Below are 55,247 nucleotides of genomic sequence, written 5' to 3' on the forward strand. Positions count from 1 at the left end.
GACCGCACGATGTCGCGCTATTCGGCCACCGAAATCGAAGCAAAATGGCAAGAGGCCTGGGACAAGGCCGGAATCTTCACCGCCAACCACAAGGCGGACAAGCCGAAATACTATGTGCTTGAAATGTTCCCCTACCCGTCTGGCCGCATCCATATGGGACATGTGCGCAACTATACGATGGGCGACGTAATCGCGCGCCACAAGCTTGCGACCGGCCATAACGTGCTGCACCCGATGGGATGGGACGCGTTCGGGATGCCTGCAGAAAACGCTGCGATGGCTATTGGCGGTCACCCGAAAGACTGGACCTATGGCAACATCGCCGACATGCGCAGCCAGATGAAGCCTCTGGGCCTGTCCATCGACTGGTCGCGCGAATTTGCCACCTGCGACCCGGAATATTACGGCCAGCAGCAGGCGCTGTTTCTGGATATGCTCAAGGCCGGTCTGGTTTACCGCAAGAACGCCGTGGTGAACTGGGATCCGGTCGATATGACCGTACTGGCCAATGAACAAGTCGAAGGCGGGCGCGGCTGGCGCTCGGGCGCATTGGTTGAACGGCGCGAGCTGACGCAATGGTTCTTCAAGATCAGCGATTACTCTGAGGAATTGCTGGATGCGCTGGACACGCTGGAGAACTGGCCGGCAAAAGTGCGCCTGATGCAGGAAAACTGGATCGGCAAGTCGCGTGGATTGCAGTTTGGCTTTGAACGCGTCGATAGTGGTGAGCCAATCACCGTCTATACAACGCGCCCCGATACGCTGATGGGGGCGTCTTTCGTCGGCATCTCGCCGGACCATCCGATTGCCAAGCAACTTGAGGCCGAAAACCCCGAAGTTGCTGAGTTCGTTGCCGAATGCCGCAAGGGCGGCACCACGGAAGAGGCCATAGAGACCGCCGAAAAGCTGGGCTATGACACTGGTATCAAGGTCAAACACCCGCTGGATCCGAATTGGGAGCTGCCGGTCTGGATCGCCAATTTCATCCTGATGGATTACGGCACCGGCGCCATCTTTGCCTGCCCGGCCCACGACCAGCGCGACCTGGATTTCTGCCGTAAGTACGGTTTGCCCGTCGTCGACACGTTCTTTGCGCTTGATAATGACACGCCGGTCGACAAAACCGCATTCGTTCCGCCGAAAACCGAAAAAGTCCGCTGGGTAAACCATTTTGCCGGGCTGACCGACGCCACGGGTGATGACGCAATCAACACCACCGTCGATTTCGCCGAAAAAGCGGGCTGGGGCGAAGGCGTTACCAAATACCGTCTGCGCGATTGGGGTCTGTCGCGTCAGCGCTATTGGGGGTGCCCGATTCCCGTGGTGCATTGCGAATCCTGCGGCGTGGTGCCCGAAAAGAAAGAAAACTTGCCGATCCGCCTGCCCGACGATGTCACTTTTGACAAACCGGGCAATCCTCTGGACCGCCACCCGACCTGGCGCGACTGCGCCTGCCCGTCTTGCGGTGCGCCATCCAAGCGAGAAACCGACACGATGGATACGTTCGTCGATTCGTCGTGGTATTTCGCCCGCTTTACGGCTCCGCACGCGGAAACCCCGACCGATCTGGCCGAGGCTGAATACTGGATGAATGTCGATCAATATATCGGCGGCATCGAACACGCTATCCTGCACTTGCTCTATTCCCGCTTCTTTGCGCGGGCGATGCAGATCACTGGCCATTTGCCGAAAAAGGCCATCGAGCCCTTTGATGCCTTGTTTACCCAAGGCATGGTCACGCACGAGATTTATCAAACCCGCGACGCCAATGGCCGTCCGGTCTATCACCTGCCCGAGGATGTGACCGACGGCAAACTCGCCGATGGCACGGAGGTCGAAATCATCCCCTCGGCCAAGATGTCGAAATCCAAGAAAAACGTGGTCGACCCGGTCAGCATTATCTCGGCCTTCGGCGCGGATACCGCGCGCTGGTTCGTGTTATCCGATTCACCGCCCGAGCGGGATGTGGGTTGGACAGCATCAGGCGCAGAGGCTGCATTCAAGCACCTGAACCGTGTCTGGAACCTCTGCGACAAGATCGGCGCGATGGACCCCGAGGCAAAAGGCGACGGGGATCAAGACCTGCTGCGCGAGATGCACAAAGCCATCCATGACGTGACGCTTGGTGTTGAAAGCTTCGGCTTTAATGCCGCCATTGCAAAGCTCTATGCGTTTACCAATACGTTGGCAAAATCCAAAGCGGGTGCAGCGGCCCAAAAGCAGGCGATAAAGACGCTGGCACAGTTGATGTCGCCGATGACACCACATCTGGCCGAAGATATCTGGGCGCATCAGGGCGGCGAAGGTTTGATCGCAACAGCCCCCTGGCCTGTCGCGGACGAAGCTATGCTGGTCGATGACACTGTAACCCTGCCGATCCAGATCAACGGCAAACGCCGCGCGGAAATCAGCGTTCCAAAAGATATGGACAAGGCAGAGGTTGAAAAAATCGCGCTCAGCACCGAAGCTGTGCAAAAGGCACTGGACGGTGCCGCGCCGAAGAAAGTGATCGTTGTTCCAGGTCGGATCGTGAATGTCGTTGTTTAATCGCAGAAGCCTTTTGTTGATGCCGCTGGCTGCTTGCTTGCTGGCGGCCGCATGCGGGTTCCAACCCGTTTACGCGCCGGGCGGAACAGGTGAAGCATTGCATGGTAAAGTTGCTGTAACTGAGCCAAATTCCGTGGAAAGCTATTTGCTTGTCCAGAATTTGGAACAGCGGCTGGGCCGGGATGCGAGCGCACAAAAGCTGTATGATCTGGATGTTAAGGTTGCTACGGCCACGCAATCTGCAGCGATCACGACTACCAACGAGACAAACCGGTATACAATCGAAGGGCGCGCGGAATTTTCCCTCAGGTCCGCTGAAACCGGGCGGATTCTGGTATCAGGAAATGTCCATGATTTCGTGGGCTATTCCGCTGCAGGCTCAACCGTCTCAACGCTTGCGGACGAACGTGACGCGACCGAGCGGCTGATGATCATCCTGTCCGATCAAATCGTGAACCGCCTTTATGCAGCACCGGGCCTGACCCAATGAAGCTCAGCCCGCGCGAGGCTGAGGGGTATTTCGCCAAACCGGACGCGGGCAAGGCAGGGTTGTTGATTTACGGATCCGATGCGATGCGTGTGGCCTTGAAACGGCAACAGGTCTTGTCAGCCCTGCTGGGAGAAGGCGCCGAAGAGGAAATGCGCCTGACCCGAATGCCAGGTGGTGATCTGCGCGGGGAACCGGCACTGTTGCTGGACGCGGTCAAGGCTGTCGGGTTCTTCCCCGGCCCACGTGCAGTTTTCGTCGAAGATGCAACTGATGTCGCCGCCCCAGCCATCATTACCGCATTCGAGGATTGGGCAACGGGCGACGCTCAGATCATCGTGACTGCCGGGCAGCTCAAACCCAGCTCAAAGATCCGTAAGGCATTCGAGTTGCATCCCGCAGCCTATGCCGTTGGGATCTATGACGATCCGCCCTCTAGGGCCGAGGTTGAACGGGTTCTGGCACAGGCCGGAGTCAATAACATTCCACCGGATGCAATGTCGGCCATCACCGAACTTGCCACGGCCATCAGCCCCGGGGACTTTACGCAAACCATTGAAAAATTGTCTCTCTACAAGCGCGGAGACGATACTGAATTGGCTCTCGAAGATATCGAGGCCTGTGCACCCAGCTCGACCGAGGCCGCTCTGGACGATGTCCTGAACGTGGTCGCCGAAGGCAGAGCCGGAGAGATTAGCCCGCTGATACGACGGCTGCAATCGCAAGGTACAAATGCGGTCAGCCTGTGTATCGGAGCAACCCGACACTTTCGAACGCTTTACGCCTGTGCCGCCGATCCCGGTGGTGCGGCACAGGGCGTCGGCAAGTTGCGCCCACCCGTCTATGGAAAGCGGCGTGATCGTATTCTGCGGCAAGCACAGGGATGGGGGGCACCCAAACTGCAGACCGCTTTGACCGTTCTGACTGATACGGATCTGTCATTGCGGTCAGCTGGGCAAACGGCCCCAGCCATGGCTTTGGTCGAACGTGCCATGATCCGTCTGGCGATGCTGGCAAAGTCGCGTTAAGCGGTCCGCGCCAGCCAGTTTGCAGCTGATCTCCCGGCCCATCGCCCTGTCGCCAGACAGGCAGTTAGCAGATACCCACCAGTCGGAGCTTCCCAATCCAGCATCTCGCCGGCACAAAACATTCCGGGCCTGGATTTCAGCATCAACCCTTCGTCCAAAGCGCCTTGCCGAACACCTCCAACGGTTGAGATTGCCTCATCCATTGGCCGCAACCCCGCGTGGCTGAGGGGCAGAGATTTCAACGTTTCGACACTCAGACCGCTTCCCTTGTTCATCTCGTGATACAGAGCGATCTTTTGCGGAGACAGATGCAGAGATTTCTTCATCCATTGCGACTGCGTCGTCTTGGATTTCTTGGCTGCAATTTTCTGCTGCAAGGTAGTTACATCCAGATCGGGAACCAGATCAACACTCAACGGCGCTCCTTCTCGCAAAGCGGGCGTCAGGGAATAGAGCCCTCCGCCTTCAAGGCCTTTGGATGAAATCGTCGCCTCGCCGCGACTGATCACATCCCCGGCAGTCCACCTAACGGATTTGATCGCAGCGCCGAAATGCGGCTGCATATGTGCGCTCCAATCCACTGACAGGGCCGAGTTCGCCGGGGCAAATGGCAACAGGTCGACACCCGCCCCTTGCAACAGTGGGGCCCAAGCTCCATCCGATCCCAATCGCGCCCAGCTTGCGCCGCCCATGGCCAGAATCGTCGTGTCAGCCTCAATCTGCCGTTGACCTTTCGGAGTATCGAATTCCAGAGCATCGCCGTTCCATCCGGTCCACCGCCATCGGGTTTTGATTTGCACACCAGCCGCATCAAGACGCCCCAGCCAAGCCCGCAACAGAGGTGAGGCCTTCATAGCCTTTGGAAACACTCGCCCCGTTGAGCCTGTATATACCTCTTGTCCCAGATCACGCGCCCAGTCCTGAACGGCGGCAGCATCAAATTCCGCCAGCATGGGGCGCAGCCACTCAGCACCGGGTCCATAAGACAACAAAAGTGTTTCGAGCGGTTCATTCTTGGTTAGGTTCAGGCCAGACTTCCCTGCCATCAAGAGTTTTCGGGCAACCGAGGGTTTGGCCTCGGCCACCAGCACATCATGACCTGCGGCGGCAAGTTCACCCGCCGCCATCAGGCCCGCTGGCCCGCCTCCGATCACGACGGCTTGTGCCATTGCTGTCCTCTTGCCTTTTGCGCCCTGCGGCGCGACGTTACGCTGATATGACCGACCGCGACCCGATCTGCCCCCTCTGCGACCGGCCGATCCCCGATGGGAACGGCAGCCTGCACCATCTGATCCCAAAACTGAAAGGGGGCAAGGGCGGCCCCACGGTTTTTCTGCATGTGATCTGCCACAAAGAGATCCACGCCACCCTGACCGAAGCGGAGCTGGCACGGGATTTCAATACGATCGAAGCATTGCGCGCCCACCCTCGCCTAGAAAGATTTCTGAACTGGATTCGCAAACGGCCCCCTGATTTTCGATCCAAAGTGCCGAGAAAACGGCGTCGTCGGTAATCAGCCCGGCAGGACAGGGTCGCCAAAAGCATCATGGCCGGGCTGGGCCAAGCCCTGCATCTCAAGCCCCCGAAAATCGGGGGCCCGAGCAAACGTAGCACCTGCGCTGTGCTGAAACTCGAGCGTGGTATAGGGGCGTTTCCAAAGCCATTCGCGGTTCTCAACAGACCACAGGTCAGCATTAGGGGGAACCTCGTCGGTGAAGGCATAAAAGTGCAGATCGAACCCATATTGTGCCACATCCTGCACAGATAACAGCTGCATCCCCTGTGCACGACAAAAGGAATCCTCGGCCGCGATGTTCCCGGTGCGCAGGGTGATTTGTCCAATACGCGCATCCGCGAAAGGGGTCTTGGGATCGGCGATACCGTCCGGGCGATTGCCACGGAAATCGTGTTGCAGCAGTTCGATCACGAAACCCTCGGGATCAGTCAGGTGGCACATATAGCCGATATCCAGAAACTGGTCCGGCTCTGAAACCTCGATGTCTTTTTCGCGCAGATAGGCGGCGGCCAGATCAACATCCGGCAGGGTGATGCCGATCTTCCAATATCTCTGGCCCCGATCATGTGTGTACCCGCCCCCGCCGGGCATCAAAAGCAGATCGGCATCCTGCCCGACATATCCCAATCGCAGGCTTGCGCCCTGCCGGCGTGCAGTCATACCCATTGCATCCCCGTAAAACTCGGCAAGACGATCCGTGTCAGCCACGCGCAGACGCAGGGCAGACAACCTCATGAACATAACCGCGCGATACCGGTCGCAATTTCAGGATTGGCGGCGACGCTGTCAGCCACCAGATCAAGGGAGGTCTGCATCAGGTCTTCAGGTGCAACTACGCGATCGACCAGCCCAAAGGCATAAGCCTCATCCGCAGTGATCTTTTGCCCGGCCATCAAGATCATCTTTGTCCGAGCCGGACCGATCAGGGCCGCCATGCGTGCGGGATCAGAGGGTTGTGGCAGAAAACCCAGCTTCATCACCGGATAAAAGAACTTGGCTTCCGGTACGGCGATGCGGATATCGCAGGCCAGAACCATGCCATTGGCCCCACCAGCCAGCGTTCCGTTCAGTGCGGCAACCGTCAGGCAGGGTAACGCGGCGATAGCAGCCGACAACCGCTCCCACAGATCCGAGGTCGCCAGGCCGGCGCGCGCCTCTTCCAGATCGGCGCCGGCGCTGAACACTTTGCCAGCCCCGGTCAGGATCAGCGCACTTGCGTCGGTCGCGGCCTCGGCAATCTCGCACAGCTCGGTCAGCATCGCAGCGGTCAGCGCATTTGCCTTGTCGGGGTTGTTGAGCGTGACTGTCCACAGCCCGTCCGCTTTGTTCAATTCAATCACGTCAATCCAACCCTTTGCCGAATATCTTCGCGCCGTAGCGAAATTTCGGTGCCTAGAAACTCATCCGCGTCTGACGAACACATCCACAACAGCGCCCGCGCCGGCCAATCGGCGGGGATATGATCGGTCCAATCCAACTGGCTGACGGCGTTGATCCCGCTGGCCTTGATGACCCGCTGCATATCGGTTGCAACCGTGCCGGGCGACAGGCCCATGGCGCGGATCCCATTTGAGGATTCCTCAAGATGCAGACATTCCGTCAGCATCTTGGCACCGGCCTTCGAGGCGCAATAATGGCTCCAGGCCTCGACTGGGTTCGACGCCGCACCGGAAGAGACCGTCAGGACAGTCCCCCCACCCGCAGCGCGCATAACCGGCAGCGCGGCACGCATTCCGTGAAATACACCCTTGAGGTTGATGTCGATCGCCTTGCCCCATGAGGCAACATCAGCGCTGGATAAATGGAAGATCGGGTCTATGACACCCGCATTGCCGATCAGAACATCCAGTCCGCCAAACTTGTTTACACACTCTTCCACGGCCAGCTCGACCTGGGCGAAGTCACTGACGTCGCAGGCCAGTGCAATAGCGTTTTCACCAAGCGACGACGCCAGTTCCTGAATTTGATCCCGATTACGCGCCACTAGCACGACATTAGCCCCTGCTGCGGCAAATACGCGCCCTGCCTCGGCCCCGATGCCGCGACTGGCCCCAGTGATCAGTACGGTTTTCCCTTGCATAAGGTTCCAGTACCTCCATTGTCCTGAGAATTAATGAACCTCTATCCTGCGAACGGGGAATGGGTCCAGCCCTTCCCCCTTGACGCCCGCCGCCACCGGCATCACCATGCGCGCAAATTTGATCAAGAAGGGTTCTATGATGTCCGTTTTTCTCCGCCGCACCTGCGGCGCAGTTCTGGCCTACACTGTCATTTCGCAGGGGGCGCTTGCCGACGTTACTCCACAGGAAGTCTGGGATGACTGGCAGTCCTATCTGGCGCAGATGGGCTATACTGTATCAGGTGACCAGACAGATACCGGCAATGGTATCACCATCGAAAACCTGACGATGTCGATGGATCTCCCGGAAGAAGAGGGATCGTTCAGCATGGCCATGCCTGAAATGACCCTCACCGACAATGGCGACGGGAGCGTCAATATTGGTGTCCCGGAAAGTTTCCCCATGACCGTCACCGGCAATGTCGATGGTCAGGACGAGTCATTTACAGTCGATATCGAATACCTCCACAGCGGGCTTGTTATGACCGTCTCTGGCGATCCGGATGATGTGACTTACGATTACTCTGCAGACAGCCTTGGAATCAAACTGGGTAACATCGAAGTCGACGGTGAAACGTTGCCGCCCGAAGTGGTTGGTGGCTACCTTGAAATGGCGGATGTGAGCGGCAGCTCGCAAATGAAGATCGGCGAAAACCGCGATGTCGACCAAAGCTTTACGGCATCAGAGATGACCTACAGCTTGGCATTTCAGGATCCCGAAAGCGACGATGCTGGAAAATTCGACGGCACGCTTGGCGATCTGGCCTTCGACGGCACCAGCATTATCCCTTCAGATTTCGATCTCTCTGACCCGCAGGCAATCTATGAAGCTGGCTTTGCGTTCTCGGGCGTCTTTACCTACGGATCGGGCCAGACCTCGATGGCGGGCAGCAGCGAAGGCGAAGACTTTACGCTGGCCAGCGAATCCGAAGGTGGACGACTTTCCGGTAGCATCGACGCCAACCGACTTGAATATGACGTCGAACAAAACAGCGCCAAGATTGCTGTAACCACTGCGGAACTGCCCTTTCCAATCGAAATTGCCATGGAAAGTGCTGGTTTCAAGTTCGAATTCCCGCTCCATGAATCTGAAGAGATTCAGCCCTTTGGCCTGGCCATGAACCTGTCGGACTTCACCATGTCAGACGTACTGTGGAGCATTTTTGACCCCGCAGCCGCCCTGCCACGCGATCCGGCCACGATTGCGCTGGACCTTTCCGGTACGGCCAAAGTGCTGACCAACCTCTTTGACCCAGAGGCCGTAGAGGCGCTTGAGTTTGCGGACGAAGCGCCGGGTGAATTGCACTCTCTGACGATCAACGAGTTGCTGGTCTCTATGGTCGGTGCGGAACTGTCCGGCGATGGCGACTTCACCTTCGACAATTCCAACACTGAGGAACTGGGCGGTCTGCCGACCCCCGCTGGCGTTGCGAACCTGCAACTGGTTGGTGCGAATGCCCTGATCGACACTCTGATCGGTATGGGTCTGATTGCCGAGCAAGACGCAATGGGCGCGCGAATGATGATGGGTCTCATGGCAGTGCCAGGGGAAGAGCCCGACACGCTGAATTCGACAATCGAGTTCAAGGAAGATGGTCAAATTCTGGCCAATGGACAGCGCATCAAATAAAAGAAACAGGGAAGGCGGCCCGGCTGCCTTCCCTTTTACGACGAGCGCCGGCGAACACGCCGGAACAGCACCGACCCACCGCTGCTGACACGTTGATCGTAGGCAAACCCAAGTGCCGAAAGATGATCGAAACAAGCCTTGATCCCGTGCAATCCGATCTTACGGGTGTGGACCTCAAGATAGACTTTCTGGACATTCACAAGATCGACCCCGTCGAACAGAAACTTCTCGCCTCCTTCGATATCGACGATCAGCACGTTGGCTTCAAAGTCCCGCAGAATTTCTGACAGAGGACGTTCCGGCACGCTGACCTCTCTGACATAGTCCGGATCAGGGTCCAGAGATGAGGACCAGAACGGTTCACGTATGTAAAATCGGGCGGTTCCGGGAACCCGTGTATCGCCGAGAGCAACCGCGTTCACCACCTCGACATTCGCAATGTCATTTGCCTTGTGGACACGGCCGATGAATTCACACAGCGTCGGGTTCGCCTCGATGCACATTGCGTGGCGTACACCAAGCTGCGTCACCAGATAGGATGAGATGAAGCCGATCCCAGCGCCCAGCTCTACCACGCGATCCTTCGCGTCGATGAATTTCGGCAGACCGGTCACTTCGTCTTTTTCGTAACGCTCGGCCAGGATTGAACGCTTGACCTTAGGCGTAATGATCTGCGGATCATCGGGGATCGTAACCCCGCGCAGCGATAGATTGTTCTGCATGTTGTGGCCTGCCCGTTCTTCCTGCCCAGTCGTCTCATTCTCATCCACTTGGATCAACTACTAACCTACGGCTAAGGACAAAACAGCGGAATTATTGCAGCCACATGCGAAATTCGCCTTTCTGGCCTTTCTGCAAACCCCCGAAAATGACCGCAGGTCTTGCGGGACGGACGGGCGGACGATAGGTCCAAAGAAACAAGACCGGAGGCCACATGATGCGCACACCCGAAGAGATCAGCCAACACCTGCTGGATGCGGCACGTAAGGCCGGGGCTGAGGCCGCGGATGCCATCGTGCTGGACGGGTCTTCGGTCTCGGTAGAGGTACGCTCTGGCGCGCTTGAGGCCGCCGAGCGGTCCGAGGGCACCGATCTGGGACTGCGGGTGTTTCTGGGCAAGCGTCAGGCCATCGTCTCAAGTTCCGACAGCCGCCCCGAAACCCTGACGGCCATGGCCGAACGCGCCGTTGCCATGGCTCGCGAAGCGCCCGAAGACCCGTTTACCGGTCTGGCGGATGAGGCTCAGCTGATCCGGGATTGGGATATTCAGGCGCTAGAACTGCGCGATCCCGCGCCGGAACCCACGGCCGAAGACCTTTTGCAGGACGCTCTGGCGGCGGAATCCGCGGCGCTTACGGTCGACGGTGTCACACAAGTGTCGGATGCCGCAGCCGCCTATGGCACCCACCGCGTGCATCTGGCCGCCACCAACGGCTTTTCCGGCGGGTATGAGCGCAGCAGCCGGTCGACCTCCTGCGTGGCAATCTCGGGCCAGGGCACCGGGATGGAGCGGGATTACGACGGCGACAGCCGCACCTTCCAAAGCGATTTGCGCAGCCCGGACGAGATTGGCCGGACCGCAGGCGAACGTGCAGTGGCACAGGTCGGCGCGCGCCAGCCTGCAACAGGCGTCTATCCGGTTCTGTTCGATGAACGGATTTCCTCGTCGCTGATCGGGCATCTTCTGGGCGCCAGCAACGGCACATCCATCGCGCGCGGCTCGTCCTGGTTGTCGGATAGCCTAGGACAGCAGGTTCTGCCGGAATATCTTTCGCTGATCGAAGACCCACATCGCCCGCGCATGTCCGGGTCGCGCCCCTTTGATACCGAAGGCCTGCCCACACAACGCCGGGCGATCATCGAAAACGGTGTATTGACGGGCTGGACATTGGACCTGTCCAGCGCACGCAAGCTCAAGATGGCCTCGACAGGAAATGCTACGCGTGGCGTGTCCGGGCCTCCGTCGCCCAGCAACTGGAACCTGAGCCTGACACAGGGCGAGCACAGCCGCGCAGAGCTGCTGCGCGATATGGGCACCGGATTGTTGGTGACGTCGATGATCGGATCGACCATCAACCCCAATACAGGGGATTACTCTCGTGGGGCTTCGGGCTTTTGGGTCGAAAACGGAGAGATCACCCATCCGGTCAACGAATGCACCATCGCCGGAAATCTGCGCGATATGCTTCTGCGGATTATTCCGGCGAATGACGCCCGCCCCTATTTGTCGCGTGTGGTCCCATCGTTGCTGATCGAGGGAATGACACTTGCCGGCAACTGACCTGCCCCTGCTGATTGACGCCGCGCGCGAGTCTGGAAAGATCGCAACCCGGTATTCCGGGTCAAAAGCACAACGCTGGGATAAGCCCGATGGTGCAGGCCCGGTAACCGAGGCTGATCTGGCCGTGAACGCGATGCTCGAACAGCGCTTGCCTTCTGCGCGACCGGGTTACGGCTGGCTCAGCGAAGAGACCGAGGACACCCAGCATCGCCTGTCCCGGGACCGGGTTTTTATCATTGACCCGATCGACGGCACCCGCAGCTTCACCGAAGGTTCCTCGACCTGGGCGCATTCCCTGGCTGTGGCGGAACATGGTCAGGTGACGGCGGCGGTCATTTATCTGCCCTTGCGTGACCTGTTGTATGCGGCGGCCAAGGGCCAAGGGGCCACACTAAACGGCGCGCCGATTGTCGTATCGGACACCCAAGACATCACGACGGCCGAGATCCTGGCCGCGAAACCCAATCTGGACAGCCGGCACTGGTGTCAGGGCCGGGTTCCTCAATTCCGTCGAATCTATCGCCCGTCGCTTGCCTATCGGTTGGCATTGGTCGGGCAGGGTCGCTTTGACGGAATGTTGACACTGCGCCCCAGCTGGGAATGGGACATCGCGGCAGGGGATTTGATCGTCCAAGAGGCAGGTGGCATATGTACGGACCGGCTTGGCGCCCCACTGCGCTTTAACAACCCACACCCGCGCCTGAATGGTGTCATCGCGGCAAATCCGCCATTGCACCGGCAACTGGCGGATCAGATTGACCCAGACAGTGCGGGCATTGCGCCATGAGCAAACCGCGATCCCTTAGTCTGGCGGCCTATCGCGTGCTTTCGTGGGGCGTACCCGGCAACGGGGACCAACCCTATGTGCCCCGACCATCAGGAGATCTGATCTGGATTCACATCGCCAATCCGGGTCGCCTTCGCGCGATGATGGATTTCTGCCACAGGCTGCTGCAGTCGCGCCTGGGCCTGTCGGTTGTCCTGTCGGCCCCACCCGAAGCGGACTTGAGTCAGTGGGACTGCTCGAAATACATACTTGTGAACCTACCTTCGGAACAAACCGGCGCCGCGCGGGTGTTTCTGGACCATTGGCGTCCGAATATTGGCATTTGGGTTGGCGGCGGGCTGATGCCCAATGTGATTACCCGTGCCCACGAGCGCGAAGTGCCGTTGATCCTGATCGAAGCTGAAATCGACCTGAACACCGCGCGTGGGACCCGGTGGCTGCCCGATATCAGCCGGTACACTCTCGATTGCTTTCAACGAATTCTGGCTACCAGCAACGAAACGGCCCGGCAGATCCGCAAATTGGGAATCGCCTTCACCAAGGTCAGCGAGGCGCCTCCTCTGCTGATAAGTCCGAACCCTTCTCCGTGGCCCGAAGACGAACTGATCGAAACCAATCACGCCTTTTCAAGCAGACCCATATGGCTCGCGGCCTGGGTGAAGGATAAAGAGTTCATCTCGGTCCTCAGCGCCCACCGTCAGGCCATGCGGATGCTGCCCCGGTTGACCTTAATCCTGCATGTCGCCGACATACAGGAAGCCGCCCCACTGCACCGGCGGCTCGAAGCCATGGACTTGCGCTGCATCAACTGGGACGATGGCGGCATGATTGAAGATACCACACAGGTCGTCTTGTCCTCGGACCCAGAGGTTTTGGGCTTGTGGTACCGTGTTTCGGCAGTGTCCTTTATCGGCAACTCGCTCGAACGGGGCGACGGGGGACAGGATCCGTTTGGTGCGACCGCCCTGGGATCGGCTGTCATACATGGCCCACATGTTGACCAGCATCAGACAGCCTACGATCAGCTGGACCAGGCAGGCGCCGCTTTAACGGTCCGAACCGCAACCGAACTTGGGGATGCCGTGGTAGAGCTACTTGCGCCTGACCGCGCGGCGGATATGGCTTTGGCAGGCTGGCAGATCGTGACCGACGGCGCGCCGCAATCAGATCAGCTGATCGAACTGGTACAGGACTATCTGGACGAACGGAGCACCGACGATGCGGGCACCTGACTTTTGGAACACCGCTCCGGATCAGTTGGACCTCAGGGCCCGGCTGCTGTCCCCGTTGGGACGGGTTTATGCGGCGGCGACAGCCCGCAGGTTGGCCTCGGAAACAGGTTTCAACCCAGGCGTCCCCGTTATCTGCATTGGAAACCTGAATGCAGGCGGGACCGGCAAAACACCAACCGTGATCTGGATGATCGAACAGCTGCGGGACGCGTGGCATCAGACCCATGTTGTCACCCGAGGCCACGGCGGCGCACTGACAGGACCTGTGCGCGTCGATCCTGGCAAACATACGGCGGCAGAAGTCGGGGATGAACCGCTGCTGCTGGCCGCATTTGCGGATGTCTGGGTGGCCAAGGAGCGCGCCGCGGGCGCAAAAGCCGCTGCCCAGGCCGGGGCAACGGTAATCCTGTTGGATGACGGGTTTCAGAACCCCTCGGTCGCCAAGGATTTCTCGGTCATCGTAGTGGATGCCGAGCGGGGGTTCGGCAACGGATTGTGCCTGCCTGCGGGTCCACTGCGGGAACCGGTCGATGTGGGGCAGCAACGGGCCGATCTGGTGCTGTCGCTGGGCGGCACAGACGCGCAGACAAGGTTCGCCGCCCGCTGGGGCGACATGCTGACGGTTCCGCATGCCACCGGCGCGGTCGAGCCGCTGCAGACCGGAATGGAATGGACCGACACGCCAGTTCTGGCCTTTGCCGGTATCGGCCATCCGGAAAAGTTCTTTGCCACATTGCGCCAACAGGGCGCCAAATTGCTGCGGGCCGAAGCGCTGGACGATCACCAGCCCCTGACACCGGCCCTGATGATACGGTTGGAAAATGAAGCGCGCCTGCTGGGCGCTCAGATGGTCACAACGGAAAAAGATGCGGTTCGTCTGCCAGCCGCGTTTCGCAGCAAGGTCATCACCCTGCCCGTCCGGCTGAATATGGACGAGGGCGGCCGGGTCAAACAGTTGCTACTGCAGGTCGCGCCTTCGCCCTGAAGGCGACCGGCCCTGACAGGCCGGTCGTGTTTGGATTTAGCTGCCCAGTTCGGCGTCGATCAGCTTTTTGAATTCTTCATAAGACTGATTGTCGACCTTCTTACCGTTCACAATAAAGGATGGGGTTGCTCTGATGTCGTCGCGTTCTGCGTTCTCCTGATACCAGGCCACCAAGGTCTGCGCACGATTTCCGTCCTGCAGGCAAGCATCAAGCTGGTCATTGCTGATCCCAGCTAAACGTCCAATCTTGCGCAGTTCATCCACGATCTCCGCAGGTCCACCGGCACGGGTCCATTCAGCCTGATCCTTGTAGATCAAGTCGGAGATGCCGAAGAACTTCTCGGGGCCGCCGCAGCGCGCGACCATCGAGGCCCAAAGTCCGTATTTGTCAAAATACACTTCGCGGTAGGTAAACTTGACCTTGCCGGTGTCGATGTAGTCTTTTTTGATTTTCTTCATCGGCCCCTGATGAAAACTCGCGCAATGCGGACAGGTATAGGACGCATATTCGATGATCTCGACGGGCGCGTCCGCGGACCCTTGCACCATTTCGATGATGGTCGAAGTGTCCAGATCGGCCTGTTGTGCCTCGGCGCTGCTGACCAGCGGGTTGGACGGAGAGGAATTTGACAGCGACAGCCAATAGCCACCTGCGGCTATGGCGACAGCCGCGCAGATTCCGATTGCAATACGGCTCATGAATCAGCCCTTTCTCAGCGTTTTTGCTTGGATAAAACGTTACGGCCCAGACGTTCAAGGGCTGTACGCAGATCGCCATCTTGGACGCCCTGCGCAGCCCGGTCTGCCTCGGCTGCAATTTCTGGTTCGATTGTGGGTTTCACCTGTTTCGGCTTGTGGTCGAAGCTGGCCTGCCCCTCGGCAAATCCTGTCGGAGCCGTCTGGGTGATGCGCACCCGACTAATCGCATTATAGCCATAGACCGCATTCACCTTACCGCGCAGCTGTTCCTTCTGCATTTCCAGCATCGGCGCCTGCGGGCCGGTGGTCAGCACCGTCAGCGTGGCCCCCATACCGCCCTTGCCATAGCCTACGTTAACCGGCCGCGCGATCGAGGCCACATCCTGTCCGACGATCTCGGCCCAATGGGTCAACAGGCGTGAAACGGCGAATCCCCGGCTTTCCCCGGCGCGCCTGATCTGGCCGTTCAGCAATGTCGCAGTACGTTTAAAGCCGCGTGTCGAAGAACGTCTGGGCTGCATCTGGTTTCCAACTCCTGTCTCTCTATTGTAAAGGGCAGAACACCGGGCGCCAGCGAAACCCGACAAGGAGATATGTAAAACTTGCGTGACACCCACGAAATTGACTTCAGCGATGAGTTGCTGGCCTGGTACGACCGCAATGCCCGTGAAATGCCATGGCGCATCGGTCCTGCCGATAGGTCTTCCGGAATGCGTCCTGACCCCTATCGGGTTTGGCTGTCCGAAGTCATGCTACAGCAGACAACTGTGGCAGCGGTGCGCGACTATTTCCTGCGGTTCACATCTCGGTGGCCGACAGTTGAATCACTGGCCGCAGCGCCTGACGAGCAGGTCATGGGGGAATGGGCCGGTCTGGGATATTATGCCCGCGCCCGCAATCTGCTGAAATGCGCGCGCGTTGTGGTTGAAAGCCATGATGGCTGTTTTCCCGACTCACACGATGAGCTGCTGAACCTGCCGGGCATAGGCCCGTATACAGCCGCCGCGATTGCAGCCATTGCCTTTGATCGTCCGGAAACCGTGTTGGACGGCAATGTCGAACGTGTCATAGCCCGCCTATACGACATTCACGATCCGCTGCCGGGGTCAAAACCACAACTCAAGCAACGTGCAGCTGCATTGACCCCAGCGGTGCGTCCGGGCGACTATGCACAGGCCGTGATGGATCTGGGTGCGACTGTCTGCACCCCAAGATCCCCGGCATGCGGGATATGTCCAATGCGCACGCGTTGCCGCTCCCACGCTGCGGGTACCCAGGCCGATCTGCCCCGCAAAACACCGAAAAAGCCAAAACCCACACGTTATGGCCATGTCTACATCACCCAGACAGCGGACGGGGCGATGTTGCTTGAACGCCGCCCAGACAAAGGGCTTTTGGGCGGTATGCTGGGATGGCCGGGATCCGAATGGTCCGATGCGCCGTCTGACACCGCGCCGTTTGCGGCGGACTGGCGCGTTCTACCGGGCGAAGTGCGCCACACGTTCACGCATTTCCACCTGATCCTGCAGGTTTGGGCAACCTCTTTACCGCCCGGTGCGGCACCGGAGGACATGATCTTGCTTGATAAACATGCCTTTCGGCCCAGCGATCTGCCGACGGTCATGCGCAAGGCATTTGACCTCTGGCGCAACCAGTAACACATTATGCTGAAACACGATCTACGGATAGTCTGTCCCGCGTCGACCGGAGCCTTTGATGATCGCATCTGAAACATTGACTCGCTGGCAATCCACCCTTCCATTCTGGGTCTCGTTTTTGCTGATTCCATTGATTTGGGCCACGGCCTTTGTGGGTGGCTGGTGGGTCTTGCTGGTGCCGCTTTCAACATGGTGGATATTTGCCGCGCTGGATCAGCTCACCGGGCTCGACCTCGAAAATGCGGACCCAGATACGCCGGACAGCATGTTGCGCTGGTATATCCTGCTGACCAAAGCCTGGATTCCGGTACAGTTCCTGACCCTTTACGGGCTGCTTTGGTATGTGACGCACAGCTCTCACCTTTCTTCACCAGAAAAGATCGGCCTGTTCTTTGGCATGGGTGTGGTCTCGGGGACGATTGGGATCAACTACAGCCACGAACTGATGCACCAGAAGGGCCGACTGGAGCGCGGGCTTGGCGACATCCTGCTGGCCATGGTCTTGTACTCGCACTTCCGGTCCGAACATTTGCTGGTTCACCACCGCTATGTCGGAACCCCGCGCGATCCGGTAACAGCACGGTACAACGAAGGCTTTCATCGCTTCTATCCGCGTGTTCTGTGGCAATGCCTGGCCTCCGCCTTTCATGCCGAGCGCGAGAAACTGGCGCGCAAGAACCAACCCTGGACTGACCGCGCAAACCCGTTCTGGCGGTATTGGATGTTACAGTGTGGTATGCTGACCCTGGCAGGTTTGATTGGAGGATGGTCCGGCCTTGTCCTGTTCCTGATTCAGGCCGGCGTCGCCATCTGGCAGCTTGAACTGGTGAACTATGTCGAACATTACGGGCTGACCCGAAAATATCTAGGCCAGGGGAAATACGAACACGTCCTGCCCTGTCATTCGTGGAACGCGTCGCAAAAAGCGTCGAACTGGCTGCTGATCAATCTACAGCGCCACTCGGACCATCACTACAAACCCAACCGTCGATTTCCACTGCTTCAACATCACGATCAGAACACCGCACCACAACTGCCCTACGGATACCCAGTGATGACGATCGCCGCGATGATCCCACCGCTCTGGCGGCGTGTCATGAACCCCCGTGTGCGGGATTGGCGCCGCCGGTACTACCCCGAAGTCACAGACTGGCAACCCTACAACAAGTCACAAAACCCGATGCCAGGGTCCTGACCGCAGCGCGCCTCGGCGCGCTGCCCGGCCCAACGACTGGCCCTGCGTCTTTGATGCGTGATCCATCGACGAGAGAGCCTTGAGCTACATCACCCAGATATCCATCGGGTATTCAACACCGCGCACAGGGTGGCCCTTGTTTTCGGTAAATTCGGCTGTCAGTTCGGAGGCACTGCTCCCTTCCTGCTCAAGCTGCAGGCGCACCGCATCACTCAGCACGATCCGGGCCTGCAGCTCGCGGGTCATTGCCTCAAGTTTCGCAGCGACATTTACCGCATCACCGATCACAGCAAATTCCAGACGGTTGGCGCCAATATCCCCCAGAACAACCGAGCCATAATGGACACCGATGCCAACATGAATTTCGGGCTCTCCGGCACGTCTACGTTCTATGTTCCACCGGTCAATCACAGTCACCATGCCGCGCGCGCAGGATACCGCGTTGGTCGCATCCAACGGTGTCGTCACCGGGGTCCCGAAAGTTGCCATAAGACCATCGCCCAAGTACTTGTCCAATGTCCCATGATGGCGGAACACTTCGGCCTCCATCCTGGCGTGAAATCCACGCAGCACGTCGATCACGTCATAAGGATCACGACCCGCCGCATATTTGGTGAACCCCACAATATCTATGAAGAGCACTGCGACATTCTCTTTTCGCACCTGTTTGAGCGGATCATCATTTTGGCTCAGTTCCTCCACCACATTTGGTGAGAAATATCGCGACAGGTTCGCTCGTTCCCGTTCCAACCCAGCATTGGTCATCAGCAGATGATTGAGCCGCCGCATCGACACGCCCAGCGTCACCGCCACCATCAGGAACACAATCACTTGCTGGATTCGGATCGAAGATCTGAAACTATTTGGATCCAACATCTCGGCTACATCCGGATACCCCTGCAAGGCCTCGGCCACTTTCTCACTTATGCCGGGAATCGGAAACGCAACCCACCAGGCGATCACCCATCCGGTAGTCCAGATTATTGCAGTCCATGTGCCTATGGCAATCACCGTGCGCCAGGAATAGGCCATGGTTCCTGCTGCAAGAATGACGAAGAAATACTGAAAGTTGTCAAACCGGAATTGCATTGCCAATGGGCGCACATCATCGCTGAACGGGTTGGGAATGATCATTCCCAAAGTCATAATCAAAAGGTCAACAAAGATAAGCAGCAACTCTGTCCGAGATTGCCCCACACGGCCTGCCCGTCGGATCATCCAACCATTTGCGCAAATCAGCAAAAGGATGAAATGATACCAAAGGACCTCCCAATGCGGGTTCAGGTATATCAGCAAAAGGCCAGTCAGACCCATTGCGATCCAGCGGGCCCGGACAGCAAGCTCCAGCCCCTCGCGCTTGTGCCGTTCCAGCGCAGCTTCGGTGTATTTATTCTCGATTTCTACTTCGTTCGGACGGGTGAAAAAGAACCGCCTAGCCCGAGGTTCGCTGGCTGCTGTGTCCGACATTGCGAAAGCTCCTACACTGCGCCGATTGCTTCAATAGGCTCATATCGGAACTCATCAGGGAAAGAAACAAAAGACCCCGCCGTTGATCGGCGGGGCAAGGCTTAGTGCCTTGTGTCAGGCCACAGGCACCGGCGGTATTGGTCTATCAGTTGTGCATCTCGGACCGGATCTGCTGACGCAAGACGTCGATCGGCACGGTTTTGCCGTCGCGCTTGAAGCACCAGTAGGTCCAGCCGTTGCAGGAGGGCGCATTCTCGAGATGGGCGCCAACCTGATGGATCGAACCCTTGATATTTTGCCCCACCAGTGTCCCATCGGCGCGGACCTTGGCCTTGTGACGCTGGTTCATGGAATAGAGTTCCTCGCCCGGGCGTAGCATGCCGCGTTCGACCAACTGGCCAAAGGGCACGCGTGGCTCGGCGCGTTTGCTGGCGCTGACCTCCAGCGCTTCGCGGTCGAATTTACGCACTTTCGCGATGCGCTTTTCGGCCACTTTGCGATAACTTTCTTCGCGCTCGATCCCGATGAATTCGCGACCCAGCATCTTGGCCACGGCCCCCGTAGTCCCGGTGCCAAAGAACGGGTCCAGAATAACGTCACCCGGATTGGTTGATCCAACCAGCACGCGGTGCAGCAATGATTCCGGTTTCTGCGTCGGATGCGCCTTGTCGCCGTTTTCATCCTTGAGCCGTTCATGGCCAGTGCAGATCGGCAGCACCCAGTCGCTGCGCATCTGGACGCCTTCGTTCAACGCTTTCAGTGCCTCATAGTTGAAGGTGTATTTCGCCCCTTCACGCTTGGAGGCCCAGATCATTGTCTCATGCGCATTGGTGAACCGCTTGCCACGGAAATTCGGCATCGGGTTCGATTTGCGCCAAACTACATCGTTGAGGATCCAATACCCAGCATCCTGCAACGCAGACCCAACGCGGAAAATGTTGTGATACGATCCAATCACCCAGATCGCGCCATTGGGCTTCAGCAGGCGATGGGCCGCCTTCAGCCATTCCCGCGTGAACTGGTCGTAGACGCCAAAGCTGGAAAACTGGTCCCAGTGATCATCGACTGCATCCACTTGGCTGTTATCGGGGCGGTGCAGTTGCCCTTTCAACTGCAGGTTATATGGGGGATCGGCAAAAATCAGGTCAACCGATGCCTCGGGCAGACTGTTCATCACTTCGATGCAGTCCCCGGATAGAATCGTGTTTACAGGGAGCGCTGTCGCGCCCTTTTTGGTGGTCGTTGTCATATCGCTGCCTCAAGTTCCACGGCGCTTATGCGCTCATTTGGTTGAGACAAGGATGAGTCAAAGACGATTCGCCGTCAATTTCTTTTTTGAATCAGCGGCTTACGATTTACTCTTGATACAACATATTGTGGACGGGCTTGAACGAAACTCTATGGTGAGGGGTCACACCAAGATTTCGCAGCGCATCCTTGTGTTGTTTTGACGGATAACCGGCATTTGTCTCCCAGCCGTATCCCGGATGCTGTTGCGCCAAATCCACCATCAGTTGATCGCGCCAGTTTTTGGCAAGGATCGAAGCTGCGGCGATCGACACGGAATGGGCATCGCCTTTGACCACTGCCTGTGCCGGAATGGCCAGTCCGCGCGGAATCATATTTCCGTCGATCAACAGATAATCAGGGGGGGGATCCAGCGCCGCCACCGCGCGCTCCATTGCCAGATGCGAGGCACGCAAGATGTTGTGCTCATCAATCTCGGCCACCGAAGCCTCGGCCACCGCGAATTCGGCGCAGCCACGCAGGGCAGTATCCAATGCGGCCCGGCGCTTGGCCGAGAGTTTCTTTGAATCGTTCAGACCTTGGGGAATTTCCGCGGGGTTCAGGACCACCGCCGCCGCCACAACAGGACCGGCCAGCGGACCTCGGCCAACCTCATCGACACCGGCAATCCGCAGATATCCCTGCGCAAGAGCGGCTTTTTCAATCTCATAATCTGGTGTGGTCATGTTTTGGGAAAATCCTGTTTTCCCCCATTGCGCAAGAAAAAAGAGAGGACAGCAATCGCTGCCCTCTCCGACGTGATGCTTCTAAGGCACCACTCCTGCTCGAACCGTATTACTTGTAAACGACGCGGTATCCCTGTTGGCGCAGGCAGGCGGGTTCATAGGCCCGCTTGACCTTATTGCCATTCCAGAAACCGACCTTGCACTTTTTGGGCAGGCTATTGGCGTATTTGTAGTGCTTATCCAGGCAGCGCGTCCCCAGAAGCGGGCGCTTTTTGCCATAGCCCTTGAAGGTTTCCATGCACCGTTGCGGCAGACTATAGCGCGCAACGCGCTCGGGCAAGGGACGGATATGGTTCGGCCGATGCCTGGGGGTCCTCTGGATGTGCTGTTTGGGGGCCTGATACACGTGGTTGTAGTTGCGGGTAACCTTTTTGCTGTCGCCTTGCTTGTCAAAATGATGGATGGCAGCGCCAATCAATGCAATCGCCGCCAGCCCGCCAAGAATATCTTCTGCATCAGCGGCACGGGCCTGGGATGCAGAAACGCCGGTGATTGCGACTGCAGAGGCGATGATCAGAGCGATGAATTTCTTATGCATGGTGCTGTCCTTTCGGGTACTCGGTGGACGTGATGACAGTCCGTAAATTCGATAACCCGACATTGGGGGTGTCCCCTTCAGACAAGCAATAACGCCGTTTTGTTATCCGATATCAGACCGCGAAACCCCTTTGCGTTATTGAATATCAACCAAAGCCATGCGCAGGATGCGGCCTATGAAACAGATCCTCTCTTCTCTGGCCATCGGGGCCCTGATATCGCTTGGTTCCATGGCGTCAGCGGCGGATTGCTATGCCGATTACAAGGCCAAGCAGGACAATCCGTTGCGTCTGCATTATGGCGTCATGCAGGTTTCATCCTGCGGCAAAGGAAAAGCCAAAAAAGAGGTCGCACAACGGCTGCGCGGCTCGGGCTGGACCCTGCTGAACGTCATGTCCGTTTTTGGGCCTGAAGGGTTGGATAAAAGGAAGGCCAATGCCGGAAAATTCTATCTCCGTTACTGAGGCACGGCGCTCGGGCGTCAGGTTGGTTGGCGCGGGCATCACGGTAATCGTTGTCATACTTGTGGCCTCTGCCGCCTTTCTGTTGTGGACATTGCCAGATGCAAACGCGTTCAATGCCCGCGTCGAACGTCTGTTCGTCGAGAGTGATCTGACCTCGCAGACCGAGATTCGCCTACTCGAGATTCTGGCCCAGTCCGGCACTGCCTTTGCCGATACATTGTCCAGTTACCGCATGGTTATCTTTGTTTTGCTGGTTTTCGCCACTGCAATGCTGATTGCTGCGCTGGTGTTTCTGGTCATGCTGGTGCTGTTGAACCGACGCATGGCACAGATTGAGCGCACTGGGATTCAGGTCACTTCACTTTTGATCAGCCGGGAAGAGAATACCGTCTATCTCAATAACATGGATTTCAAACTGACTGCGTCGGCGATGGAAACCCTGTCAGTTCTTGCCGAATCCCGGTTGGATGACGAGGTTCTATCCGGCATTCAGATCGAGGCGATGATTTCCGGCAAAAGCACCGCTGATTGTGACGAGGCTGCTGGCGCGACGCGGATCAAGCGCCTGCGCGATGCTTTGGGCAATCAGATGGTCAGCGAGTTGCTGGTCAAGAACATCGCTAAAAAAGGCTATATGTTGTCGATCGAAAAAGACGTCATTCAGATGATTTGATATAGGGAAAATCCTGCTCTGCCCCTTGGAAAACACGGATCAAACGCCCATCCTATAAAGACCCGTGCCAGGGAGGATGATTATGAACGTTCACGTGACTCCAAATATCAAAGGCTATGGGATCTCGGTCGAACCACTTGTCGGCCGTATCGCAATCTACCGGGATGAGATCCTTCTGGCTGAAAGCTTTGATGCCAAGGTAATGTACGAAACTCGGTTGCCGCCGATGATCTACATCCCCCGTCAGGATGTACATGTCGATCTCAGCGATGAGACCGAACTTCAGACATTCTGCCCGTTCAAGGGCACCGCCACTTACCACGATGTCGTTCTGGCGGATCAACGATTGGCCAACTCCGTCTGGGCTTACGAGAACGCCCTGCCCGAAAGCGCCGCGATCCAGGGCCATATCGGCTTTATGCCCACCGCATATACGCGGATTGAGCTGGGTGAAAACAACCTGCGCAACCCGGAAGACGGCAATATCAGCGGGCCGCTGATTGATTGGCTGATGCGGGGGGCCAGTGATCTCAGCACGCCCGAAGCATTCACCAAAGCGCTGGCCGAGAAGATGCTGGAACATGGAATTGCCATTCAGCGCCTCAGTATCCTTGCCTGGTCCTTACATCCGTTGATCGCGGGCAAACACTATATTTGGGAAAAGGGTGAGGCCGAGATTTCGACCAATGTGCCCACCTATGAAATCCACGACCACCCCGCCTATATCAACAGCCCTCTGCGCCACGTGTCCAACGGTATGGGCGGCGTGCGCCAAAGGCTGAATGACGAGAACCCTCAGCACAGCTTTCCAATCATGGAAGACCTGCGCGCCAAAGGGGCGACTGACTATGTCGCGATGCCCCTCCCATTTTCCGACGGGCGCACCAATGTCTTGACGCTGACTTGCGATCACCCCGACGGGTTCACAACGGCCAATCTTGGGCTGGTGTTCGAATGCTCCTCGGTGATTGCCCGGTTCTACGAAGTCTTCATGCAGCGCGAAAACGCCCAGGTATTGCTGGAAACCTATGTCGGAAAGCGGACCGGCGCGCGTGTCCTGGGCGGAGAAATCCGTCGTGGCGACGGGGATGAGATTGATGCAGCCATCATGTTCTGCGACCTGCGCAATTCTACCCTGTTAGAAGAAAAGCTGGGCCGCGCCGCCTATATCAACCTGCTGAATGACTTCTTTGAAACGGTCTCGGGCATCGTCGACGAAAACGGTGGTGAAGTTCTGAAATTCATCGGGGACGCTGTTCTTGCTGTATTCCCGGCAGGCGAAGATTCTACCTTAGCCCGCGAAAACGCGCAGCGATCAGCAGTTGGAATCGTTGAAAGGCTTGGAGAGCTGCGCAAGTCCGGGTCGGACATGCATTGCGACTGTTCGATTGGTGTCGCTTATGGGCGCGTAACTTACGGCAATATCGGGTCGCGCGAACGGTTAGACTTCACCGTCATCGGACAAGCGGCAAACGTCGCCGCACGGCTTGGGGAATACAGCAAGATCGTGAATCACAGGATCGTTGTTACCAAAGACATCGTGCCGGCCTGTACAGACGCTTTGCCACTTGGAGAGGTCAAGCTGCACAACGTGTCACAACCCGTGTGCTCATACGCGCTCAAAACCTCGGCGGACGCGATTCTGAACGGCTAGTCGCGCGAAGTTGCGTTTGATACTCACGCATCTTGCGATAGGGACAGCACTATCCGCCCAGCAGAAGCAACGCGGTTTGGGCCGGGGAAATTGTGCTTTGAAGCTGCGCGATCTGACTGCGCGCAAGGTATCTGTCGGTCAAATCCCCGATCGCCTCTTCATCCGCGAACTGCGCTAAATCGTCAGATCCATTCAGGTTCGACAACCTGTCCTTGAACACCTCAAGCTGCTTGTCGATGTCCAACTGACCAAAGCTTGAGGGCAACCCAAGCGCCGTCTCCATCATCTTTCGCAACGGCGGAAGGCCCATCATGTCGAACCATTTCGTGTCACCACTGCTGTCTTGCGATGCCAACTCAGCCAGCGCATGTTTTGCATAGAGGGATATGCGCATTGTCTCGTCCTGTTCACCCACGGCGACCTCAAAGCGCGAGGTCACGTTGTCCCGGGCAATATCCTCCATAAATGTCGAAAGAATGGTTCTTCGAATTTCGCCAGGGCCCAGTCCAAATGCCTCAGAGAATTCACGGTATCTTTTATCAGATAGGCGATTGGACAATGCATCATCTGCGCTCGTTCCATCTGACAGGATTTTCTGGATGAAATAGCGGTTGTCGATGTCGCCCTCCAGACCAAATGCCCCCAAGGCAACCTGTAGCAGCCGGCGGTCAGAAACCAGATCTTCAGCCGTCTGAACCTTGCCGATGTTTTCCCGGAAATACGTCGCCTCACGCTCATTGACCGTCGAAGAGGAAAAGCTGTTCAACTGGCCTTCGTAGGTGCGTTGAAGGAACCGCCAGCCAACAATGCCACCTGAGGGTATGACCGGCTGAAAGGTCATTGCTGGTAGGCCATCAGGCGCTCTTCTCGCGGTAGCAGAGCACGCAGGGATTTAAGGCATTTGTAATACTGCTCGGCCAACAAGGCGTCGGTTGCCTCGGCCAAAACTCTGCGGCTGTCCGCATCCGTAAACACTTGGCTCAACTCTTCCACCCGGCGCAGCAGTTGTTGGCGGGCGCTTTCAGCTTCCATGTCCCCAGACAGAACCAGTTGCGTCGCATAGCACACTCTGCGAACGGGTGTGTTCACCTCGTCAGGATGTATCGCATCGCGCAAACGCAGGACATTTGCCTGTGGTGTCATGATTGAAAACCGACTTCTACGATCGCCGTTTTCCACAACTACACCATTAATCAGCACGCGTTCTTTTGGTGCTAGCTTCAATACCAAACCCGCCATCAATTCGCACCCATTTGCCGAAGGCCTTTAAGAACGGCCATGTTTATTTCCAGAAGGGGCTCTACCGAAGCCTTATTGCTGAGTATCTGGCTGCTGTGCTGTTCGGTAAACTCAGCAAGATAGAAAATCCGGGCGCGAAGGTCATTCGGCAAGGCGTTATTGGAATCGGCGACCCCGTTTGCCAACACAGACCAAAGCCTCCGGTTTTCATGCAAAGCCTGAACAAACGCTCCAAAGTCGGTTTTGTGCCGCGCGGCCGCAGCCTTCAACCGATGCGTGATCTTGGAAATCGCCTCATATTCCGTATCACGCGGTGTGCGCGTCGGATCAGCGGTCTGCGCATAGGCGCGTTGTGCAAGAGTTTGCGGTGTCACTTGAAATCCTTCCAAAAGGCCGTCTTACGGCGGTCAAAGCCGGGGCGCGTTTCCACGCCCCGGCCAAGGTCCTGAACTTAGCGGAACAGCGACAGGATCGACTGCGGCGCCTGGTTGGCAATCGACAACGACTGTGTTGCCAGTTGCTGCTGTACCTGCAGGGCCTGCAGACGAGCCGAGGTTTCTTCCATGTCGGCGTCAACCAGCGCTCCGATACCGGACTTGAACGAGTCAGAAAGATTCGAGATGAATTCTTTCTGCGTTTCGATCCGGCCCTGAGACGAACCAAACGCCGCAGATGCATCAATGGACGTGTCGATCAAGGTTTCGATAGTACCCAGCGCCGCCTGAGCACCAGCATCTGTCGAAACATCAATCGAAGCCAACGCCCCCAGGCCACCTGCATTGGCATTGGTGAACTGCGCCGAGACAGTAACGTCCCGATCAGCGTCGGCACCAGCCGTCGCAGCACCGGTTACAAATGTCAAAGTGCCCGGGTTGGCCGAGTCATAGTCGATTGCGACACCCGTGATCCCCAGGGAATCGATCTGATTTTTCAGGCCAACGGCAACAATGGCATCCGTATAAGCGGCGTCATATGTTCCAGATGGGTCCAGATCAGCAGCTTGTACCGTGTAGGACGCAACCTTGTCACCAATAGTGATCGAGATCTTGTCACCAGCAGCAAAGTTGTCCGTTGAACTGTCCACCACGATATCGCCGGTTCCACCAGCTTTGTCCATCGTGAAGCCCGCGGCGTCATTGTCGGTTGTGACGTTGTCCGAGCCGGCCAGAACACCTTTGCTGGCATACCCACCTGTGGACAGGTTCTGCGAGGCCACCGAAATCGAAGATGCGGTTACGTTGCCACTGGAGTCACGATCCAGAGACGACAGGATCGAGGCTGTACCCGCCGAACCGTCAACCAGGTTAAGCCCGTTAAACTGCGCCGCTCCAACCACCGATGCGATCTGATCTTTAAGAGCAGTCACGTCGTCATTGATTTTGCCGCGGTCAACGTTGTCTTCCTGTGCCGCAACGATCTTCTCTTTCATCTGGGACAGCAGGTCAGTGACTGTCTCGGACGCGTTCCGGGCCACCGCAACGGTCGATTCACCCAGTGCCAAACTGTCTTTGATGGCGTTGAACCCCTTAACGTCCGACTCCATGACTTTGGAAATCGCCCAGACGGCTGAATTGTCCTTGGCTGTGGCGATGTCTTTACCGGTCGAAATCGCGTTCTGGGTCTGCGCCAGGTTCCTGTTGACCGATTTCAGGGTTTGCAGCGCAACCATTGCGCCGTTGTTTGTCAGAATGCTGGACATAGCTTTCTTCCTTTTCCGTTCGGGCCTTTTGCGCCCTTGCTTACCCCGCAACATGTACGGGCTTTGACGTCTTTCTGATCACTGCGACCCGCCGTCGGGCTTTTCGCGCCATCTGAGTTTCCAGATGCAGGATCACCTTTGACGCCGATCTCCTAACGGAGTGCTAAGACTCGAAAATCAGAAAGCTCGGATTTGATTCAATCCTCGCGCTAGGCCCGCTTTTCCAGCTTTGCGTGACTGCGAACGGCAAAATCGCTGCGTTGCCCATCCGCTCCATAAATACTGAATTCCTGACGCACTCGGCGCAGTTCAGCCATGCGCCCGGCAACCGCCCGAATCCCTTCGGCCGCACTGTTCAGAAGAGCCTGATTCCGGTCGACTTTCTTTTGAACCCCGATCAGTTCATCACTATCAATCACCTCAAGATCATTGATCGCACCGATCAGCTTTTCCTTTTCCGGGGCCATGTGATTCAACCGATCCAGATCCCCGGTCACCAAGGCGTTGCGTTCAAGGTCCAGAACTTCTTCAAGAGATTTGATCAGGTCATGTTCAGACTTGTTAGGCATTGGTATTCTCCATCATGGACTGAAACAGGATTTCGGACAGGCCAACACCGCCGGACCTGGCAAGCTGCAGTGCCTGCTGCTGAACAAGAAACGATGAAAACTGGTCTTCACCCGCACCGCCGCCGAACGAATCTCGGGATTCGCCTAGACCTGCGGACTTAAGCATTTCAGACAGGAACGCCGCCTCAAGCTCTACCGCAGCATCTTTCAGCTTTTGCTCAACAGACAAGGGCTGCGGCGCCGCTGGGATACCAGATAGCTTCATAGCTTTCTCCAAAAATTGCATCGAACTTTCTGGATCAAAGATGAAAGCGGTTAAAATAAACGTAACTTCCTGCGGGCAAATTCCTGGTTACGCAAACCGGAGCCGGAGCAAAATGCCCAACCCTCTTATATTGTCCACATCCTCGACCGCCAGCGCCGCAAAATCTGAAACTGCCGCCAAGGGACACCCAATCTCGGAAGGGGCTGACACCTTTGCTGAGGTAATGGAGCAGGAATTGCAGCGTTCCGAGGGTGACAGCTTGAATGAGAACGTGCCCGAACTGACCATTAATGCCGAGGTGCAGGTTGAAGAGGATGTGGTCGAAGAAGACTCTGTTGATCTTGCCACCAGCCTGTCGGGAAAACCTGTAACTGACCCGCCCGCCCGCCCGCCGGCGCAGGACGAAGAGATGGCACCTGAGGAAACGCCGGCATCGCTGCCCGAACCTGACAAGGCCGTAATACTCGCAGCGCCAAACAATGCGGCCCCCGATCCTCGGGGTGATGCGCTTGGAAACGCGGCGCAGCGCGCCCGATCTGAGGTTCCGGCTTTGTTGCAGGCGAAAACCGCACAGCAAAAACCGGAACACAATCTGCCGCAAACCACTATTGCAAAGGGCTATCGGACCAAGGCGTCGATACCCTCGGATTCTGCTTCCGGAAAACCCGAAGTGCCAGAACTAAAGCTGGTTTCGCGAGATACACCCGATGCGGCTCAGGCTCCCAAAGCCACCGGTTCACCGCCGACAACACAATCCGTTCCGACACTTGTTCAAATGCAACTGATGACGTCTGCCAAGGTGCAGGACGTTGATTTGGTATCAGACCCCGACGCCGAGGGGATTCTGCTCGCGCGCGAAAGCCAGCCATTTTCAACGGCACGGGATACGTCAGCAAGCCATCAGCACTTTTTAACCTCAGCACGGGCAGAAACGACACGGGCAATCGCGGGGCAGATGGCCGCTGCGATACATGCAAGACCACAATCCAGCAGGATTGAACTGACCTTGAATCCGGAAGAGCTGGGCAAGATCTCAATCGTCATGAATGGCCGGGATGACGGGTTGCAGATGACGATCGCAGCCGAGCGGCCGGAAACTCTGGAAATGATGAGGCGACATCTTTCGGTTCTTGAGGCTGAGTTCAAAAACCTAGGCCTGGGCGATCTGTCCTTCAATCTGGGCGCGTCGTCGGACGACCAGCCCGAAAGCGCGGACAAGCGCACAGAATCCGGACTGACTACAACCCAGACCGAAATGGATCAGGCCAGCGAGCCGGTCTTAACCCGGATCGGCCATAGTGGCCGCGTTGATATGAGGCTTTGAGCATGATCACACCCGCACAGAATACAAGCTCTACCGCCGCGCAGGCACAGTCTTCGGCGAAATCTGGAACATCCGGCCTGGCCTCGGATTTTGAAACCTTCCTTCTGATGCTGACCGCCCAGGCCCGCAACCAAGACCCGCTGGAGCCGCTGGATTCATCGGAATACGCCTCGCAACTGGCTCAATTCTCGATGGTCGAGCAGCAGGTTCAAACCAACGATCTGCTTACTGCGCTTGCCTATTCACTTGGTAGCGTCAACCTTGAAGAGCTTGCCAGCTGGGTCGGGATGGATGTGCGAACCGCCTCGGCCTTTCATTTCGACGGTTCACCAGAAACGCTGTATGCGCAGGCCGACCCCGGGGCGGACAGCGCCTTTATGGTGATCCGCAACGACTCGGACGAGGTCGTTGAACGCATCGCTGTTTCAACGACGGAATCCGAGTTTGTCTGGGCCGGAACCGATGACGATGGCGCCCCGTTACCGGCAGGAAATTACACTGCAACGATGGAAAGTTATGACGGCGATGAGCTGCTGTCTGAACGTCTCGCCTCAGCCTATAATCAGGTGCTCGAGGCGCAGGTGGGCACGGATGCCGTTTTGCTGACGCTCGCTGGCGGAGAGGTGGTGCCAGCAGGAATAGTCACTGCGGTGCGAACAGGAGCTTGATCTACGGTTAACGACAGGCGAAACCAAGGCAATGCCCGACTCGTTGACTGATTGGTGATCTCCCTGCCTCAAATACTGTCCCCACCGCGCGACCTTGTTGCTCAACTTGTCAGGCTCGGATTTGCCAGCGCTGGGGCACAGTTCGAAACGCTGTATGGTGGGAGGACAAACCGGGTGTGGAAGGTGCTGGGCGACGACAGTGATCAAGTATTGAAGCTGTACCGCTCGGACCTAGAAAACCCATTGTTTCGCAACGATCCCGCATTGGAAGCCGCCTGTCTGCGGGCACTGGCTTCTTCTGGGGTTGTGCCGCGATTGCGGGCAACAGGACAACATGACAACGGATATTGGGTGTTCTACGACCACGCACAGGGCACCCCCTGGCGGTCTGACCCGGCCCCAGTGGCCCGGTTGCTGCACCGCCTGCATTCGCTCAACCTAAACATAGAGAACGCACCCACCGGTAAAAACGGTAGCGCAGATCTGGCCGAACATGGTCAAAGCATTCTGGCGATGTGCACATCGGATCGACGGGCTCAGCTGGAAAAGATGCAACCACAGCATCATATTTTGCGGTCGGATCACACTTGCCTGATTCACGGCGACCCGGTGGCGGGAAACATCCTCGTCGCATCCTCTGGTCTGACGCTGATTGACTGGCAATGCCCAGCCGTTGGTGATCCTTGCGAGGACCTTGCGCTGTTCCTGTCACCCGCCATGCAATATCTTTACAGAGGTGCGGTTTTGACCGTCGACGAGCAACAGTCCTTTCTTTCGGCCTATGACCGGCAGGAAACCGTAATCCGCTACCGGTCTTTGCGCCGCTGGTACGGGTGGAGGATGGCGGCCTACTGCCTATGGCGCGCAGAACATGGGGCACCGGATTATGAACAAGGGCTCGAGCTGGAACTGGCCGCTTTGTGAGTGTCAGAGGTCGGCCAGTGCCATTAACGCATAGGCTGGCGGCATCAGCGCCCGCCGCCAGGACCCAAGTGGAAAACGCCGCGGGGGTCGGGCCATTGGCTCAGGCAATTCCGCATCCTGTCCAAGCACCATGCGACTAAGCGCCCGCCCACAATAGGTACCCATCGCGACACCGTTTCCATGATAGGCCAGCCCGGCAAACATCCCATTCTGACCCGGAACGGGCCCTGCGAACGGCGTCAGATCCTGGGTAAGGCACACCATCCCTGACCACATATTGGTCACGTCCACATCGGCCCATGTCGGAAACATGGCCTTGAAATCACGCTGCACCTTTTGCCGGATCGCAGCCTCGGCCTTAGGTGATGAGCGCAGGCCACCGCGCATCCCAAACAGAAACCGTCGATCCGGCATAAGACGAAAATAGTGCAGAAGATTTCGTGTATCGTAAGACATCTGATCCGAGGTCCAGCCCTGCGCCGACACCTCAGCCTCGGTCAATGGGCGGGTCACCAGAACGGTTGATTGCGCTGGCATATAGCGCCCAGACAGCCATTCAGGCATGTTTTCACTGGAATATCCGTTGGTGCAGATCAGTACATTCGACGCTTTGATCCGCCCTGACCCGGTTCGAACATCAAAGCTCGCGCTGGTTTTGGTGATGTCTCTGGCCATGGTTTTCTGAAAAAATCGGACCCCAACGGAAGCGGCCGCATTTGCAATGCCGAACAGGTATTTCCGGGGGTTCAGACCAAATCCGACCGGCACGCTATAGCCCCCGAAAAAATCCCCTCCCAACCCGAGCCCGGGCAGGTCGGCCGCCTCATGCAAGCAGCCCCCGTCATCCGCCGAGCGTCGCAATTTCTCCATGGCGCGGGCGGTGTGGGCCAGGGCGGTCTCGCCCTTGGAATGAACGTCCGCTTCGATCTGATGCGCCTCAAGCAGGTCGGCGACAAGATTGACCGCATCCACTTCGGCCCGGGCAAAGCTTTCGGCCCCCTCGACCCCATATCGCCGAGCCATGCCACGATCGCTCAGCTTTGACCCACCTCGGCAGCAAAACCCACCATTGCGACCCGAGGCACCCCACCCCGGCGTCTCCGCCTCGAGAACTGCGACGGATAGGCCTGCCTGCCCCAGGAAAAGCGCGGCTGTAACACCTGTGAACCCGCCGCCGATGATGGTGACATCCACGCTCAGATCATCCTGCAACACCGGCCAGTCCGGTGCTGCGATAGTCTCATCCCACCAGCACCCTGATCGCGGTCCAGATCCATAGGTATACTCAGGGAACAGGCGTTTCATTCCGCACGCACTGCCGCCATCTCATCCTGTTTCTGCCGGACCATCGCGCGCTTGGTGACCAAAGATGCTGCTATGACACCGACCGTCACGACCGCAATCATGATCGTGGATAGCGCATTGATTTCAGGGCTGACGCCCAACCGCACAGCTGAGAAAATCTTGATCGGCAGAGTCGTGGCTGACGGGCCCGATGTGAATGATGCGATCACCAGATCATCCAGCGACAGCGTAAAAGCCAATAGCCAGCCTGAAATCACCGCCGGGGCGATGATCGGCAGGGTGACAAGACGGAAGGCTTGTGCGGGTGAGCACCCAAGATCCAACGCTGCCTCTTCCAGAGACTGGTCAAACGTGACCAGACGTGAGGATACAACAACCGACACGAAGCACATTGAAAAGGTCGTATGTGCCAGCACGATGGTCAAAATACCCCGATCCAGTCCAATTCCGATGAACAGCAGCAAAAGCGACAGGCCAGTGATCACTTCGGGCATCACAAGAGGCGCATAGATCATGCCCGAAAACAGAGTCCGGCCAAAGAACCGCCCACCGCGTACCAGCACATAAGCCGCCGCCGTACCCAGAATGGTAGCCAGGGTCGACGAGAATACTGCAACCCGCAAGGTGACCCAGGCAGCATCAAGAAACGCTTCGTTCTGGACCAACTCACCATACCATTTGGTCGAAAATCCAGCCCAAACCGTGACCAGTTTGCTTTCGTTAAAAGAGAAGATGATCAAAATGAGCATCGGGATATAGAGAAACGCGAAACCAAGCGTCAACGAGACGACGTTGAACCAGCTTAATCTGTTCATTGCTCAGCCTCCGTCTGTTTCTGCTGGTTGCGCTGGAACAGCACGATGGGAATCACAAGGATCAGCAACAGCACAACTGCCACGGCACCGGCCACCGGCCAGTCGCGGTTCGAGAAGAACTCCTCCCACAACACTTTGCCGATCATCAATGTCCCGGATCCTCCGAGCAATGATGGGATCACAAATTCGCCGATCACCGGAATCATCACCAGGAAACAACCCGCGATGATACCCGGGCGTGACAAGGGGATCGTTATCAGCCAGAAGGCCTGAATACGCGAACAGCCCAAATCCTCTGCGGCCTCGATCAGCGACTCGTCCATTCGTTCAAGCGCGGAATAGATCGGCAGAATCATGAAGGGCAGATAGGTATAGACGATACCGATATAGACAGCTGTGTTGGTGTTCAGAATGGTCAGCGGGGTCGAGATGATGCCCGTCCACAGCAGCAGTTGGTTCAGGTAACCTTCGTTGCTGAGAATACCCATCCAAGCATAGACCCGGATCAGGAACGACGTCCAGAACGGCAGAATTACCAACATCATCAACGTCGGGCGCCACTCAGCCGGTGCGCGGGCCATGCCATACGCGATAGGATACCCCACCAGCAAAGTCAGTATGGTTGAAATCAACGCGATTTTGACACTGGACAGGTAAGCTTTCCAATACAGGTCATCTTCGGTTAGCCAGACGAAATTCTCAAAATCCAGCTGGCTGAAGAAATCCCTGAGCCCGGCCCAGCCCTGAGATAAATCCAGTGTCGGCGTGTAAGGCGGGATGGCCAGTTCCGTGTCCGAAAGCGAGATTTTCAGAACGATGAAAAATGGCACCAGAAACAGCGCCAAAAGCCAGACATACGGGACGGCGATCAGAAGGGCGCGGCGCATCAATCCGCCAACAGAACCGCGGCGGTGGCTGTCCAGGACAGCCAGACCGGGTCTTCCCATGTAAAGGAACGACGCGAAATGCGACGGGTATTTGCCGTCTGCGCCTTGATAATCGTGCCGTTATTCAGTTCGACGTGATAAGTGGACAGATTGCCCAGATAGGCAATGTCAAGCACCTTGCCCTGCACTGCGTTGATTGCATCCGCAGGACGATCAACCGAGATCGTCACCTTCTCGGGGCGGATCGCCAGATGACATAGCTGGCCGCTCGAAAACTCTGTGGTCGAGGACGCAGTCAAAGGTGCCTGACCTTCAGCCCAGTCAATCTGATAGGTCTCATCGGCGCTTGCCGTGGCTCGGCCCTGGATGATGTTCACGTCGCCAATGAAATCGGCCACATAGACCGAACTGGGATTCTCATAAATCCGGTCGGGTGTCGCCACTTGTATCAGATTACCCTGATCCATTACCGCAACCCGGCTGGCCACGGTCATCGCCTCTTCCTGATCATGGGTCACGATCACAAAGGTGGTGCCGGTCTTTTCCTGAATATCCATCAGCTCGAACTGCGTATCCTGTCGCAGTTTCTTATCCAGCGCCCCCAAAGGTTCGTCCAGCAACAGCAGCTTCGGCGCTTTTGCCAGGGATCGCGCAAGCGCCACGCGCTGACGCTGACCACCAGAGATCTGGTGCGGTTTGCGACGGGCGAATTGTTCAAGCCGGGTCAGGCGCAACATCTCTTCGACACGATCCATAAGATCATGCTTTGGCATATTGTCCCGACGCAGACCAAAGGCGATGTTTTCCCAGATAGATAGATGCGGAAACAGCGCGTAGGATTGGAACATCATGTTCACAGCCCGTTTGTTCGGTGGAATGGGATCTATATCCTGCCCGCCCAGCAGAATATGCCCTTCGGTCGGTTTTTCAAACCCGGCCAACATTCGCATCATCGTGGTCTTGCCGCAGCCCGAGGGCCCTAGCAGAGCAAAGAATTCTTTCTCAAATATATCCAAGGACAGATTGTCGATGGCCGTGAACTCACCAAACCGTTTGGTGACATTCTGGAACTGGATCAGAGGTTTCGCCTGTGGGTCTTCCCACGGCACAAAAACAGTAGAGTTCAAAACGGCCCCCGTTCGGCAATCTGAAAAGAATGGCAGGGCGGTTGGTCCGCCCTGCTGAAACAAGCCGGATCAGGTGCCCGATTTGATCTTGGTCCACAAACGGGTCACGACCCGCTGTATCTTCGACGGGTAAGGCGTCGTGATATAGAGGTTTTGCATGGTCGCATCATCCGGATAGATGGCCGGATCACCGATCACGTCTTCCTCAAGAAATTCTTGCGAAGCCTTGTTGCCATTGGCGTAGTAAACATAGTTCGAGGCCGCAGCCATATTGTTGGCATCCAGAATGAAATTCAGGAATTTATGCGCACCCTCCGGGTTCGGAGCATCAGCCGGAATCGCCATCTGGTCGAACCACATCAACGACCCTTCAGCAAAGGGATGGTACTCAATTTCAACACCATTATCGGCTTCGGCCGCACGATCGCGGGCCTGCAGGATATCACCCGACCATCCCACGGCAACACAGATGTCGCCATTGGCCAATGCGTTGATATATTCCGAACTGTGGAACTTCTGAATGTGTGGTCGAACGCTGGTCAAAACCGCCTCGGCCTTGCCAATAACATCTTTGTCGTGGCTGTCCGGGTCTTCACCCAGATATTGCAGAACCATCGGAATGATTTCTGCCGGAGCATCCAGGAAATGAACGCCGCAGGATGCAAGTTTCTCCATATTCTCGGGTTTCAGAACCAGATCCATGCTGTTCAGCGCAACATCCTCGCCCAACGCTTCCTGCACTTTTCCAACATTTACACCAAGCCCGGTTGTGCCCCACATGTAGTTGATAGAATAGGCGTTGTCCGGGTCATACCCGGCAGTACGTTCCTGAATCACATCCCACAGATTGCCTGAATTCGACAGCTGTGCAGCGTCAAGCGCCTGAAAGGCTCCAGCCTGGATCTGACGCTGAAGGAAAGTACCCGAAGGCACCACCACGTCATAGCCTGATCCACCGGCCAGCATCTTGGTCTCCAATACCTCGTTGCTGTCAAAAACATCATAAATCAGGGTCAGACCGGTATCTTCCTCGAACTTTGTCAGAAGCTCTTCGTCGATATAGTCGGACCAGTTGTAAACACGCACCTCTTCAGCGAAGGCCGCCGAAGTCCCCAATGCGATGACCGCTGTCATGGTCAGCGTTTTGATTGTCATATTATTCTCCCTGCAAGTGTACGCGCTATTTTCCCGTTTTTTTGGATTTGATCAAGTTTTGCGTTTTCGCACGATCCGTCGTATGGTTTCACGAGGTCAGAAACCTGACAAGTCAACATAGCGGGAAACAGGGCAAACCACTTGGATTTGATCAAAAATAAGGCATCCAGCACTGACGGTGCGCGTGAAAAACGACCTGCGCATGAACAGGTCTATAATACCCTCAGATCACAAATCATGTACGGCGAATTGGTGCCGGGGCAACCCGTCACGATCCAGGGTCTCACTGATTCGCTGGGTGTTGGAATGACCCCTGTGCGGGAGGCTATCAGACGCCTGATATCCGATGGTGCTCTGGTGTTTCAGGGCAACCGCCGAGTGAGTGTTCCTCTTCTGACCGACGGCGACGTCGAACAGATGATTTATTCAAGAATCAAAATAGAATCAGAGCTTTCGAGGCGTGCAACTGCGAATGTGACACCTCAGGACATTGATCATCTTGAGCAGATCGACCAACGTCTGGATCGCACTATCAGCGACGGAGACGTCAGCGGCTATCTGCGCCTCAACCACCGGTTTCACGAAACGCTTTACGGCCATGCAAACGCCCCGATTCTCAATGATCTGGCCGAGCGCCTGTGGCTTAGATTCGGGCCGTCTTTACGCGTTGTATGTGGTAGATTCGGCACTCAGAGCCTGCCGGACCGCCACAAGGATATCATTTCGGCGTTGCGCAATCAGGACGCGGATATGGCAGCAAAAGCAACCGCACAAGATATCGAACAGGGCATGGAGCTGATGGCAGACGCCTTAGTCAACGCTTAGATCTGTCCGATTCGATTGACAGGAAAAAATTTGATCATATTGTAGCTGCCAATCGCTCTTGCAGGAGATTTTCCGATGTCGACCATCACAAACCATTTGCCCACGGCCCAGCTGCAGGCCTTGGACGCCGCCCACCACATGCACCCTTTTTCGGCCAATGGCGCCCTAGGGAAAGAAGGCGCGCGTGTGATCACCCGTGCGAAGGGCGTCTACCTGACGGACAGCGAGGGTGAAGAAATACTCGATGCAATGGCGGGCCTGTGGTGTGTCAATATCGGCTATGGTCGCGATGAACTGGCCGAGGTCGCAGCCCGCCAGATGCGCGAACTGCCGTATTACAATACCTTTTTCAAAACGACCCACGTCCCTGCCATCGCGCTGGCCGCGAAGATCGCGGAACTTGCGCCGGGCGATCTGAACCATGTGTTCTTTGCAGCCGGCGGGTCTGAGGCGAATGACACAAACATCCGTCTGGTTCGGACCTATTGGGCCGAAAAAGGCCAGCCCGACAAGAACATCATCATCAGCCGCCATAACGCCTATCATGGCTCTTCGGTCGGCTCGGCGTCGTTGGGCGGCATGGCAGGGATGCACGCGCAGGGTGGAATCCCGATCCCGAATATCCACCATATCAACCAACCAAACTGGTGGGCTGAAGGTGGTAGCATGTCTCCCGAAGAATTCGGCCTGGCCCGCGCGCGTGAGTTGGAAGAGGCGATTGAGGAACTGGGCGAAAACCGCGTCGCAGCCTTTATCGCCGAACCCGTACAGGGCGCAGGTGGCGTGATTGTTGCACCGGATACCTACTGGCCTGAAATTCAGCGCATCTGTGACAAATACGATATCCTGCTGATTGCGGATGAGGTCATCTGCGGTTTTGGTCGCACAGGCAACTGGTTTGGGTCTCAAACCGTTGGCATTCGCCCCGATATCATGACCATCGCGAAGGGGCTCAGCTCGGGCTATGCGCCTATTGGCGGGTCCATCGTGAGTGACGAGATTGCCGAGGTCATTGGCGGAACCGAGTTCAATCACGGCTACACCTATTCCGGCCATCCGGTCGCTGCAGCCGTGGCACTGGAAAACCTGCGCATCCTTGAAGAAGAAAAGATCGTCGAGCATGTCCGCGACGTAGCCGCCCCCTATCTGAAGAAAAAATGGGAGGCGCTGGCCGATCACCCGCTAGTGGGCGAAGCCAAGATTGTCGGCATGATGGCGTCAATCGCGTTGACACCGGACAAGGCCAGCCGTGCCAAATTCGCGTCCGATCCGGGCACTGTCGGCTATATCTGTCGCGATCGGTGCTTTGCCAACAACCTGGTGATGCGCCATGTGGGCGATCGGATGATCATCTCTCCTCCGCTGGTTCTGACACCCGCGGAAATTGATGAGATGCTCGTACGCATCCTCAAATCGCTGGACGAGGCACAGGCCGAGATCATCGCACAGGGCCTGATGAAAGCGGCCTCCTGACCCGCGCAGCTTCATCTGGCAGAAAATACCTCGGGGGAGGTGCCGTCAGGCGACGGGGGCAGAGCCCCCTCCCCTACCTCAACCGCTCTAACAGCGGCGCGGAGGCATAGCCGTCCGGCAAAAGCCCCTGTGCCAGTTGATAGGCCCGAACCGCCTCGGTGGTGTTCGGGCCGGTGCGCCCGTCGATCCCCTGTGTATCGAACCCGGCCTCGGTCAGCCGGAGCTGCAATTCCTTCTTCTCAGCAAAGCTCAACGCCCGATCACCCCGAGGCCACTCGGCCTGAAACGCCGCGCGGCCCGCCAGACGATCGGACAAATGCCCAATGCCGATCACATAGGCATCTGCACCGTTGTATTGCTCGATCACGCGGAAATTGTCGAAGATCATCAATGCGACGCCTTCACCGCCTGCTGGCAACAAAATCGCTGCCTGACCATGATCCGCAATGGGCCGCCCATCCCACCCGACCACGTCCAGCGCCGCCCAACCTGACGGCAGCAGCGTGTAATCGCGTCTCGCGGCTGCAAAATCGAACCCGGCGGGCAGGCGCACTTCAACACCCCATGGCTGTCCCTTGGTCCACCCATGACGCGCCAGATAGGCCGCTGCCGAGGCCAGCGCATCGGTCGGGTCATCCGTCCATATATCCCGCCGCCCGTCACCGTCGAAATCCACGGCGTGATCCAGAAACGAGGTCGGCATGAATTGCGTATGCCCCATTGCTCCGGCCCAACTTCCGACCATCGTTGCGGGGCTGACATCGCCTGCCTGAATGATCCGCAAGGCGGCAATCAGTTGCGTTTCAAAGAACTCAGCCCGTCGGGCATCAAAGGCCAGCGTCGCAAGCGAACGGATCGTCTGATCCGACCCCCGAAATGTGCCGAAAGATGTCTCAAGCCCCCAAATCGCGGTCACGACCTCTTTTTCGACCCCATATTGCGCTTCAATCCGGGTCAGCACTGCGGCATGGCGTTCCAACCCCGCGCGACCGTCTGCGACGCGCCGATCAGAAACGGCCGCATCCAGATAGTCCCATATCGGCTTGGTAAACTCGGCCTGATTGCGATCGCGCTTGATAATATCCTTGTCATAGGCCAGCCCCGCTAGCGCGTGATCCAGAGTGCCGGGCAAGATACCCTGGGCCTGTGCCCGCGTCCGAAAATCACCAAGCCACGCCTGAAACCGGGCGCTTCTTTCTTCTGACACGCGATACATCTCCTCCGATGGTCGGACGACCGGTCGGATTGAGACTGTAAGATCAGCCGACGCCAATTGTATCGGCTGTGGCCCTTCCGGGCTTTTGATGGACTCCGCCTGTACGATGGATGCCCATAATGCTGCGGTCATAACGCCGCTTACGCATCTACGCATTCCGAATTTCCTGATAACTGCTCAACCACAGGATAGCGCAAAAACGGCAAATCTCAAAGCGCTCAGCTTTCCGAGTCGCGGTCTCTCGCCTCTCGCTCGGACCGCAGCCGGTTCAGAGCTTCGCGCAGCAGGGGGACCCGATTGGGCCGGAACGAGGCCCCGGTAATCTGCATCTCTTGCATGCGATCCAACCGAAACACGCGGAAATCCTGCCGCAACAGACACCAGCTGATCAGCACGCTGGCGCGGTCCATGTAAACGATGCTCAACGGATTTACGCAGCGATGGGTCTCGTCGCCTTTGGCATCCCAATAGGAAAATTCGATCGTCTGTTCGTCCCAGGTGGCCCGCCGCAGTTCAGCGACATCCACCGTTGGTTTCGCCGGCCGGTCAAACCGTGTGGCGGTCAGCACCGCATGGCTGAGGCGTTGGGACTGGCGCGGTGGCAAACGACCCTGCAGCTTGCGCAGAACTTCGCTGGCAGCCTCAGAGAGGCCGGGATCACCAATGGATTGTACCTCGCGCAGGCCAAGCACCAGGGCCTCAAGCTCATCATCGGTGAAGCCAAGCGGTGGCAGGGTGGCGTCCTCGATCAGGGTGAACCCGAACCCCGCCTCTCCGTCGATCACAGCGCCGAGGCTGCGCAATGAATCGATGTCTCGGTGAATCGTGCGCGGCGAAACGCCCAGATCCTGAGCCAGCTCAATCGACGTTCTTGGCGACGGGCCAGAGCGCAAGGATTGCATTAATTGGAACAAACGGGCGGTGCGGGTCATAATGCAGGTTACTTTATCTCTAATGACAGAAATTGTCATTAGCTCGGCATACCCATCACCTATACCCATGATGGAGCCCAAGATGCTGACCCTTTTGACCTACCCCTCTGCCTTTGGCCTGTTCAGCGCCAGCCCGTTTTGCGTGAAGACGGCACTAATGCTGCAAACATCGGGCCAACGCTGGCAGCGATCTGACCTCCTTGATCCGCGCAAGATGCCGCATCAGAAGCTGCCGGTTCTGCGCACGCCGCAGCGTCTGATCCCCGACAGCGACCTGATCCGCGACTGGCTTGAGACGCAAGGTAGTGATTTTGATCACGGGCTGAGCGATCTGCAAAAAGCTCAATCGCGCGCATTGATCCGTTTGGCCGAAGAGCATCTGTATTTTCAGATCGTCCAGGACCGTTGGGCCAATGACGAAGTCTGGCCGATTCTGTATAAGACCTTTTTCACTGGCATCCCCGCCCTGATCCGCAATCCGGTTGCCAATTCCATCCGCAAGAACGTTGTTAAAGGATTGGGGTTTCAGGGCGTCTCTCGATTCTCAGATGCGGAACGTCAGGACAGGCTGGAACGCGATCTTGAGGCGATCTCGGCCTATCTATGGCAGTCGACCTATTTGATGGGAGAAACCCCGACCTCGGTGGATATGAGCGTGGCCCCCATGCTTGCCGCGATGCGCGCGACTCCGGCCGATACACCGCTGACCCAGCGGATCAAACAGGATAAGCTGTTGAGCGACTACATAGACCGGATGGAGCAGGCAATTCCGCTGTCATGACACAATTTGACGATCCCGCAGTGGCAGCGGCCTATCAAGCCCTGCCCGAAGGCACACGTGCCGGGGCTCTTGCGCTGCGTCAGTTGATCCTGGAAACCGCCACTTCGTTGCCCCGCGCGCAGCCGTTGCAAGAGGCATTGCGCTGGGGGCAGCCCGCCTATCTGGCGCCCAAGGGATCCACGATCCGATTGGGCGGGCACAAAGTGGCCCGCTTTGCCCTGTTCGTGCATTGCCAAAGCCGGTTGATGGGCGATTTCACCTCGGCCTTTCCGGGCGAAGATCGGATAGACGGCAACCGGGCAGTTCTGTTTGATGATCCGGATCAGATCGACGCCACCCGCCATGGCTGGCTGATAGCCCGCGCGTTGACCTATCACCTTCCCGCAAAAGGCTGACTTACATGCGCCTTGTTCCCGAGATGCGAACTCACTTCTGACGGCGTTTGCGTTCCACCTTGCGTTTGATCTTGTCCTTCTTGCGCTTGGTGCTGACCGCCTTGCGTCGCGTTGGGCGCTTGGATGCTCCTCCGCGCCCCGTCGGCAGAGCCTGATCGTCGATCGACAACAGCTCCAACTCCAGCCCACCCGTCACAGGTGTCGCCTCGGTCAGACGCACGGTGACGCGTTGGCCGATGGCTATGATCAGCCCGGTGTCCGACCCCATCAGGGTTCCGGCCTCCCGGTCGAAATGGAAGAACTCGCGCCCCAAGGATCGCACCGGTACCAGACCGTCCGCGCCGGTCTCGTCCATTTTCACGAAAGCCCCAAACCGGGCGATACCACTGATCCGACCCGAGAACTCAGTCCCAACACGCTCGCTCAGATAAGCCGCCAGATACCGGTCGGTCGTATCTCGTTCCGCCATCATCGAGCGGCGTTCGGTATCCGAGATATGAGTGGCAGTTTCGTCCAGCCGGGCGATCTCATCCTCGGTCAGGCCATCGGCACCCCAGCCATGGGCCGAGATCAGCGCGCGGTGCACGATCAGGTCGGCATAGCGCCGGATGGGCGAGGTGAAATGTGCATAATTCCGCAGCGCCAGCCCGAAATGGCCGAAATTCTCAGCGTTGTAATAGGCCTGCGCCATCGACCGCAGGGTGGTCAGGTTGATCAACTCTGCATCCTCGGTGCCCGCAGCCGCATTCAGCAGTGCGTTCAGGTGGCGGGTCTGCAACACCTGCCCCTTGGCCAAATTCAACCCCGCCGCCTGAGCCGTTTCCCGCAGGCTTTCCAGCTTCTCGGGTGCTGGTTCTTCGTGGACACGGAACAGCAGCGGGCGGCGCTTGGCGATCAGGGTTTCAGCCGCAGCGACATTGGCGAGGATCATGAACTCTTCGATCAGCTTATGCGCGTCCAGACGGTCGCGGAAAGCCACGCTTTGAACGTCGCCCGTATCGCTCAGGATAATCTTGCGTTCCGGCAGGTCCAGTTCCAGCGGTTGCCGCACACCCCGCGCCTTTTTCAGTGCAGCATAAGCAGCATAGAGCGGCTTCAGTACGGTCTCTAACAGCGGCCCGGTGCGGTCATTGGGGGCGCCATCGATGGCCTCCTGCACCTCGGTATAATGCAGCGAGGCGGCGGAGCGCATAAGCCCCCGCACGAACCGGTGGCCGATCTTGTTGCCCTCGGCGTCGACCTGCATCCGCACGGCGATACACGCGCGCGGGACGCCTTCGTGCAACGAACACAAATCACCGGACAGCCGATCCGGCAGCATCGGCACCACGCGGTCGGGGAAGTAGCTGGAGTTGCCCCGCTTGCGCGCCTCGCGATCCAGCGCCGTACCGGGCTGCACATAGGCGGCGACATCAGCAATGGCGACCCAAACAACATGCCCCCCGGGGTTCTTAGGATCATCGTCAGCATGAGCGAAACAGGCATCATCATGATCCCGCGCGTCTGAGGGGTCGATGGTCAGCAGCGGAATATCCCGAAGATCTTCGCGCCCTTTCAGGCCAGCGGGTTTGGCCTTGTCGGCCTCTGCAATCACTGTGTCGGGGAAGTCATCGGGAATGCCATGCTGATGAATGGCGATCAGCGACACGGCCTTGGGGGCCGACGGGTCGCCCAGCCGTTCGACAATGCGGGCACGTGGCAGGCCCATGCGGGTCTTGGGTCCGGCCTGTTCGGCCTCGACCAACTCACCGTCTTTTGCACCCAGTACGGCACCTTCATTGACCAGCCACTCGTTCTGTCCGGCCTTGTCGATGGGCACGATCCGTCCGCCCTCGGTCCCTTTGCGGAAGATACCGACGATCTTGCGCGGGTTGGTTCCGATCCGGCGAATCAGGCGGGCCTCGTAATTATGGTCTTCCTCATGCACCACGGTCAGGCGGGCCAGAATGCGGTCGCCTTCACCCAGCGCCGGGTCACTTGCGCGGGTGATCATCAGAACAACCGGCTCGACCCCTTCGCCATGCCATTCCAGCGGGCGCGCGAACAGATCACCATCGGCATTCGGCGCCTTCACCTGCAACACGCTGACAGGCGGCAGACGATCCGGGTCACGATAGCTGCGATTGCGCTTTTCAAGATGCCCTTCGGCCTCAAGTTCCTTGAGGATCCGTTTCAGGTCGATCCGATCCGCGCCCTTGATGCCAAAGGCTTTAGCAATGTCGCGTTTCGAGGTCAGGGTGGGGTTCGCCGAGATCCAATCGAGGACCTCTTGCTTGGTAGGGATGCGAGTCATGATTTCGGCCTATCACGGAGATGCGGCGGCGTCATGACCAAAAAGGGTCAGGCTTGCAGATCAGCAACCGTGTCGACATCGCGCAGCTGATCCAGCATCTCCACCCGGCATCCGGGGATCGAGGCCAGCGTGTCGGCCAGCGCATGTTCCGTAGACCAGCGCACGTTTTGAAACAAGCCGTGCGGCAAGGCACCAACGCGCTGCGCCCCGACCAGCCAATATCCGCCATCCGGGGCCGGACCAAACACCATCTGGTTGCGCCCCAATGCCCGGAACGCGCGCGCGATATGCCCCCGTGTAACCCCCGGGATATCCGCACCGATCAAACAAACTGGCCCTGTTGGCATGTCCCGCAGTATCCGGCCCATACGGTCGCCGAGGTTCCCTTGTCCCTGCGGTGCTCGGGGCAGGTCGGCGGGCCAGATGCGACTGGTCAGCCCTTCGCGGTCCGGCGAAACCGCCAGCACGATCTGCCAGCGCGGATCGCGCAGACGCCGGATCAGCGACCGGGTCTGATGGCGAAACCACCATGCCGCGCCGACCATACCGATATCGCGCCCCAACCGGGTCTTGACACGGCCCGGGCGCGGTTCTTTCACCATGATCACTAGGGTGCGCTGCATGAATCAGGAAAAATAGTCGGTCAGGATACGGGTATAGACCGCCTTGAGCTGTTCAATCTGCGCCACCTCAACGCATTCATCCACCTGATGCATGGTTTTGCCGACCAAACCAAATTCGACAACCGGACAATGATCCTTGACGAAACGCGCGTCCGAAGTACCCCCGGTTGTCGACATCTCGGGCGTGACCCCGGTTTCAGCCGCAACCGCTTTGGCCACCAATTCCGACAGAGGGCCAGGAGGGGTCAGAAAGCTTTCGCCCGATATCTTGATACGCACGTCAATTTCGACACCAAACGCGGTGGCCACATCGCGCGCCTGCGCTTGCAGCCAATCGCTGAGGCTGGCGCCGGAATGCAGGTCGTTGAACCGGATGTTCACCGCCCCGCTGCACTGTGCCGGGATGACGTTTGTGGCGGAATTGCCGGTGTCGATCGCCACAACCGCCAGCGTCGAGGCATCGAAATGGTCGGTGCCCTGGTCCAACTCGTGACTGGCCAGCCTGTCCATCAGCCGGGCCATGGCGGGTAGTGGGTTCTTTGCCCGGTGCGGATAGGCCGAATGGCCCTGCACACCTGTTACGGTAAACCAGGCGGTCATCGAGCCGCGACGGCCAATCTTCATCATTTCACCCATCCTGTTCGGGCAGGTGGGTTCACCGACCAGGCAGACGCTCATCCGCTCGCCGCATTGATCCATATGGTCAAGCAGGGCGGTGGTGCCATGCAGCGCATCAGCCTCTTCGTCACCCGTGATCGTCAGGATGATGGCCCCGTCGGGTGGCGTGTCGCGTACAAAATCCACTGCCGCCGCTGCAAAGGCCGCCACACCCGATTTCATGTCAGTGGTCCCGCGCCCATACATGAACCCTTCCCGGATTTCTGCCCCGAAAGGCGGTGTGGTCCAAGCGGCCTCGTCGCCCACTGGAACAACATCGGTGTGACCGTTGAAACCAAAGCTTCGGGCGTGACCTTTTGCACCCCATCGCGCAAACAGATTGCTGATGCCGGCGCGATCAACACGGGTACAATCAAACCCCGCCTGTGACAGCACATCCTGCAGCAGGACAAGGGCACCACCTTCTTCAGGTGTGACCGATGGGCAACGGATCAGGTCGGCCGTCAACGCAATCGGATCTGTCATGGTGGGCCCTTTCCATAAAATTTCTTTCAGGTTCGTGCACAGATTCAACGAATTGGCCCGATTGCCAACCCCAACAGGCCAGAAACCGCGGGCTTTTTCCACCTTGTATCGAACTGACACCCCCGGAAAACATGGGGCCTTACGCTGCGATTGCCTTGTCTGCCGGTTCGAATATGCGCTAGAGGGCCGCGAAACAGGTGATTTTACGATGACACGTGCTCTTTTCGCATTGATCTGCCTGACTTTCGCCGTTCTCGGCCAGCAAAGCCAGGCCCAGACGCTGACGGTTTCGACCGTGACACGGCCTCCGTTTTCTTTTGTCGAAGATGGAGCCCAAACCGGATTCTCGATGGACCTGCTTGAGGCGTTGGCTGAATCCCTGAATTGGGACTATTCCATCCAACGTTCCGACGCCTTTGGTGACATGCTGGGCGCAGTGCAGGGCAGATCCGCCGATCTGGCCATAGCCAATATCTCGATCACTGCCTCGCGAGAAACGCAGATGGACTTCAGCCAGCCGATTTTCGAGGCTGGTTTGCAGATCATGGTGCCATCGGACGCGGTGCGCCGCCCGTCACTGCTACATGCGTTACTGTCGCGCGAATTGTTCATTGCTATCGGGCTTGCCTTTGCTATCCTTCTTGGCGGCGGCATGCTGATGTGGGTGTTCGAGCGCCGCTCGCAGCCCTATTTCGACCGCAAGCTTGACGAGGCCTGGTTCCCCTCATTCTGGTGGGCCTTGAACCTGGTGGTCAATGGCGGGTTTGAGGAACGAATGCCGCGCACGCCATTTGGTCGAATTCTGGGTGTAGTGCTGGTTGTATCTTCGCTGTTTATCGTCTCGGTCTTCACTGCGCGGATCACCTCGGTCATGACAGTGGATGCAATCAGTGGCAGCGTGAATTCGATAAATGACCTTTACGGCAAAGAGGTCGGAACAATCTCGAATTCAACCGCTGCTAACTTTCTGAACCGCCGCGAGATCGAGTTTACCAACTATGATGGGCTCGACCCCATGCTTGAAGCCTTTCGCAACGAGGAACTGGACGCCATCGTGTTCGACGCGCCGATCCTGTCCTATTTCGCCGCCCATGAAGGCCGCCGGATTGCCTCGATGACAGGCGGTATATTCCTGCGCGAGAATTACGGTATTGCCTTCCCTACCGGGTCTCCGCTGGTCGAAGACGTCAACCAGGCGCTGCTGGCGCTGCGCGAAGACGGCACCTATGACGAGATTTATCGCAAGTGGTTTGGGGCGCGGAACTAAGCCGTCTCTTCATCCCCGAAAAACGGGGTCATCTGCGCCACGATCACTGCATTTTCATCCAGCGCACGCTGCATTAGGGCCCGTTCATCCGGGTCGATCTCGTGACCTTGCGCCTCACGTTCGGCCAAAGTGCCATAGCCTGTGACATCCAAAGGCGCGGTATCTGCCTGTTTCAGGATCGCCACCGTTTCGCGCACGGCCTCGGCCTCGTCGACGCCGCTGGCAAAACACATCAATGCCGCCCCGGTTGCGCCGTCGGGCAGGCCATCGCCATCCTTGCGACCGATCTGCACAAGCAGGGTATAGACCTGCTGACGCGAAGGTTTCTTTTGCTTTTCCATGCAAGGGGCCATAGCCGCGCACCTGCCTGCGGTCAAGCAGCCGGGGAATTGCAGTGGATCGCCTGTGCCGCCATAGTGCCCGCAGTAACCTGACACCGATCACAAAAGGACGTTGCCATGACTTATCCGGATTTCATCACAGGATTCCCAAGCCTCGACGTGCCCTTCCCCGAAGATGTGGTGCAAACGGCCGTGATCAGATCAGACGCGGGGCTGGTGGCGTTTTTTACCTTTCTTCAGGATTTCGAACTGCCCCTTCATTCCCATCTGGCACAATGGGGAACTGTGGTCGAAGGTGAGATTGAGCTGACCATTGGCGATGAAACCAAGAGCTATGGCCCCGGTGACAGCTATTCGATCCCCGCAGGAGTGGAGCATGGCGGCAAGATCAAAGCCGGGTCGCGCGTCATTGATGTGTTCGAAGAACCGGACCGCTATCCGGTCAAAGGGTAAGCGATAACAAAAAAAGGGCCGCAGCGGATCGCGCTGCAGCCCCCTTGTTTGATCCGCGCCCAGTATTAGTCGCGCAGCAGCTCGTTGATCCCGGTTTTCGAGCGGGTCTTTTCATCCACCCGCTTCACGATCACAGCGCAATAGAGGTTGATGTTGTTCTTGGACGGCATCGAGCCCGCAACAACCACCGAATAGGGCGGAACCTCACCATAGGTGACCTCGCCGGTTTCGCGGTCGACGATCTTGGTCGATTTGCCGATGAACACGCCCATGCCCAAAACCGAGCCTTCGCGCACGATGCAGCCTTCGACCACTTCGGACCGGGCGCCGATAAAGCAGTTGTCTTCGATGATGGTCGGACCCGCCTGCATCGGTTCCAGAACGCCGCCGATCCCAACACCGCCCGACAGATGGACGTTCTTGCCGATCTGCGCGCATGACCCGACGGTGGCCCAAGTATCAACCATTGTGCCCTCGTCCACATAGGCACCCAGGTTCACAAAGGACGGCATCAGAACCACGCCGGGCGCAATAAAGGCGGATTTGCGAACGACGCAATTCGGCACCGCGCGAAAGCCAGCGGCCCGCCATTGGTTTTCACCCCAACCCGCGAACTTGCTGTCTACCTTGTCCCACCAGCCGCCGTCCTGAGCGCCGCCGGTCTGGATTTCCATATCCTTGATGCGAAAGCCCAGCAGAACCGCTTTTTTCGCCCACTGGTTCACATGCCAGTCGCCGCTGTCTTGCTTTTCCGCGACCCGCAGCGACCCGCTGTCCAGCGCGTTCAGCGTATCTTCGATCGCTTCGCGTGTCTCGCCGGTGGTGGCGGGGGTGATGGCATCTCGCGCCTCCCAGGCGGCTTCGATGGCGGCTTCCAGTTGCGCGTTGGACATTTGGCGGCTCCCTGCAGATTCTGTTCACGCTTGTGTTGCCTATACGCAAGCGACGGACTGGCTGCAATGCGACGCTGAGCGCGCGCTTTGCGGCTGTTTGTTCCGGTTTCAGCCGTTCAGAGGGTCCGGTGAGATGTTTCCACCACAGATCAGCACCGCCACCCGTTCGCCCGGCTCTGGCGTGTAAGCCCCCGAAAGCAGCGCAGCCAAGGCGGTTGCGCCTGCCGGTTCCACCAGAATCCGATGCGCCCGCCACAGGACCTTCTGCGCCTGCGCGATGGCCTCATCACTGACCAGAACTGATTGCACGCCCTGTGCCAGATCGAAACAAATCGAGCCGATCCGCCGCGCGCCCAGCGCATTTGCCGCAATGCCCGAGACGGACACATCCACCGGTTCTCCCGCCTGCAGGGCTGCATTCAGCGCGCAGGAGGTTTCCGGCTCAACCGCCACGACCTTGCGCGTGCCTTGCAGCCAGGCCAGCGCCCCGGCGATCAGACCGCCACCGCCCACCGCGATCAATACGGTATCCGCTTTCAGGCCCTGTGCCTCCCATTCGGCAAAGCAGGTTCCCTGCCCGGCGACCGTAGCGGGGGCGTCATAGGCGTGAATCTGCATCGCGCCCGTGGCCTCCTCATGCGCCCGCGCGGCTGTCAAGGCGTTGGCATATTCACCCGGCATCACGCTCAAATCCGCGCCGGTCTGTTCGATCAGCGCGATCTTGGATGGCCCCGCCAGTTCGGGCACGAAAATCTTGGCCGGATAGCCCAGCGCCTGCGCGGCAAAGGCGGCCGCTGCGCCGTGATTGCCACCCGATGCGGCCACAACCCCGGCCTCGGGCACATCCGAACTGATCAGAGTGTTAAACGCCCCGCGCGCTTTGAAACTGCCGGTGTGCTGCATATGCTCCAGCTTCATTTCCACCGGAAAATCCAGCCCCAGGGCACGGCTTTCCGTGACTGGCGTCACTTGTGCATAGCCGGTTATGCGGTGCTGTGCCGCCAGTATTTCGCTCTTCCAATTCATTCTCATCTTTCCGTGACTGGCACTCTGCGCCCGAACCCTATAGCTGTTTGGAAAACACGCAAGCAGGGATCGTTACCCCATGAGAGAATACCGCCTCAGCCCGTTTCGCGACGCGCAGACCGACCGTTCGACCGCAAGCGAGGTACCCGACACCCCGCAAACGCGCTCACCCGCCTATCGCCTTGCCTTTGCCGATGAGGATTTCCTGTGCCGGGATGAGCTGCGCCCGGTGCGCTTGCAGCTGGAACTGCTCAAGCCCGAGATGATCATGACCGAGCGTGAGATCACCTCGACCATCGTCATGTTCGGCGGCGCGCGTATCCCTGAGCCATCACAGAAACACACCGCGCGGACGGAAACGCTGGCCGGGCTGTCGGAGTATTACGACGAAGCGCGCGAGTTTGCCCGGTTGATGACCGAGAAGTCGAACGAAACCGGCGGGCGAGAGAATGTAATCGTCACCGGCGGTGGCCCCGGCGTGATGGAGGCTGGCAACCGCGGCGCGCAGGATGCGAACGGCTGTTCCATCGGCCTGAACATTGTGCTGCCGCATGAACAGGCACCGAACCTGTACGTTACGCCCGAGCTCAGCTTTAACTTCCACTATTTCGCCATCCGCAAGATGCATTTCCTGATGCGCGCCCGCGCCATCACCATCTTCCCCGGCGGCTTTGGCACCATGGATGAGCTGTTCGAGTCCCTGACCCTGATTCAAACCGGCCGTATGGAGCGTGTGCCCTTCCTGCTATTCGGTCGCGCGTTCTGGGAAAAGGTCATCAACTGGGAGGCGCTGGCCGACGCCGGCACCATCTCGGACGAGGATCTAGACCTGTTCCGGTTCGTCGATACCGCGCAAGAGGCGGTCGACATAATCGATAAATGGGAACCCACCCCGCCCCGTGACGAAATACCGGGGCGCTAAACGATGGGGCGCAAGACCGGCGAGATGCTGCATCTGCGGGGCAACGCACTGACCAAGGGCGAGCCCGTGGCCCTGCCCCTGACCCAAAGCAGTATGTTCCACCTGCCCGGCGCACCGGACGGGCATGATTTCTACGGTCGCGTCAACAACCCAACCTGGGAACATCTGGAACAGGTTCTCGCCCATCTTGAAGACGCCCCCTGCCTGGCTTTCCCGTCGGGCATGGCGGCGATCTCGGCCGCGTTGTTTGCCACGGTCAAAGCCGGGTCGCGCATCCTGATCCCGTCGGATGGCTATTACGTCACTCGCGTGCTGGCCGACCGATTTCTGTCTGGTCTGGGTGTCATCGTGACAGAACGCCCGACAACCGCCTTTTCCGAAGGCGGGTTCGACGGCATCGATGTGGTCTTTGTCGAAAGCCCCTCGAACCCTGGTCTGGATATGATGGACCTGCCAGCCATCGCGTCGTCCGTGCGCGCAGCTGGTGGGATCACCATTGCTGACAACACAACCATGACACCACTGGGCCAGCGTCCTTTGGATATGGGCGTAGATATCGTCGTGTCCTCGGACACCAAGGCCATGGGTGGGCATTCCGATCTGCTGATGGGCCATGTGGCCAGCCGCAATACAGATGTCATGGAGCGGGTCGAGGAATGGCGGCGTGTCTCTGGCGCGATCCCCGGTCCGCACGAGGCTTGGTTGCTGCATCGTGGGCTGGAAACACTGGATGTTCGGTTTGACCGGATGTGCAGCTCGGCCCAGATGTTGGCAGAACGGTTGGCGGCGCATCCGTCTGTGAAAGACATCCGCTATCCCGGCCTGCCAGGTGACCCATCCTACACCTTGGCACAGGCTCAGACCACGCGGTTCGGATTCCTTCTTTCGATCACGTTGGAAACCCAGGCCAAGGCCGAAACCTTCATCAACACCTGTCCAATGCTGCGCCCTGCGACGTCTTTTGGCGGCGTCCATAGCTCGGCCGAGCGCCGCGCCCGTTGGGGCGACGACGTTGACCCCGCTTTTGTCCGTCTGTCCGTGGGATGCGAGCCGGTGGTTGAGCTTTGGCAGGCAATCGATGCCAGCCTGAACGCACTGTAATTACTTTTTGGGCGTGCGCAGCTCGGTGAACACGTAGATCGGCAGCACTACGCTGGCGATCAGCGCGCCCAGCCAGACCAGCAGTGTCGCAGCCAGCAGGTTGGAAATTCCGCCAACCGTCAGCCCATTGGTCACCAGATCGGTCACAAGCAGGCCGACAAAGGTCACGATCAACGCGATCCCACCTTTCAACGAAGGCGCCCTTTTCTCACCCAACTTCAGGATCAGCGGTTCGGCCACCACCTGCACCAGCGTGAAGACGATCACCACAACGATGAATGAAATCGGCTTGATTGCAAAACCGGTCAGTAGCAAAGCGGCCAACATTAACCCAATGGCATTGCCCGCCAGCAGGGCCAGAACCGATTTAAGTCTGCGCGTCATCGGCTGATCTCCGTCAATGAATAATATGAAACAGCCTGATAGTATCAGAGATTGCGAAACTTGCGAACCAATTTAGCCACCGGTTCTTTTTGACCTGTTGAAATCACGTGATAAAATACCTTCATCATGATCAGCCCTTCCCCCATCCATGAGAGGTGAGATGAGCGACGATCCCTATGCCGCACTTGGCGTGGCCAAAGATGCCAGCGACGCTGAAATCAAAAAAGCGTATCGGCGTATTGCCAAGGAATGCCATCCGGACTTGAAACCCGGGGACGCCGAGGCCGAAGCCAAGTTCAAGGCCGCCGCCGCGGCCTATGATCTGTTGAAAGATCCTGAGACGCGCAAACGCTATGACAATGGTGAGATTGATGCCTCGGGACAGGAACGCCCGCAACAGCAATACTATCGCGATTACGCCGAAGCTGCCGGCAACCCCTATCGCGGGCAGGCGACGGACCCGGACGACATGTCGGATATCTTTGCCGAATTCATGCGGGGTCGCGGCGGATTTGGTGGGCAAGGCGGCCGCGAGTTTCACGCGCCTGGCCACAATCTGAACTTCACGCTTCAGATCAGCTTTCTGGATGCGGTGTTTGGCGCCAGCCAGAAGCTGACCCTGCCGGATGGGGACCGGATCGAAGTCAAGATACCCGCAGGGATCACAAGCGGTCAGACCATTCGCCTGCGGGGCAAGGGTGCCGCTGGCTATGGTGAGGGGCCGCGCGGCGATGCGCTGGTGACAGTATCAGTCGCGGATCATCCGGTATTCGACCGTCAGGGAAATGACATTCACATCACGCTGCCCATCACGATTGATGAGGCGGTGCTGGGCGGCAAAGTGGCGGCGCCCACGATCGATGGGGGCGTAAACGTGACCGTTCCGGCCGGAACCAGCAGCGGCAGAACCCTGCGCCTGCGGGGTAAGGGCGTCAAGAAGCGCGGCTCGGCCGAACGGGGCGACCAGTTGATCGAGCTGACCATTTCAATGCCCGATCAAATCGATGATGAGTTGAGGCAATTTATGGATTCATGGCGAGAAACCCACCGCTATGACCCACGCAAAGGAATGCCGTCATGACCCGCACCCTGACCGAAGAGGAACTGATCACCGCCGTAGCCCGGCTGACTTCGACCCGATTGACAGAATATCTGGCCGCCGAAATCGTGATCCCCGAACAAACAGATCGCGGATTGGTCTATCACAGCATCGACGTTGCCCGGCTGGAGTTGGCCTGCGAGTTGCACGACCAATACGAAATGGAGGCAGACGCAGTGTCGATGATGATTTCCCTGATCGACCAGTTGCATGGGTTGCGCGCAGAACTTCGAGAGGTCCTGAACGCCGTCGCAGCGCAGCCAGATCCGGTTCGTCAGCAACTGATCAAAGTGATCGGCACCGCGAGATTTGGGTGAGAGAGGCCTAATTGTCGACCAGATATTCTTCGGGAACGAAGAATGTGTAATCTCGGTCGGCAACCGCCTCGTGGCAATCGTGGCAATACGCAACTGCGTTGGCGCGATCCCCCATCGTGTCCCCAAACAATGACCCATCCGGCATGACCATGATATAACGCCAATCAGCCGTAGCAGGGTTGGCGCCCTCGGCCAGTTTCTGCATGACGAACATCGCGCCGGGATGGCTTTTCCCCTCATCCGTAACGGTCACGCTGTCCTTGGCCAGCACAGACCCCACCGGAAGCTTTTCGCCTTCCGTCAGGGTTGCATAATTATACGCCATCCGGTTTGCATAGCTGTTCACAAATCGCCGACCATGGGTTTCAGATATATAGGGCGCATCGTTGTACAGCGGCCAGTTTTGGTAATTCAGAAGCAGATCCAACTGCGCTGCGGCATAGCCGCGTGCCATCCGGCGCTGCAACGAGTCATAAATTTCACGCGCGTCATCCTTGGTCAGATCAGCCGGATTTTCGATAGCCAGATGAGCATCCTCATCATTTGACTGCGCAACAGCATCAGTTACGGCGACGGCCGCACAAGCCAAAACTAAAACAAAATTAAAGTACGGAATTTTCAATCGAAACATCATAGAGATAACCCAACTCGTAACCTGTTATGCCGCAATCGGCACACGGAGCTGAAATACAAGGTAGCCGCCGTGAACGAATTTGCCACATGCCAGCCACCGAACTCACCCTATTGTGCGCAAGTGAGCCTGGTGCATCCACACCTAGCCAATGAAACATATC

Annotated in this window: 59 protein-coding genes; 27 read left to right on the forward strand and 32 right to left on the reverse strand. The window is 57.8% G+C overall.

Annotation, left to right across the window (positions count from 1 at the left end):
* Positions 1 to 9: 9 nt before the first annotated feature.
* From leuS to holA, 3 genes are read left to right on the forward strand one after another with little or no spacing between them, the layout of a single operon-like run.
* Positions 10 to 2,547, forward strand: a complete 2,538-nt coding sequence (gene leuS, locus AC2FHX_RS15910; protein WP_496702705.1) for a leucine--tRNA ligase — start codon at positions 10 to 12, stop codon at positions 2,545 to 2,547.
* A complete protein-coding gene (gene lptE / locus AC2FHX_RS15915; protein ID WP_142637105.1) occupies positions 2,534 to 3,037 on the forward strand; it encodes an LPS assembly lipoprotein LptE in 504 nt (167 codons plus the stop codon). Before leuS ends, lptE begins: the two co-directional genes overlap by 14 nt.
* Complete coding sequence (gene holA / locus AC2FHX_RS15920) at positions 3,034 to 4,062, forward strand: DNA polymerase III subunit delta (protein ID WP_496702708.1); 1,029 nt, start codon at positions 3,034 to 3,036, stop codon at positions 4,060 to 4,062. Before lptE ends, holA begins: the two co-directional genes overlap by 4 nt.
* On the opposite strand, the gene AC2FHX_RS15925 is transcribed toward holA, so the two are convergent.
* Positions 4,059 to 5,231 (reverse strand): TIGR03862 family flavoprotein, encoded by a 1,173-nt coding sequence (locus AC2FHX_RS15925; protein ID WP_496702710.1) that lies wholly within the window; start codon positions 5,229 to 5,231, stop codon positions 4,059 to 4,061. The genes holA and AC2FHX_RS15925 overlap by 4 nt on opposite strands.
* Positions 5,232 to 5,278: 47 nt before the next feature.
* Here AC2FHX_RS15925 and AC2FHX_RS15930 point away from each other — a divergent pair, with 47 nt between their 5' ends.
* The gene (locus tag AC2FHX_RS15930; protein WP_496702712.1) at positions 5,279 to 5,575 is read left to right on the forward strand and encodes an HNH endonuclease; all 297 of its coding nucleotides are present in this window, start codon (positions 5,279 to 5,281) and stop codon (positions 5,573 to 5,575) included.
* On the opposite strand, the gene AC2FHX_RS15935 is transcribed toward AC2FHX_RS15930, so the two are convergent.
* The 3 genes from AC2FHX_RS15935 to AC2FHX_RS15945 are packed head-to-tail and all read right to left on the reverse strand — an operon-like array spanning position 5,576 to position 7,658.
* Positions 5,576 to 6,313, reverse strand: coding sequence for a VOC family protein (locus tag AC2FHX_RS15935; protein ID WP_496702714.1), 738 nt, complete (start codon positions 6,311 to 6,313; stop codon positions 5,576 to 5,578).
* On the reverse strand, positions 6,310 to 6,918 hold the full coding sequence (locus AC2FHX_RS15940; RefSeq protein WP_496692526.1) for an enoyl-CoA hydratase/isomerase family protein: 609 nt from the start codon (positions 6,916 to 6,918) through the stop codon (positions 6,310 to 6,312). The genes AC2FHX_RS15935 and AC2FHX_RS15940 overlap by 4 nt, the downstream gene beginning before the upstream one ends.
* Positions 6,915 to 7,658, reverse strand: coding sequence for an SDR family oxidoreductase (locus AC2FHX_RS15945; RefSeq protein WP_496702716.1), 744 nt, complete (start codon positions 7,656 to 7,658; stop codon positions 6,915 to 6,917). The genes AC2FHX_RS15940 and AC2FHX_RS15945 overlap by 4 nt, the downstream gene beginning before the upstream one ends.
* A gap of 139 nt (positions 7,659 to 7,797) precedes the next feature.
* Here AC2FHX_RS15945 and AC2FHX_RS15950 point away from each other — a divergent pair, with 139 nt between their 5' ends.
* Positions 7,798 to 9,327, forward strand: coding sequence for a DUF2125 domain-containing protein (locus AC2FHX_RS15950; RefSeq protein ID WP_496702718.1), 1,530 nt, complete (start codon positions 7,798 to 7,800; stop codon positions 9,325 to 9,327).
* A 35-nt stretch (positions 9,328 to 9,362) separates the two neighbouring features.
* On the opposite strand, the gene AC2FHX_RS15955 is transcribed toward AC2FHX_RS15950, so the two are convergent.
* Positions 9,363 to 10,097: an FkbM family methyltransferase gene (locus tag AC2FHX_RS15955; RefSeq protein ID WP_496702720.1), complete on the reverse strand. Its 735-nt coding sequence runs from the start codon at positions 10,095 to 10,097 to the stop codon at positions 9,363 to 9,365.
* Between the two features lie 164 nt (positions 10,098 to 10,261).
* On the opposite strand from AC2FHX_RS15955, the gene AC2FHX_RS15960 reads away from it, so the two are divergent.
* From AC2FHX_RS15960 to lpxK, 4 genes are read left to right on the forward strand one after another with little or no spacing between them, the layout of a single operon-like run.
* Positions 10,262 to 11,608 (forward strand): TldD/PmbA family protein, encoded by a 1,347-nt coding sequence (locus AC2FHX_RS15960; protein WP_496702722.1) that lies wholly within the window; start codon positions 10,262 to 10,264, stop codon positions 11,606 to 11,608.
* Entirely contained in the window at positions 11,595 to 12,395 is an 801-nt protein-coding gene (locus tag AC2FHX_RS15965) for an inositol monophosphatase family protein (protein ID WP_496702724.1), read from the forward strand. The genes AC2FHX_RS15960 and AC2FHX_RS15965 overlap by 14 nt, the downstream gene beginning before the upstream one ends.
* Entirely contained in the window at positions 12,392 to 13,627 is a 1,236-nt protein-coding gene (locus tag AC2FHX_RS15970; protein WP_496702726.1) for a 3-deoxy-D-manno-octulosonic acid transferase, read from the forward strand. The genes AC2FHX_RS15965 and AC2FHX_RS15970 overlap by 4 nt, the downstream gene beginning before the upstream one ends.
* Entirely contained in the window at positions 13,614 to 14,612 is a 999-nt protein-coding gene (lpxK, locus tag AC2FHX_RS15975) for a tetraacyldisaccharide 4'-kinase (protein ID WP_496702728.1), read from the forward strand. Before AC2FHX_RS15970 ends, lpxK begins: the two co-directional genes overlap by 14 nt.
* A 36-nt stretch (positions 14,613 to 14,648) precedes the next feature.
* On the opposite strand, the gene AC2FHX_RS15980 is transcribed toward lpxK, so the two are convergent.
* Together AC2FHX_RS15980 and AC2FHX_RS15985 are read right to left on the reverse strand one after the other, a co-directional pair.
* Entirely contained in the window at positions 14,649 to 15,311 is a 663-nt protein-coding gene (locus AC2FHX_RS15980) for a DsbA family protein (RefSeq protein ID WP_496702729.1), read from the reverse strand.
* Between the two features lie 14 nt (positions 15,312 to 15,325).
* The gene (locus AC2FHX_RS15985) at positions 15,326 to 15,832 is read right to left on the reverse strand and encodes a DUF721 domain-containing protein (RefSeq protein WP_496702731.1); all 507 of its coding nucleotides are present in this window, start codon (positions 15,830 to 15,832) and stop codon (positions 15,326 to 15,328) included.
* 81 nt (positions 15,833 to 15,913) lie between these two features.
* On the opposite strand from AC2FHX_RS15985, the gene mutY reads away from it, so the two are divergent.
* Both mutY and AC2FHX_RS15995 read left to right on the forward strand, forming a co-directional pair.
* Positions 15,914 to 16,969, forward strand: coding sequence for an A/G-specific adenine glycosylase (gene mutY, locus AC2FHX_RS15990; protein WP_496677842.1), 1,056 nt, complete (start codon positions 15,914 to 15,916; stop codon positions 16,967 to 16,969).
* Between the two features lie 58 nt (positions 16,970 to 17,027).
* Positions 17,028 to 18,164, forward strand: coding sequence for an alkane 1-monooxygenase (locus AC2FHX_RS15995; protein WP_496702732.1), 1,137 nt, complete (start codon positions 17,028 to 17,030; stop codon positions 18,162 to 18,164).
* 84 nt (positions 18,165 to 18,248) lie between these two features.
* Here the strand turns inward: AC2FHX_RS15995 and AC2FHX_RS16000 are convergent, their stop codons facing one another.
* From AC2FHX_RS16000 to AC2FHX_RS16015, 4 genes are all read right to left on the reverse strand, one after another.
* Positions 18,249 to 19,631, reverse strand: a complete 1,383-nt coding sequence (locus AC2FHX_RS16000; protein WP_496702733.1) for an adenylate/guanylate cyclase domain-containing protein — start codon at positions 19,629 to 19,631, stop codon at positions 18,249 to 18,251.
* 145 nt (positions 19,632 to 19,776) lie between these two features.
* A complete protein-coding gene (locus AC2FHX_RS16005; RefSeq protein WP_142637139.1) occupies positions 19,777 to 20,880 on the reverse strand; it encodes a site-specific DNA-methyltransferase in 1,104 nt (367 codons plus the stop codon).
* 106 nt (positions 20,881 to 20,986) lie between these two features.
* The gene (gene rnhB, locus AC2FHX_RS16010; RefSeq protein WP_496692538.1) at positions 20,987 to 21,604 is read right to left on the reverse strand and encodes a ribonuclease HII; all 618 of its coding nucleotides are present in this window, start codon (positions 21,602 to 21,604) and stop codon (positions 20,987 to 20,989) included.
* Between the two features lie 109 nt (positions 21,605 to 21,713).
* Positions 21,714 to 22,202 carry a hypothetical protein gene (locus AC2FHX_RS16015; RefSeq protein WP_496689943.1) on the reverse strand — a complete coding sequence of 163 codons (489 nt, stop codon included), beginning with the start codon at positions 22,200 to 22,202 and terminating at the stop codon, positions 21,714 to 21,716.
* A gap of 175 nt (positions 22,203 to 22,377) precedes the next feature.
* Between AC2FHX_RS16015 and AC2FHX_RS16020 the strand changes: the two genes are divergently transcribed.
* The 3 genes from AC2FHX_RS16020 (at position 22,378) to AC2FHX_RS16030 (ending at position 24,992) form a co-directional block, all read left to right on the forward strand.
* A complete protein-coding gene (locus AC2FHX_RS16020) occupies positions 22,378 to 22,665 on the forward strand; it encodes a hypothetical protein (protein WP_142637145.1) in 288 nt (95 codons plus the stop codon).
* The gene (locus tag AC2FHX_RS16025; RefSeq protein ID WP_496689945.1) at positions 22,637 to 23,338 is read left to right on the forward strand and encodes a winged helix-turn-helix domain-containing protein; all 702 of its coding nucleotides are present in this window, start codon (positions 22,637 to 22,639) and stop codon (positions 23,336 to 23,338) included. Before AC2FHX_RS16020 ends, AC2FHX_RS16025 begins: the two co-directional genes overlap by 29 nt.
* Positions 23,339 to 23,420: 82 nt before the next feature.
* Positions 23,421 to 24,992 carry a DUF427 domain-containing protein gene (locus AC2FHX_RS16030; RefSeq protein ID WP_496692540.1) on the forward strand — a complete coding sequence of 524 codons (1,572 nt, stop codon included), beginning with the start codon at positions 23,421 to 23,423 and terminating at the stop codon, positions 24,990 to 24,992.
* 49 nt (positions 24,993 to 25,041) lie between these two features.
* Here AC2FHX_RS16030 and AC2FHX_RS16035 read toward each other — a convergent pair whose 3' ends face one another.
* The 6 genes from AC2FHX_RS16035 to AC2FHX_RS16060 form a co-directional block, all read right to left on the reverse strand.
* Positions 25,042 to 25,833 (reverse strand): DUF1217 domain-containing protein, encoded by a 792-nt coding sequence (locus AC2FHX_RS16035; RefSeq protein ID WP_142637151.1) that lies wholly within the window; start codon positions 25,831 to 25,833, stop codon positions 25,042 to 25,044.
* Positions 25,830 to 26,231: a flagellar biosynthesis repressor FlbT gene (gene flbT / locus AC2FHX_RS16040; protein ID WP_142637153.1), complete on the reverse strand. Its 402-nt coding sequence runs from the start codon at positions 26,229 to 26,231 to the stop codon at positions 25,830 to 25,832. The genes AC2FHX_RS16035 and flbT overlap by 4 nt, the downstream gene beginning before the upstream one ends.
* Positions 26,231 to 26,605, reverse strand: a complete 375-nt coding sequence (gene flaF, locus AC2FHX_RS16045) for a flagellar biosynthesis regulator FlaF (protein WP_142637155.1) — start codon at positions 26,603 to 26,605, stop codon at positions 26,231 to 26,233. The genes flbT and flaF overlap by 1 nt, the downstream gene beginning before the upstream one ends.
* A gap of 77 nt (positions 26,606 to 26,682) precedes the next feature.
* A complete protein-coding gene (locus tag AC2FHX_RS16050) occupies positions 26,683 to 27,930 on the reverse strand; it encodes a flagellin N-terminal helical domain-containing protein (RefSeq protein ID WP_496702737.1) in 1,248 nt (415 codons plus the stop codon).
* A 209-nt stretch (positions 27,931 to 28,139) separates the two neighbouring features.
* Positions 28,140 to 28,499 (reverse strand): flagellar biosynthesis protein FlgN, encoded by a 360-nt coding sequence (locus tag AC2FHX_RS16055; RefSeq protein ID WP_496702741.1) that lies wholly within the window; start codon positions 28,497 to 28,499, stop codon positions 28,140 to 28,142.
* Entirely contained in the window at positions 28,492 to 28,764 is a 273-nt protein-coding gene (locus AC2FHX_RS16060) for a rod-binding protein (protein ID WP_142637161.1), read from the reverse strand. The genes AC2FHX_RS16055 and AC2FHX_RS16060 overlap by 8 nt, the downstream gene beginning before the upstream one ends.
* Before the next feature lie 112 nt (positions 28,765 to 28,876).
* On the opposite strand from AC2FHX_RS16060, the gene AC2FHX_RS16065 reads away from it, so the two are divergent.
* From AC2FHX_RS16065 to AC2FHX_RS16075, 3 genes are read left to right on the forward strand one after another with little or no spacing between them, the layout of a single operon-like run.
* Positions 28,877 to 30,088, forward strand: a complete 1,212-nt coding sequence (locus tag AC2FHX_RS16065; RefSeq protein WP_496702745.1) for a flagellar hook-length control protein FliK — start codon at positions 28,877 to 28,879, stop codon at positions 30,086 to 30,088.
* Between the two features lie 2 nt (positions 30,089 to 30,090).
* The gene (locus AC2FHX_RS16070) at positions 30,091 to 30,756 is read left to right on the forward strand and encodes a flagellar hook capping FlgD N-terminal domain-containing protein (protein ID WP_496692545.1); all 666 of its coding nucleotides are present in this window, start codon (positions 30,091 to 30,093) and stop codon (positions 30,754 to 30,756) included.
* Between the two features lie 54 nt (positions 30,757 to 30,810).
* Positions 30,811 to 31,680, forward strand: coding sequence for a phosphotransferase family protein (locus tag AC2FHX_RS16075; RefSeq protein WP_496702747.1), 870 nt, complete (start codon positions 30,811 to 30,813; stop codon positions 31,678 to 31,680).
* A gap of 3 nt (positions 31,681 to 31,683) precedes the next feature.
* On the opposite strand, the gene AC2FHX_RS16080 is transcribed toward AC2FHX_RS16075, so the two are convergent.
* The 5 genes from AC2FHX_RS16080 to AC2FHX_RS16100 form a co-directional block, all read right to left on the reverse strand.
* Positions 31,684 to 32,985: an NAD(P)/FAD-dependent oxidoreductase gene (locus AC2FHX_RS16080; RefSeq protein ID WP_496702749.1), complete on the reverse strand. Its 1,302-nt coding sequence runs from the start codon at positions 32,983 to 32,985 to the stop codon at positions 31,684 to 31,686.
* Positions 32,982 to 33,800, reverse strand: coding sequence for an ABC transporter permease (locus AC2FHX_RS16085; protein WP_142637169.1), 819 nt, complete (start codon positions 33,798 to 33,800; stop codon positions 32,982 to 32,984). The genes AC2FHX_RS16080 and AC2FHX_RS16085 overlap by 4 nt, the downstream gene beginning before the upstream one ends.
* Complete coding sequence (locus AC2FHX_RS16090) at positions 33,797 to 34,687, reverse strand: ABC transporter permease subunit (RefSeq protein ID WP_142637171.1); 891 nt, start codon at positions 34,685 to 34,687, stop codon at positions 33,797 to 33,799. Before AC2FHX_RS16090 ends, AC2FHX_RS16085 begins: the two co-directional genes overlap by 4 nt.
* A complete protein-coding gene (locus AC2FHX_RS16095) occupies positions 34,687 to 35,814 on the reverse strand; it encodes an ABC transporter ATP-binding protein (RefSeq protein WP_281995444.1) in 1,128 nt (375 codons plus the stop codon). Before AC2FHX_RS16095 ends, AC2FHX_RS16090 begins: the two co-directional genes overlap by 1 nt.
* 69 nt (positions 35,815 to 35,883) lie before the next feature.
* The gene (locus tag AC2FHX_RS16100; RefSeq protein WP_142637176.1) at positions 35,884 to 36,969 is read right to left on the reverse strand and encodes a polyamine ABC transporter substrate-binding protein; all 1,086 of its coding nucleotides are present in this window, start codon (positions 36,967 to 36,969) and stop codon (positions 35,884 to 35,886) included.
* A 141-nt stretch (positions 36,970 to 37,110) separates the two neighbouring features.
* Here AC2FHX_RS16100 and AC2FHX_RS16105 point away from each other — a divergent pair, with 141 nt between their 5' ends.
* Both AC2FHX_RS16105 and AC2FHX_RS16110 read left to right on the forward strand, forming a co-directional pair.
* Positions 37,111 to 37,794 (forward strand): GntR family transcriptional regulator, encoded by a 684-nt coding sequence (locus AC2FHX_RS16105; RefSeq protein WP_271949594.1) that lies wholly within the window; start codon positions 37,111 to 37,113, stop codon positions 37,792 to 37,794.
* A gap of 75 nt (positions 37,795 to 37,869) precedes the next feature.
* Entirely contained in the window at positions 37,870 to 39,267 is a 1,398-nt protein-coding gene (locus tag AC2FHX_RS16110; protein ID WP_496702751.1) for an aspartate aminotransferase family protein, read from the forward strand.
* A 73-nt stretch (positions 39,268 to 39,340) separates the two neighbouring features.
* Here the strand turns inward: AC2FHX_RS16110 and AC2FHX_RS16115 are convergent, their stop codons facing one another.
* Both AC2FHX_RS16115 and AC2FHX_RS16120 read right to left on the reverse strand, forming a co-directional pair.
* Complete coding sequence (locus AC2FHX_RS16115; RefSeq protein ID WP_496702753.1) at positions 39,341 to 40,639, reverse strand: lytic murein transglycosylase; 1,299 nt, start codon at positions 40,637 to 40,639, stop codon at positions 39,341 to 39,343.
* Positions 40,640 to 40,701: 62 nt separating this feature from the next.
* On the reverse strand, positions 40,702 to 41,415 hold the full coding sequence (locus AC2FHX_RS16120; protein WP_496692550.1) for a helix-turn-helix transcriptional regulator: 714 nt from the start codon (positions 41,413 to 41,415) through the stop codon (positions 40,702 to 40,704).
* A 67-nt stretch (positions 41,416 to 41,482) separates the two neighbouring features.
* On the opposite strand from AC2FHX_RS16120, the gene AC2FHX_RS16125 reads away from it, so the two are divergent.
* Positions 41,483 to 42,196 (forward strand): glutathione S-transferase family protein, encoded by a 714-nt coding sequence (locus AC2FHX_RS16125; protein ID WP_496702755.1) that lies wholly within the window; start codon positions 41,483 to 41,485, stop codon positions 42,194 to 42,196.
* Entirely contained in the window at positions 42,193 to 42,591 is a 399-nt protein-coding gene (locus tag AC2FHX_RS16130) for a DUF1801 domain-containing protein (protein WP_496702757.1), read from the forward strand. The genes AC2FHX_RS16125 and AC2FHX_RS16130 overlap by 4 nt, the downstream gene beginning before the upstream one ends.
* A 31-nt stretch (positions 42,592 to 42,622) precedes the next feature.
* Here AC2FHX_RS16130 and rnr read toward each other — a convergent pair whose 3' ends face one another.
* The 3 genes from rnr to dapE are packed head-to-tail and all read right to left on the reverse strand — an operon-like array spanning position 42,623 to position 46,650.
* Entirely contained in the window at positions 42,623 to 44,884 is a 2,262-nt protein-coding gene (gene rnr / locus AC2FHX_RS16135; protein ID WP_496702758.1) for a ribonuclease R, read from the reverse strand.
* Between the two features lie 47 nt (positions 44,885 to 44,931).
* The gene (locus AC2FHX_RS16140; protein ID WP_496702760.1) at positions 44,932 to 45,507 is read right to left on the reverse strand and encodes a TIGR04282 family arsenosugar biosynthesis glycosyltransferase; all 576 of its coding nucleotides are present in this window, start codon (positions 45,505 to 45,507) and stop codon (positions 44,932 to 44,934) included.
* 3 nt (positions 45,508 to 45,510) lie between these two features.
* Complete coding sequence (gene dapE, locus AC2FHX_RS16145; RefSeq protein ID WP_496702762.1) at positions 45,511 to 46,650, reverse strand: succinyl-diaminopimelate desuccinylase; 1,140 nt, start codon at positions 46,648 to 46,650, stop codon at positions 45,511 to 45,513.
* 208 nt (positions 46,651 to 46,858) lie between these two features.
* On the opposite strand from dapE, the gene AC2FHX_RS16150 reads away from it, so the two are divergent.
* Positions 46,859 to 47,917 carry a transporter substrate-binding domain-containing protein gene (locus AC2FHX_RS16150; RefSeq protein WP_496702764.1) on the forward strand — a complete coding sequence of 353 codons (1,059 nt, stop codon included), beginning with the start codon at positions 46,859 to 46,861 and terminating at the stop codon, positions 47,915 to 47,917.
* Here the strand turns inward: AC2FHX_RS16150 and AC2FHX_RS16155 are convergent.
* Entirely contained in the window at positions 47,914 to 48,258 is a 345-nt protein-coding gene (locus tag AC2FHX_RS16155) for a DUF8846 family protein (protein ID WP_039539567.1), read from the reverse strand. The genes AC2FHX_RS16150 and AC2FHX_RS16155 overlap by 4 nt on opposite strands.
* A 117-nt stretch (positions 48,259 to 48,375) precedes the next feature.
* On the opposite strand from AC2FHX_RS16155, the gene AC2FHX_RS16160 reads away from it, so the two are divergent.
* Positions 48,376 to 48,711: a cupin domain-containing protein gene (locus AC2FHX_RS16160; protein WP_142637196.1), complete on the forward strand. Its 336-nt coding sequence runs from the start codon at positions 48,376 to 48,378 to the stop codon at positions 48,709 to 48,711.
* Between the two features lie 65 nt (positions 48,712 to 48,776).
* On the opposite strand, the gene dapD is transcribed toward AC2FHX_RS16160, so the two are convergent.
* Positions 48,777 to 49,604, reverse strand: a complete 828-nt coding sequence (gene dapD / locus AC2FHX_RS16165; protein WP_271949578.1) for a 2,3,4,5-tetrahydropyridine-2,6-dicarboxylate N-succinyltransferase — start codon at positions 49,602 to 49,604, stop codon at positions 48,777 to 48,779.
* 108 nt (positions 49,605 to 49,712) lie between these two features.
* Entirely contained in the window at positions 49,713 to 50,630 is a 918-nt protein-coding gene (locus AC2FHX_RS16170) for a threonine/serine dehydratase (protein ID WP_496702766.1), read from the reverse strand.
* A gap of 79 nt (positions 50,631 to 50,709) precedes the next feature.
* On the opposite strand from AC2FHX_RS16170, the gene AC2FHX_RS16175 reads away from it, so the two are divergent.
* On the forward strand, positions 50,710 to 51,552 hold the full coding sequence (locus tag AC2FHX_RS16175; protein WP_496702768.1) for an LOG family protein: 843 nt from the start codon (positions 50,710 to 50,712) through the stop codon (positions 51,550 to 51,552).
* A gap of 3 nt (positions 51,553 to 51,555) precedes the next feature.
* Entirely contained in the window at positions 51,556 to 52,653 is a 1,098-nt protein-coding gene (locus tag AC2FHX_RS16180) for a cystathionine gamma-lyase (protein WP_496702770.1), read from the forward strand.
* Here the strand turns inward: AC2FHX_RS16180 and AC2FHX_RS16185 are convergent, their stop codons facing one another.
* Positions 52,654 to 53,037: a hypothetical protein gene (locus AC2FHX_RS16185; protein ID WP_142637207.1), complete on the reverse strand. Its 384-nt coding sequence runs from the start codon at positions 53,035 to 53,037 to the stop codon at positions 52,654 to 52,656. It abuts the gene before it with no gap.
* A 160-nt stretch (positions 53,038 to 53,197) separates the two neighbouring features.
* Between AC2FHX_RS16185 and AC2FHX_RS16190 the strand changes: the two genes are divergently transcribed.
* Together AC2FHX_RS16190 and AC2FHX_RS16195 are read left to right on the forward strand one after the other, a co-directional pair.
* Complete coding sequence (locus tag AC2FHX_RS16190; RefSeq protein ID WP_271949567.1) at positions 53,198 to 54,118, forward strand: DnaJ C-terminal domain-containing protein; 921 nt, start codon at positions 53,198 to 53,200, stop codon at positions 54,116 to 54,118.
* A complete protein-coding gene (locus tag AC2FHX_RS16195; protein ID WP_271949566.1) occupies positions 54,115 to 54,453 on the forward strand; it encodes a hypothetical protein in 339 nt (112 codons plus the stop codon). Before AC2FHX_RS16190 ends, AC2FHX_RS16195 begins: the two co-directional genes overlap by 4 nt.
* Before the next feature lie 7 nt (positions 54,454 to 54,460).
* Here AC2FHX_RS16195 and AC2FHX_RS16200 read toward each other — a convergent pair whose 3' ends face one another.
* Entirely contained in the window at positions 54,461 to 55,042 is a 582-nt protein-coding gene (locus tag AC2FHX_RS16200) for a cytochrome P460 family protein (protein WP_271949563.1), read from the reverse strand.
* Positions 55,043 to 55,247: the final 205 nt, after the last annotated feature.

The organism is Ruegeria sp. CDSC042 (assembly GCF_059610745.1).

Bases quoted from the DNA above. Each gene is read 5' to 3' on its own strand.
- leuS (WP_496702705.1), top strand. From the start codon at position 10: ATGTCGCGCTATTCGGCCACCGAAATCGAAGCAAAATGGCAAGAGGCC.
- lptE (WP_142637105.1), top strand. From the start codon at position 2,534: ATGTCGTTGTTTAATCGCAGAAGCCTTTTGTTGATGCCGCTGGCTGCT.
- holA (WP_496702708.1), top strand. From the start codon at position 3,034: ATGAAGCTCAGCCCGCGCGAGGCTGAGGGGTATTTCGCCAAACCGGAC.
- AC2FHX_RS15925 (WP_496702710.1), bottom strand. From the start codon at position 5,231: ATGGCACAAGCCGTCGTGATCGGAGGCGGGCCAGCGGGCCTGATGGCG.
- AC2FHX_RS15930 (WP_496702712.1), top strand. From the start codon at position 5,279: ATGACCGACCGCGACCCGATCTGCCCCCTCTGCGACCGGCCGATCCCC.
- AC2FHX_RS15935 (WP_496702714.1), bottom strand. From the start codon at position 6,313: ATGAGGTTGTCTGCCCTGCGTCTGCGCGTGGCTGACACGGATCGTCTT.
- AC2FHX_RS15945 (WP_496702716.1), bottom strand. From the start codon at position 7,658: ATGCAAGGGAAAACCGTACTGATCACTGGGGCCAGTCGCGGCATCGGG.
- AC2FHX_RS15950 (WP_496702718.1), top strand. From the start codon at position 7,798: ATGTCCGTTTTTCTCCGCCGCACCTGCGGCGCAGTTCTGGCCTACACT.
- AC2FHX_RS15960 (WP_496702722.1), top strand. From the start codon at position 10,262: ATGATGCGCACACCCGAAGAGATCAGCCAACACCTGCTGGATGCGGCA.
- AC2FHX_RS15970 (WP_496702726.1), top strand. From the start codon at position 12,392: ATGAGCAAACCGCGATCCCTTAGTCTGGCGGCCTATCGCGTGCTTTCG.
- lpxK (WP_496702728.1), top strand. From the start codon at position 13,614: ATGCGGGCACCTGACTTTTGGAACACCGCTCCGGATCAGTTGGACCTC.
- AC2FHX_RS15980 (WP_496702729.1), bottom strand. From the start codon at position 15,311: ATGAGCCGTATTGCAATCGGAATCTGCGCGGCTGTCGCCATAGCCGCA.
- AC2FHX_RS15985 (WP_496702731.1), bottom strand. From the start codon at position 15,832: ATGCAGCCCAGACGTTCTTCGACACGCGGCTTTAAACGTACTGCGACA.
- AC2FHX_RS15995 (WP_496702732.1), top strand. From the start codon at position 17,028: ATGATCGCATCTGAAACATTGACTCGCTGGCAATCCACCCTTCCATTC.
- AC2FHX_RS16000 (WP_496702733.1), bottom strand. From the start codon at position 19,631: ATGTCGGACACAGCAGCCAGCGAACCTCGGGCTAGGCGGTTCTTTTTC.
- AC2FHX_RS16005 (WP_142637139.1), bottom strand. From the start codon at position 20,880: ATGACAACGACCACCAAAAAGGGCGCGACAGCGCTCCCTGTAAACACG.
- rnhB (WP_496692538.1), bottom strand. From the start codon at position 21,604: ATGACCACACCAGATTATGAGATTGAAAAAGCCGCTCTTGCGCAGGGA.
- AC2FHX_RS16015 (WP_496689943.1), bottom strand. From the start codon at position 22,202: ATGCATAAGAAATTCATCGCTCTGATCATCGCCTCTGCAGTCGCAATC.
- AC2FHX_RS16020 (WP_142637145.1), top strand. From the start codon at position 22,378: ATGAAACAGATCCTCTCTTCTCTGGCCATCGGGGCCCTGATATCGCTT.
- AC2FHX_RS16025 (WP_496689945.1), top strand. From the start codon at position 22,637: ATGCCGGAAAATTCTATCTCCGTTACTGAGGCACGGCGCTCGGGCGTC.
- AC2FHX_RS16030 (WP_496692540.1), top strand. From the start codon at position 23,421: ATGAACGTTCACGTGACTCCAAATATCAAAGGCTATGGGATCTCGGTC.
- AC2FHX_RS16035 (WP_142637151.1), bottom strand. From the start codon at position 25,833: ATGACCTTTCAGCCGGTCATACCCTCAGGTGGCATTGTTGGCTGGCGG.
- flbT (WP_142637153.1), bottom strand. From the start codon at position 26,231: ATGGCGGGTTTGGTATTGAAGCTAGCACCAAAAGAACGCGTGCTGATT.
- AC2FHX_RS16050 (WP_496702737.1), bottom strand. From the start codon at position 27,930: ATGTCCAGCATTCTGACAAACAACGGCGCAATGGTTGCGCTGCAAACC.
- AC2FHX_RS16055 (WP_496702741.1), bottom strand. From the start codon at position 28,499: ATGCCTAACAAGTCTGAACATGACCTGATCAAATCTCTTGAAGAAGTT.
- AC2FHX_RS16060 (WP_142637161.1), bottom strand. From the start codon at position 28,764: ATGAAGCTATCTGGTATCCCAGCGGCGCCGCAGCCCTTGTCTGTTGAG.
- AC2FHX_RS16065 (WP_496702745.1), top strand. From the start codon at position 28,877: ATGCCCAACCCTCTTATATTGTCCACATCCTCGACCGCCAGCGCCGCA.
- AC2FHX_RS16070 (WP_496692545.1), top strand. From the start codon at position 30,091: ATGATCACACCCGCACAGAATACAAGCTCTACCGCCGCGCAGGCACAG.
- AC2FHX_RS16080 (WP_496702749.1), bottom strand. From the start codon at position 32,985: ATGAAACGCCTGTTCCCTGAGTATACCTATGGATCTGGACCGCGATCA.
- AC2FHX_RS16085 (WP_142637169.1), bottom strand. From the start codon at position 33,800: ATGAACAGATTAAGCTGGTTCAACGTCGTCTCGTTGACGCTTGGTTTC.
- AC2FHX_RS16090 (WP_142637171.1), bottom strand. From the start codon at position 34,687: ATGCGCCGCGCCCTTCTGATCGCCGTCCCGTATGTCTGGCTTTTGGCG.
- AC2FHX_RS16100 (WP_142637176.1), bottom strand. From the start codon at position 36,969: ATGACAATCAAAACGCTGACCATGACAGCGGTCATCGCATTGGGGACT.
- AC2FHX_RS16110 (WP_496702751.1), top strand. From the start codon at position 37,870: ATGTCGACCATCACAAACCATTTGCCCACGGCCCAGCTGCAGGCCTTG.
- AC2FHX_RS16115 (WP_496702753.1), bottom strand. From the start codon at position 40,639: ATGCGTAGATGCGTAAGCGGCGTTATGACCGCAGCATTATGGGCATCC.
- AC2FHX_RS16120 (WP_496692550.1), bottom strand. From the start codon at position 41,415: ATGACCCGCACCGCCCGTTTGTTCCAATTAATGCAATCCTTGCGCTCT.
- AC2FHX_RS16125 (WP_496702755.1), top strand. From the start codon at position 41,483: ATGATGGAGCCCAAGATGCTGACCCTTTTGACCTACCCCTCTGCCTTT.
- AC2FHX_RS16130 (WP_496702757.1), top strand. From the start codon at position 42,193: ATGACACAATTTGACGATCCCGCAGTGGCAGCGGCCTATCAAGCCCTG.
- rnr (WP_496702758.1), bottom strand. From the start codon at position 44,884: ATGACTCGCATCCCTACCAAGCAAGAGGTCCTCGATTGGATCTCGGCG.
- AC2FHX_RS16140 (WP_496702760.1), bottom strand. From the start codon at position 45,507: ATGCAGCGCACCCTAGTGATCATGGTGAAAGAACCGCGCCCGGGCCGT.
- dapE (WP_496702762.1), bottom strand. From the start codon at position 46,650: ATGACAGATCCGATTGCGTTGACGGCCGACCTGATCCGTTGCCCATCG.
- AC2FHX_RS16150 (WP_496702764.1), top strand. From the start codon at position 46,859: ATGACACGTGCTCTTTTCGCATTGATCTGCCTGACTTTCGCCGTTCTC.
- AC2FHX_RS16155 (WP_039539567.1), bottom strand. From the start codon at position 48,258: ATGGAAAAGCAAAAGAAACCTTCGCGTCAGCAGGTCTATACCCTGCTT.
- AC2FHX_RS16160 (WP_142637196.1), top strand. From the start codon at position 48,376: ATGACTTATCCGGATTTCATCACAGGATTCCCAAGCCTCGACGTGCCC.
- dapD (WP_271949578.1), bottom strand. From the start codon at position 49,604: ATGTCCAACGCGCAACTGGAAGCCGCCATCGAAGCCGCCTGGGAGGCG.
- AC2FHX_RS16170 (WP_496702766.1), bottom strand. From the start codon at position 50,630: ATGAATTGGAAGAGCGAAATACTGGCGGCACAGCACCGCATAACCGGC.
- AC2FHX_RS16175 (WP_496702768.1), top strand. From the start codon at position 50,710: ATGAGAGAATACCGCCTCAGCCCGTTTCGCGACGCGCAGACCGACCGT.
- AC2FHX_RS16180 (WP_496702770.1), top strand. From the start codon at position 51,556: ATGGGGCGCAAGACCGGCGAGATGCTGCATCTGCGGGGCAACGCACTG.
- AC2FHX_RS16185 (WP_142637207.1), bottom strand. From the start codon at position 53,037: ATGACGCGCAGACTTAAATCGGTTCTGGCCCTGCTGGCGGGCAATGCC.
- AC2FHX_RS16190 (WP_271949567.1), top strand. From the start codon at position 53,198: ATGAGCGACGATCCCTATGCCGCACTTGGCGTGGCCAAAGATGCCAGC.
- AC2FHX_RS16195 (WP_271949566.1), top strand. From the start codon at position 54,115: ATGACCCGCACCCTGACCGAAGAGGAACTGATCACCGCCGTAGCCCGG.